At 70.2% G+C, this 55357-nt stretch carries 56 protein-coding genes (2 of these 56 only partly in view); 27 read left to right on the forward strand and 29 right to left on the reverse strand.

Annotated elements, in window-relative coordinates:
* Positions 1-341 carry the 5' end (the start) of an NAD(P)/FAD-dependent oxidoreductase gene (locus ABZ845_RS15535; RefSeq protein WP_360978790.1) on the reverse strand. It extends 1090 nt beyond the left edge of the window, so the window shows 341 of its 1431 coding nt (coding positions 1-341); the start codon lies at positions 339-341; its stop codon lies off the left edge, out of view.
* Positions 342-475: 134 nt separating this feature from the next.
* Between ABZ845_RS15535 and trxA the strand changes: the two genes are divergently transcribed.
* Complete coding sequence (gene trxA, locus ABZ845_RS15540; RefSeq protein WP_360978793.1) at positions 476-862, forward strand: thioredoxin; 387 nt, start codon at positions 476-478, stop codon at positions 860-862.
* A 188-nt stretch (positions 863-1050) separates the two neighbouring features.
* Here the strand turns inward: trxA and ABZ845_RS15545 are convergent, their stop codons facing one another.
* A complete protein-coding gene (locus tag ABZ845_RS15545) occupies positions 1051-2085 on the reverse strand; it encodes a LacI family DNA-binding transcriptional regulator (protein WP_360978796.1) in 1035 nt (344 codons plus the stop codon).
* Positions 2086-2267: 182 nt separating this feature from the next.
* Between ABZ845_RS15545 and ABZ845_RS15550 the strand changes: the two genes are divergently transcribed.
* The 3 genes from ABZ845_RS15550 (at position 2268) to ABZ845_RS15560 (ending at position 5634) form a co-directional block, all read left to right on the forward strand.
* Complete coding sequence (locus ABZ845_RS15550) at positions 2268-3731, forward strand: amidase (protein WP_360978799.1); 1464 nt, start codon at positions 2268-2270, stop codon at positions 3729-3731.
* Positions 3732-3766: 35 nt separating this feature from the next.
* On the forward strand, positions 3767-3985 hold the full coding sequence (locus ABZ845_RS15555) for a hypothetical protein (protein ID WP_360978801.1): 219 nt from the start codon (positions 3767-3769) through the stop codon (positions 3983-3985).
* Between the two features lie 134 nt (positions 3986-4119).
* A complete protein-coding gene (locus ABZ845_RS15560) occupies positions 4120-5634 on the forward strand; it encodes an SPFH domain-containing protein (RefSeq protein WP_360978804.1) in 1515 nt (504 codons plus the stop codon).
* Between the two features lie 129 nt (positions 5635-5763).
* Here the strand turns inward: ABZ845_RS15560 and ABZ845_RS15565 are convergent, their stop codons facing one another.
* Complete coding sequence (locus ABZ845_RS15565; RefSeq protein WP_360978807.1) at positions 5764-6744, reverse strand: D-cysteine desulfhydrase family protein; 981 nt, start codon at positions 6742-6744, stop codon at positions 5764-5766.
* Positions 6745-6884: 140 nt separating this feature from the next.
* Entirely contained in the window at positions 6885-7310 is a 426-nt protein-coding gene (locus ABZ845_RS15570; RefSeq protein ID WP_360978810.1) for an Ohr family peroxiredoxin, read from the reverse strand.
* Positions 7311-7597: 287 nt separating this feature from the next.
* Between ABZ845_RS15570 and ABZ845_RS15575 the strand changes: the two genes are divergently transcribed.
* A complete protein-coding gene (locus tag ABZ845_RS15575) occupies positions 7598-8665 on the forward strand; it encodes an alpha/beta hydrolase (RefSeq protein WP_360978813.1) in 1068 nt (355 codons plus the stop codon).
* A gap of 68 nt (positions 8666-8733) precedes the next feature.
* Here the strand turns inward: ABZ845_RS15575 and ABZ845_RS15580 are convergent, their stop codons facing one another.
* Positions 8734-9297, reverse strand: coding sequence for a CGNR zinc finger domain-containing protein (locus tag ABZ845_RS15580; RefSeq protein WP_360978815.1), 564 nt, complete (start codon positions 9295-9297; stop codon positions 8734-8736).
* A gap of 232 nt (positions 9298-9529) precedes the next feature.
* Here ABZ845_RS15580 and ABZ845_RS15585 point away from each other — a divergent pair, with 232 nt between their 5' ends.
* Positions 9530-9904 carry an SgcJ/EcaC family oxidoreductase gene (locus ABZ845_RS15585; protein ID WP_360978818.1) on the forward strand — a complete coding sequence of 125 codons (375 nt, stop codon included), beginning with the start codon at positions 9530-9532 and terminating at the stop codon, positions 9902-9904.
* A gap of 199 nt (positions 9905-10103) precedes the next feature.
* Entirely contained in the window at positions 10104-10790 is a 687-nt protein-coding gene (locus ABZ845_RS15590) for an SDR family oxidoreductase (protein ID WP_360978821.1), read from the forward strand.
* 6 nt (positions 10791-10796) lie between these two features.
* Here ABZ845_RS15590 and ABZ845_RS15595 read toward each other — a convergent pair whose 3' ends face one another.
* Complete coding sequence (locus ABZ845_RS15595; RefSeq protein ID WP_360978824.1) at positions 10797-11420, reverse strand: GPP34 family phosphoprotein; 624 nt, start codon at positions 11418-11420, stop codon at positions 10797-10799.
* Between the two features lie 139 nt (positions 11421-11559).
* Positions 11560-12822 (reverse strand): YbfB/YjiJ family MFS transporter, encoded by a 1263-nt coding sequence (locus tag ABZ845_RS15600; RefSeq protein ID WP_360978828.1) that lies wholly within the window; start codon positions 12820-12822, stop codon positions 11560-11562.
* Positions 12823-12968: 146 nt separating this feature from the next.
* Between ABZ845_RS15600 and ABZ845_RS15605 the strand changes: the two genes are divergently transcribed.
* The 3 genes from ABZ845_RS15605 to ABZ845_RS15615 all read left to right on the forward strand — a co-directional run bounded on the left by ABZ845_RS15605 (position 12969) and on the right by ABZ845_RS15615 (position 15408).
* A complete protein-coding gene (locus ABZ845_RS15605) occupies positions 12969-13892 on the forward strand; it encodes a LysR family transcriptional regulator (protein WP_360978831.1) in 924 nt (307 codons plus the stop codon).
* Positions 13893-14130: 238 nt separating this feature from the next.
* Positions 14131-14925: a hypothetical protein gene (locus ABZ845_RS15610; protein ID WP_360978834.1), complete on the forward strand. Its 795-nt coding sequence runs from the start codon at positions 14131-14133 to the stop codon at positions 14923-14925.
* 9 nt (positions 14926-14934) lie between these two features.
* Entirely contained in the window at positions 14935-15408 is a 474-nt protein-coding gene (locus tag ABZ845_RS15615) for an SUMF1/EgtB/PvdO family nonheme iron enzyme (protein WP_360978837.1), read from the forward strand.
* A 296-nt stretch (positions 15409-15704) separates the two neighbouring features.
* On the opposite strand, the gene ABZ845_RS15620 is transcribed toward ABZ845_RS15615, so the two are convergent.
* From ABZ845_RS15620 to ABZ845_RS15640, 5 genes are all read right to left on the reverse strand, one after another.
* Entirely contained in the window at positions 15705-15881 is a 177-nt protein-coding gene (locus ABZ845_RS15620; RefSeq protein ID WP_360978840.1) for a hypothetical protein, read from the reverse strand.
* Between the two features lie 256 nt (positions 15882-16137).
* Positions 16138-16872: a glycosyltransferase gene (locus tag ABZ845_RS15625; protein WP_360978843.1), complete on the reverse strand. Its 735-nt coding sequence runs from the start codon at positions 16870-16872 to the stop codon at positions 16138-16140.
* Between the two features lie 628 nt (positions 16873-17500).
* Entirely contained in the window at positions 17501-17893 is a 393-nt protein-coding gene (locus ABZ845_RS15630; protein ID WP_360978846.1) for a hypothetical protein, read from the reverse strand.
* Entirely contained in the window at positions 17893-20238 is a 2346-nt protein-coding gene (locus ABZ845_RS15635; protein ID WP_360978849.1) for a DUF4132 domain-containing protein, read from the reverse strand. Before ABZ845_RS15635 ends, ABZ845_RS15630 begins: the two co-directional genes overlap by 1 nt.
* Entirely contained in the window at positions 20238-22751 is a 2514-nt protein-coding gene (locus ABZ845_RS15640) for a DUF4132 domain-containing protein (protein ID WP_360978852.1), read from the reverse strand. Before ABZ845_RS15640 ends, ABZ845_RS15635 begins: the two co-directional genes overlap by 1 nt.
* 925 nt (positions 22752-23676) lie before the next feature.
* Between ABZ845_RS15640 and ABZ845_RS15645 the strand changes: the two genes are divergently transcribed.
* The 3 genes from ABZ845_RS15645 to ABZ845_RS15655 all read left to right on the forward strand — a co-directional run bounded on the left by ABZ845_RS15645 (position 23677) and on the right by ABZ845_RS15655 (position 29085).
* Positions 23677-25287 carry an MFS transporter gene (locus ABZ845_RS15645; RefSeq protein WP_360978855.1) on the forward strand — a complete coding sequence of 537 codons (1611 nt, stop codon included), beginning with the start codon at positions 23677-23679 and terminating at the stop codon, positions 25285-25287.
* 402 nt (positions 25288-25689) lie between these two features.
* The gene (locus tag ABZ845_RS15650) at positions 25690-28725 is read left to right on the forward strand and encodes a SpoIIE family protein phosphatase (protein ID WP_360978858.1); all 3036 of its coding nucleotides are present in this window, start codon (positions 25690-25692) and stop codon (positions 28723-28725) included.
* A gap of 132 nt (positions 28726-28857) precedes the next feature.
* Positions 28858-29085, forward strand: a complete 228-nt coding sequence (locus ABZ845_RS15655; RefSeq protein ID WP_360978861.1) for a tautomerase family protein — start codon at positions 28858-28860, stop codon at positions 29083-29085.
* A 21-nt stretch (positions 29086-29106) separates the two neighbouring features.
* Here ABZ845_RS15655 and ABZ845_RS15660 read toward each other — a convergent pair whose 3' ends face one another.
* Positions 29107-29235, reverse strand: a complete 129-nt coding sequence (locus ABZ845_RS15660; protein WP_360978864.1) for a hypothetical protein — start codon at positions 29233-29235, stop codon at positions 29107-29109.
* A gap of 563 nt (positions 29236-29798) precedes the next feature.
* Here ABZ845_RS15660 and ABZ845_RS15665 point away from each other — a divergent pair.
* Positions 29799-30323 carry a hypothetical protein gene (locus ABZ845_RS15665; RefSeq protein WP_360978867.1) on the forward strand — a complete coding sequence of 175 codons (525 nt, stop codon included), beginning with the start codon at positions 29799-29801 and terminating at the stop codon, positions 30321-30323.
* A gap of 206 nt (positions 30324-30529) precedes the next feature.
* On the opposite strand, the gene ABZ845_RS15670 is transcribed toward ABZ845_RS15665, so the two are convergent.
* Entirely contained in the window at positions 30530-30958 is a 429-nt protein-coding gene (locus ABZ845_RS15670) for a MarR family transcriptional regulator (protein WP_360978870.1), read from the reverse strand.
* An 84-nt stretch (positions 30959-31042) separates the two neighbouring features.
* Between ABZ845_RS15670 and ABZ845_RS15675 the strand changes: the two genes are divergently transcribed.
* A complete protein-coding gene (locus ABZ845_RS15675; RefSeq protein ID WP_360978873.1) occupies positions 31043-32134 on the forward strand; it encodes a hypothetical protein in 1092 nt (363 codons plus the stop codon).
* A 178-nt stretch (positions 32135-32312) separates the two neighbouring features.
* Here the strand turns inward: ABZ845_RS15675 and ABZ845_RS15680 are convergent, their stop codons facing one another.
* The 3 genes from ABZ845_RS15680 to ABZ845_RS15690 form a co-directional block, all read right to left on the reverse strand.
* Positions 32313-33329: an alcohol dehydrogenase gene (locus tag ABZ845_RS15680; protein WP_360978876.1), complete on the reverse strand. Its 1017-nt coding sequence runs from the start codon at positions 33327-33329 to the stop codon at positions 32313-32315.
* A gap of 102 nt (positions 33330-33431) precedes the next feature.
* Positions 33432-34004 carry a TetR family transcriptional regulator C-terminal domain-containing protein gene (locus ABZ845_RS15685; RefSeq protein WP_360978879.1) on the reverse strand — a complete coding sequence of 191 codons (573 nt, stop codon included), beginning with the start codon at positions 34002-34004 and terminating at the stop codon, positions 33432-33434.
* Positions 34005-34100: 96 nt separating this feature from the next.
* Positions 34101-34586, reverse strand: a complete 486-nt coding sequence (locus tag ABZ845_RS15690) for a helix-turn-helix domain-containing protein (RefSeq protein ID WP_360978882.1) — start codon at positions 34584-34586, stop codon at positions 34101-34103.
* A 130-nt stretch (positions 34587-34716) separates the two neighbouring features.
* Here ABZ845_RS15690 and ABZ845_RS15695 point away from each other — a divergent pair, with 130 nt between their 5' ends.
* The 3 genes from ABZ845_RS15695 to ABZ845_RS15705 all read left to right on the forward strand — a co-directional run bounded on the left by ABZ845_RS15695 (position 34717) and on the right by ABZ845_RS15705 (position 36275).
* Positions 34717-35421 carry an SDR family oxidoreductase gene (locus ABZ845_RS15695; RefSeq protein WP_360978885.1) on the forward strand — a complete coding sequence of 235 codons (705 nt, stop codon included), beginning with the start codon at positions 34717-34719 and terminating at the stop codon, positions 35419-35421.
* 105 nt (positions 35422-35526) lie between these two features.
* Positions 35527-35718 carry an antitoxin gene (locus ABZ845_RS15700; protein WP_360978888.1) on the forward strand — a complete coding sequence of 64 codons (192 nt, stop codon included), beginning with the start codon at positions 35527-35529 and terminating at the stop codon, positions 35716-35718.
* Between the two features lie 92 nt (positions 35719-35810).
* Entirely contained in the window at positions 35811-36275 is a 465-nt protein-coding gene (locus ABZ845_RS15705; protein ID WP_360978891.1) for a type II toxin-antitoxin system PemK/MazF family toxin, read from the forward strand.
* A 117-nt stretch (positions 36276-36392) separates the two neighbouring features.
* On the opposite strand, the gene ABZ845_RS15710 is transcribed toward ABZ845_RS15705, so the two are convergent.
* A complete protein-coding gene (locus tag ABZ845_RS15710) occupies positions 36393-37223 on the reverse strand; it encodes a TIGR02452 family protein (protein ID WP_360978894.1) in 831 nt (276 codons plus the stop codon).
* A 301-nt stretch (positions 37224-37524) separates the two neighbouring features.
* Here ABZ845_RS15710 and egtA point away from each other — a divergent pair, with 301 nt between their 5' ends.
* The 5 genes from egtA to ABZ845_RS15735 all read left to right on the forward strand — a co-directional run bounded on the left by egtA (position 37525) and on the right by ABZ845_RS15735 (position 42274).
* Complete coding sequence (gene egtA, locus ABZ845_RS15715; RefSeq protein ID WP_360978897.1) at positions 37525-38841, forward strand: ergothioneine biosynthesis glutamate--cysteine ligase EgtA; 1317 nt, start codon at positions 37525-37527, stop codon at positions 38839-38841.
* On the forward strand, positions 38838-40163 hold the full coding sequence (gene egtB, locus ABZ845_RS15720; protein ID WP_360978900.1) for an ergothioneine biosynthesis protein EgtB: 1326 nt from the start codon (positions 38838-38840) through the stop codon (positions 40161-40163). The genes egtA and egtB overlap by 4 nt, the downstream gene beginning before the upstream one ends.
* Entirely contained in the window at positions 40163-40993 is an 831-nt protein-coding gene (egtC, locus tag ABZ845_RS15725) for an ergothioneine biosynthesis protein EgtC (protein WP_360979094.1), read from the forward strand. The genes egtB and egtC overlap by 1 nt, the downstream gene beginning before the upstream one ends.
* On the forward strand, positions 40990-41952 hold the full coding sequence (gene egtD, locus ABZ845_RS15730) for an L-histidine N(alpha)-methyltransferase (RefSeq protein WP_360978903.1): 963 nt from the start codon (positions 40990-40992) through the stop codon (positions 41950-41952). The genes egtC and egtD overlap by 4 nt, the downstream gene beginning before the upstream one ends.
* Before the next feature lie 106 nt (positions 41953-42058).
* Positions 42059-42274: a dodecin gene (locus ABZ845_RS15735; protein WP_360978906.1), complete on the forward strand. Its 216-nt coding sequence runs from the start codon at positions 42059-42061 to the stop codon at positions 42272-42274.
* A gap of 48 nt (positions 42275-42322) precedes the next feature.
* On the opposite strand, the gene ABZ845_RS15740 is transcribed toward ABZ845_RS15735, so the two are convergent.
* Positions 42323-42811 (reverse strand): hypothetical protein, encoded by a 489-nt coding sequence (locus ABZ845_RS15740; RefSeq protein ID WP_360978909.1) that lies wholly within the window; start codon positions 42809-42811, stop codon positions 42323-42325.
* Between the two features lie 170 nt (positions 42812-42981).
* Between ABZ845_RS15740 and ABZ845_RS15745 the strand changes: the two genes are divergently transcribed.
* Entirely contained in the window at positions 42982-44178 is a 1197-nt protein-coding gene (locus ABZ845_RS15745) for a hypothetical protein (RefSeq protein ID WP_360978912.1), read from the forward strand.
* A 95-nt stretch (positions 44179-44273) separates the two neighbouring features.
* Complete coding sequence (locus ABZ845_RS15750; RefSeq protein WP_360978915.1) at positions 44274-44543, forward strand: hypothetical protein; 270 nt, start codon at positions 44274-44276, stop codon at positions 44541-44543.
* Between the two features lie 54 nt (positions 44544-44597).
* Here ABZ845_RS15750 and ABZ845_RS15755 read toward each other — a convergent pair whose 3' ends face one another.
* Positions 44598-45044 (reverse strand): TIGR03668 family PPOX class F420-dependent oxidoreductase, encoded by a 447-nt coding sequence (locus tag ABZ845_RS15755; RefSeq protein ID WP_360979097.1) that lies wholly within the window; start codon positions 45042-45044, stop codon positions 44598-44600.
* A 196-nt stretch (positions 45045-45240) separates the two neighbouring features.
* Between ABZ845_RS15755 and ABZ845_RS15760 the strand changes: the two genes are divergently transcribed.
* A complete protein-coding gene (locus ABZ845_RS15760; protein WP_360978918.1) occupies positions 45241-45558 on the forward strand; it encodes a hypothetical protein in 318 nt (105 codons plus the stop codon).
* On the opposite strand, the gene ABZ845_RS15765 is transcribed toward ABZ845_RS15760, so the two are convergent.
* A complete protein-coding gene (locus ABZ845_RS15765; RefSeq protein ID WP_360978921.1) occupies positions 45515-45940 on the reverse strand; it encodes a MarR family transcriptional regulator in 426 nt (141 codons plus the stop codon). The genes ABZ845_RS15760 and ABZ845_RS15765 overlap by 44 nt on opposite strands.
* 65 nt (positions 45941-46005) lie before the next feature.
* Between ABZ845_RS15765 and ABZ845_RS15770 the strand changes: the two genes are divergently transcribed.
* Complete coding sequence (locus ABZ845_RS15770) at positions 46006-46467, forward strand: PaaI family thioesterase (protein WP_360978923.1); 462 nt, start codon at positions 46006-46008, stop codon at positions 46465-46467.
* A 58-nt stretch (positions 46468-46525) separates the two neighbouring features.
* Here the strand turns inward: ABZ845_RS15770 and ABZ845_RS15775 are convergent, their stop codons facing one another.
* The 8 genes from ABZ845_RS15775 to ABZ845_RS15810 all read right to left on the reverse strand — a co-directional run.
* The gene (locus ABZ845_RS15775) at positions 46526-46909 is read right to left on the reverse strand and encodes a luciferase family protein (RefSeq protein WP_360978926.1); all 384 of its coding nucleotides are present in this window, start codon (positions 46907-46909) and stop codon (positions 46526-46528) included.
* A 123-nt stretch (positions 46910-47032) separates the two neighbouring features.
* Positions 47033-48850 (reverse strand): APC family permease, encoded by a 1818-nt coding sequence (locus ABZ845_RS15780; RefSeq protein WP_360978929.1) that lies wholly within the window; start codon positions 48848-48850, stop codon positions 47033-47035.
* A 148-nt stretch (positions 48851-48998) separates the two neighbouring features.
* Positions 48999-50648: a potassium-transporting ATPase subunit KdpA gene (gene kdpA / locus ABZ845_RS15785; RefSeq protein ID WP_360978932.1), complete on the reverse strand. Its 1650-nt coding sequence runs from the start codon at positions 50646-50648 to the stop codon at positions 48999-49001.
* 2 nt (positions 50649-50650) lie between these two features.
* Positions 50651-51544, reverse strand: a complete 894-nt coding sequence (locus ABZ845_RS15790; protein ID WP_360978935.1) for a potassium-transporting ATPase subunit C — start codon at positions 51542-51544, stop codon at positions 50651-50653.
* A 1-nt stretch (position 51545) separates the two neighbouring features.
* Positions 51546-53726 (reverse strand): potassium-transporting ATPase subunit KdpB, encoded by a 2181-nt coding sequence (gene kdpB, locus ABZ845_RS15795; protein WP_360978938.1) that lies wholly within the window; start codon positions 53724-53726, stop codon positions 51546-51548.
* Positions 53726-53842 carry a K(+)-transporting ATPase subunit F gene (gene kdpF / locus ABZ845_RS15800; RefSeq protein WP_360978941.1) on the reverse strand — a complete coding sequence of 39 codons (117 nt, stop codon included), beginning with the start codon at positions 53840-53842 and terminating at the stop codon, positions 53726-53728. The genes kdpB and kdpF overlap by 1 nt, the downstream gene beginning before the upstream one ends.
* Positions 53843-53912: 70 nt before the next feature.
* A complete protein-coding gene (gene lysA, locus ABZ845_RS15805; RefSeq protein WP_360978944.1) occupies positions 53913-55244 on the reverse strand; it encodes a diaminopimelate decarboxylase in 1332 nt (443 codons plus the stop codon).
* 14 nt (positions 55245-55258) lie between these two features.
* Positions 55259-55357, reverse strand: the final stretch of a protein-coding gene (locus ABZ845_RS15810; RefSeq protein WP_360978947.1) for an SAV_915 family protein. Its footprint extends 336 nt past the window's final position; only the last 99 of its 435 coding nucleotides appear in the window; its start codon lies off the right edge, out of view — the gene reads right to left on this strand; the stop codon is at positions 55259-55261.

The raw sequence follows: 55357 nt of genomic DNA on the forward strand, positions 1-55357 counted from the left end.
TACAGGTCGGCGCCGATACCCTCCACCCAGGCGACCTGGCCGTCGTCCTTCCAGTCGGAGACCTCGTAGTCGCGGTGGGCCAGGACCGCGGGCACGTCGAGCGGGCCCCGCACCATATGGTCGAGGCCGGGGACGCGGCGGGCGTCGGCGCGGGCGATCACGGGCCGCAGCAGGGCTTTGCTGGGCATGCACGCCCAGTACGAGCATTCGCCGCCGACCAGTTCGCTCTCCACGATGGCCGTGGAGAGACCGGCCGCACGGGTGCGGTCGGCGACGTTCTCCCCCACGGGCCCGGCACCGAGCACCACTACGTCGTAGGCGATGGATTCCGTTTCCGTCATGCGCCCAGTGTGGTTGTTGGTGTGCGCGGTTGCCACATGGGGTACGTGCGCGGGGATACAGACCGGAATACACCATCCCGCGCCGTCGTTGTGGACAGCGGCTCACCCCAGACCCCAGGAAGAGGGACAACGCCATGAGCAGCACCGTGGAGCTCACCAAGGAGAACTTCGACCAGACGGTCAAGGACAACGGCTTCGTCCTGATCGATTTCTGGGCGTCCTGGTGCGGGCCGTGCCGCCAGTTCGCCCCGGTCTATGAGAAGGCCGCCGAGGCGAACCCCGACCTGGTGTTCGGCAAGGTGGACACCGAGGCACAGCCCGAGCTCGCGGCGGCCTTCGGTATCCAGTCGATTCCGACGCTCATGATCGTCCGGGACCAGGTGGCCGTGTTCGCCCAGCCGGGCGCACTCCCGCAGGACGCCCTCGACGATGTCATCGGGCAGGCCCGCAAGCTGGACATGGACGAGGTCCGCAAGGCGGTCGCCCAGCAGCAGGCGGAGGCCGGGCAGAGCGAGGCGTGACCCTCGGGCCGCATCCGACGGCCGCGCGGTACGGCAGGCACGCTCGAGCTGTGTGCCTGCCGTACGTGTGTCACGCGCTCGCGCACATCGCGTGCGCCGCGCGTTTCACGCTCCGCGTGCGCCGCGAGCTTGACGGCTCTCGTGCGCCGCGCGCTCATGCTTTCGGGTGCACCGCGCGCATCGCGTGATCAGCTGGATTCCCGGTGCACGACGCGCGCCCCGAGGGAGTCGTGCACCCGCGGCGCACATGCCGGATCGCGCACCGCGCGGTCGACCAGCTCGGCAAGGTCCTGCCCGGAAGGCAGTTCGATATGGACCGTGCTCAGCCGTGGGCGCAGCAGCCGCCCGAGCATCAGGTCGTCCGCGCCCACCACGGCGGTCTCGTCCGGGACGCTCACGCGTTCGTCCTGGAGCGCGCGCATCAGCAGCTGCGCGTACTCGTCGTTGTAGGTGAAGACCGCGTCCAGCCCCAGGGAGCGCCAGCGCCCGGCCAGTCCGGCGGCGGCGTCCTCCCGGTAGGCGAGCGGCAGCTCGGTGACGGTCGCCGCGGTTCCGTCGACGGCCCGTCGCACCCCGTCCAGCCTGGGCCCGGAGAATGCGTCGAGCCCCGGTTCCCGAGGGGTCACCACTCCGATCCGGCGCCGCCCCCTGGCCAGCAGGTGCACACCGGCACTGTGCCCGACCTCGCCGTGGTCCAGGAGAAGCGTGTGGGCGCCCTCGATGCATTCGGGTCCCATGATGACGACGGCTCGTGCTCCTGAGCGCTTGAGGACGTGCACGCCCTGCGGCCCGAGCCCGCCGCCGGGCACGATGACCGCGACCGGCCGCAGCTCGGCCCAGGCGCGGGCGGCCTCGTCGCCGCGCAGACCCATGCCGCCGTACTGCACGACCGTGTAGTCGAGCCGGCCGAGGGCCCACTGCAGGTCGTTGAAGAACTGACTGTAGAGGGGCCCCGCCGGCACGCTCGGGGACGGCATGAGCACCATGCGGCTGTGCCCGGCGCGCAGGCTGCGTGCCGCGGCGTGCGGAACGTACCCGAGTTCCTCGGCCGCCTCCTGGACCCGGCGACGGGTCGCCTCGCTGATGCGTACGGCGCTGGAGTTGTTCAGGACATAGGAAACGGTGGCACGCGAGACTCCGGCCAGGCGTGCCACATCTGCGCTCGTCGGCGCGGCGGAGGGCACCGCCGAGGAGGGGGCGGGTGGTTCCGGTATCTGCGCCATCACGCGGCGCATCCTTGCAGAACTTGCACAAGGGTCCTTCTTCGACCCCTCCTGGTTCGCATGCTGTTTACGCCTCAACTTCCGTATGTACAAAGGACGTTGCACGTTCCATGCCATGCAACTCGCCCAAAGGTTACCGTAGGTTACCCTTCGGTGAACGAATGACTCACGGAGGTGTCCGCATGGCTCCCGACCGCAGCCCCGGGCTTGCCGACTGTGTACGCGACCTTGCCGAGGGCATGGTGACGTCCCGTCAGCTGGTGGAGCGCACGCTGGCCCGGATCGAGGCGGCCCAGCCCTCGGTGAACGCCTTTCGTCTGGTGCGTGCCGAGTCCGCGCTCGCCGAGGCGGACGCGGCCGACCGGGAGCTGGCGTCGGGCGTGCGCAGGCCGTTGCTCGGTGTGCCTGTCGCCGTCAAGGACGACATGGACGTGGCGGGCGAGCCCACCGCGTTCGGCTGCCCGGGAGAGTTCCCGCCGGTGGCCGAGGACGGCGAGGCGATACGCAGGCTACGCGCGGCGGGAGCCGTCATCGTCGGCAAGACCAACACCTGCGAGCTCGGCCAGTGGCCGTTCACCGAGGGGCCCGCGTTCGGCGCCACCCGCAATCCCTGGCACCTCGGCCACACCCCGGGCGGCTCGTCCGGCGGCTCCGCCGCGGCGGTCGCCGCGGGCCTGGTACCGGCCGCGCTGGGCTCCGACGGCGCCGGGTCGGTCCGTATCCCGGCCGCCTGGACCCATCTGGTCGGCATCAAGCCCCAGCGGGGCCGTATCTCCACCTGGCCGCGCGCCGAGTCCTTCCACGGCATCACCGTCAACGGCACACTCGCCCGTACGGTGGCCGACGCGGCGCTGCTCCTCGACGCGGCGAGCGGCAATCACGCGGGCGATCTGCACCGGCCGCCCGCGCTGGACGTGTCGGCGGCGGTGGGGCGCGACCCGGGCCGCCTGCGGATCGCGCTCTCGCTGAAGCCTCCCTTCACGGCGGTCCCCGCCCGGCTCGACCCCCGTATCCAGGAACGGATCCGCGCGCTCGGTGAAAGGCTGGCCGGGCTCGGGCACATGGTCGAGGAGGCGGATCCGCGCTATGGGCAGATCGCGCTCACGTTCGTACCGCGGGCGACCGCAGGTGTCGCCGAGTGGGTCCGTGACGCGCCGAATCCCGCTCTGCTCGATCGGCGCACCCGCGAAAGCGCCCGCCTCGGCCGGCTCCTGAGCGGGGCGCCGCTGCGGGTGGCACGGCGCGCGGAGGCCGCGTTGCAGCGCAGGGTCGGTGCGCTCTTCGCGACCTACGACGTCATCCTCGCTCCCACCACGGCCGCTCCCCCGCCGCGCATCGGAACCCTGGCCCATATGAACGGCTGGAACACCGACCGCGCGATGATCGCCGCCTGCCCGTACGCATGGCCGTGGAACGTGCTGGGCTGGCCCGGGGTCAACGTCCCCGCCGGTTTCGTCGGCGGTGGCATGTCGCAGGCAGAGCGGGGGCGGGACGGCTCGGGAGCGCTGCCGGTGGGCGCCCAACTGCTGGGCCCGGCGGGCAGTGAAGCGCTCCTGGTGTCACTGGCCGCTCAGCTGGAGGCGGAGCTGAGGTGGCACGAGCTGTGGCCGCCGCGGGAGACGGCCGCGGAATCACGGGCAGCGTAGGACGTGTCGGTCCCCGCCCGCCGTACCCTGTGCCCATGGACGATGCGTCGATGGTCGGCTTGATGGGGCGTGTCACGGGTACCGTCGGGCCCGGACTGGTCGGCGAGGTGATCGTCCGAGTGCGCGGCGGAGCGGAGCACTTCCTCGCCTACGCCTCGGACGGTAGCGCCCGGATAGAGCGCGGCACCGTGGTGATGGTGATGGAGTACCTCCCACCGCGGACCGTCTACGTCGAGCCGGCATACGACAGTTGAGCCCGCCTCCCCGCAGGTGAGAGCCCTCCGCGTCAAGATTGCAACAAGGATCCGTCAGCGTCTTCACCCCGGACTTGCACGGGCGCACACTCACCTTCGTTCGGTGCCGACCCGGCACCATGCAAAGGGGGCGTATGCCGATGGTCATCGGCGTCGTGGCGGGGGCAGTACTCCTCGCGCTGGCTTTCATCGTTGGTGTCTTCAAGCTCATGTGGCGAGTCGCGGAGCCCAACGAAGCACTGATCATCTCCGGTTCGAAGCATCGGACCGAGGGCATCGAGGAAGGGATGGGCTTCCGCATCGTCACGGGGCGCGGCACTCTGGTGCTGCCGGGTGTACAGGCGGTACGCAAGCTCTCGCTCGACCTCAACGAGACCCAACTGCACGTGGACTGTGTGACGCACCAGGGCATTCCGCTGAAGGTGCGGGGCGTGGTCATCTTCAAGGTGGGTGACGACTTCGTGTCGATCGCCAACGCCGCCCGCCGCTTCCTCGACCAGCAGAAGCTGATGTCGGAGCGTGTGCACATCGTGTTCGCGGGTCATCTCCGCTCCATCGTGGGCGGGTTGACGGTCGAGGACATGATCCGGGACCGGGAGAAGCTCACCGGGCAGACCCGGGCCGCCTGCGGCACGGAGATGGAGAAGCTGGGCCTGATCGTCGACTCGCTGCAGATCCACGAGATCGAGGACCCGACGGGCTACATCCAGAACCTGGCCGCGCCGCACGCGGCGGCCGTACAGCGGGACGCTCGCATCGCGCAGGCCGAGTCGAACCGCCTGGCCACCGAGGCCGAGCAGAAGTCGTTCGCGCGGATGGCGGAGGCGACCAGGGACAGCGAGATCCTCCAGGCCGGATACCAGGCCGAGCGCGACAAGGCTGCCGCCAAGGCACGCCAGGCCGGTCCGCTCGCCGACGCCGCGGCCCGCCAGGAGGTCGTGGTGCAGGAGACCCGGGTCGCGGAGCTGGAAGCGCACCGGCGCGAACAGCAGCTCCAGGCCGACGTCCGCAAGCCCGCCGACGCCAAGGCGTACGAGAAGCGCACGCTCGCCGAGGCCGAGCGTGACGCGCGGATCTCCGCGGCACAGGCCAAGGCGAAGGAGACCGAACTCGCGGCGGCGGCCGAGGCGACCCAGGTGAAGACGGCCGCGGGCGCCGAGGCCGAGGCCACCAAGACCCGGGGTGCGGCCACCGCGGCGGCGACCCGGGCCACCGGTGAGGCGGAGGCGGCGGCGGCTCAGGCCAGGGGCCTGGCGGACGCCGAGGCGACCAAGGCCAAGGGTCTGGCCGAGGCCGAGGCCATCAAGGCGCGCGCCTCGGCCCTCGCCGAGAACCAGGAGGCCGTGGTCGCCCAGCAACTCGCCGAGAGGTGGCCGGAGATCGTCCAGGCGGGTGCGTCCGCGTTCGGCAACGTCGACAACATGGTGCTGCTCAATGGCGCCGACGGAATGGCCGACATGTTCGCCAAGGCCCTGACGATGGGCGGCACCGGGCTGGGAATCGCACGGCAGTTGCTGTCCTCGATGAACCAGAAGGGGGCGCCCGGCCCGTCGGCCGACGCGCCCGCCGGTGTCATCGGCGTCGCCGCGCCGAAGGCGGAGAAGGTCGTCGTAGAGGTCGTGGACGTCGTGGAGCAGGAGGAGGGCTGAGCGTGTCGGCCTCGCAGCGCTGACGCGTTTTGGCGCTGAGGCATTGTGGCGCTGACGCGTTGACGCTTCGGGCGTACGGCAGTTGCCGCCGTACGCCCGAAGAGCTGATGCGCGGGGGGGGGGGCCGGATCAGTCGGCCTCGTAGGAGCGCAGGGCGGTGACGGTCCGGTGCACGGTCTCGGTGTGCCCGAACAGTCCGGGCAGACCGCCGGTGTGGAGGAACACGATGCGCTCGCCTCGGCGGATGTCGCCCTCCCGTACGGCCGCGAGCAGCCCGGCCATGGCGCGCCCGCTGTAGACCGGATCGAGGACGAGGCCCTCGCTGGTCGCGGCCGTCCGCATGGCCTCCAGCACCGGTTCGTGCAGCACTCCGTATCCGGCACCGACCTGATCGGTGCGGATGCGCAGGGAGTTCACCAGGACGCTGCGGCCGGTGATCGCGCCCGCGAGACCGGCGACCGTGCCGGCCGGGTCCCCCACCGCCCCGCAGTGCACGCCGAGGACCCTCCGCTCCCCCAGAGCGCCGACCAGTCCGGCCATCGTGCCGCCCGAGCCCAGGGCCACCACCACGTGGTCCGCATCCGGCAGTTGGGCTTGCAGTTCGGCGCCGCAGTCGGCGTAGCCCCGGGCACCCAGGGGACTCGAACCCCCGAACGGGATCAGGTACGGGCGGGCGCCCTCGCCCCGAAGCCTCCGGCAGACCTCCTCGGCGACGTCGGCCAGAGCACTTGGCGCCCCGTCCCCGGCCCAGAAGATCCTCGCCCCGAAGAGGCCGTCGAGCACGAGGTTCCCGGAGCCGCCCGCGGCGCTGCCGGGTGCGCCGGGGAAGACGAGCACGACCTCAAGTCCGAGACGGGCCCCGGCGGCCGCGGTGAGACGAGCGTGATTGCTCTGGGCCGCACCGGTGGTGACCAGGGTGTCCGCCCCCTCCCCGAGGGCGGCTGCGATGATCCGTTCCAGCTTGCGGACCTTGTTCCCGCCACCGCCCAGGCCGGTGAGGTCGTCCCGCTTGACCCACAGGTCGTCCCCGCCAAGGCCCAGCGCCGCCGCCAGCCGGGGCATCGGTTCCAGCGGGGTGGGCCACGTCGACAGCCCGACCTTGTCACTCATGCGCACTCCAGGGTGAGAACGGCGCCGGCCTCCGGCACCTGCCACTGTCATACCCCCTGCGATGAATGCCCCGACGCCCAGCGTCCGCCCCGCCGCGACGCCCGGTACTCCCGGCACTCCCGGCACTCCCGACCGGGACGCTAGACGGCGACCGCTTCGATGGTGACGGGGATGTTGCCGCGGGTGGCCTTGGAGTACGGGCACAACCGGTGTGCGGCGGCACCGAGTTCGTCCGCCGTCCGCTGGGCCACGCCGCTCAGTTCGAGCCGCAGCACGGCGCTGAGGCCGTAGTCGTCCGGATCCTCGTGGTGCAGCGTGACCGATGCCTGGACCGAAACGCCCTCGAGAGTGACCTTCCGCAGGGCCGCGGCCCTTCTGACCGCGCCCACGAAGCAGGCCGACCAGCCCGCCGCGAACAGCTGCTCGGGATTGGTGGCACCACCGGCCCCGCCGAGCTCCTTCGGGATGGCGAGCCCGGTCTCGAGCAGACCGTCCTCGGCCCGCACCCGGCCTCCGTCACGGCCCTCTCCGATCACTGTGACGACACCTGTGTACATGGCAGCCATGGGGGTTCCCACTTCCTTGAAGCCTCGGAATGAACCATCACCGGTTCAACTAGTGATGGATAGTGGCAGCACCGCTAGTCACCAGTCAAGACGGTGATGTACGTAGCCGATAGTGAACCCACAAGCGAAGCAGCATCCATTCCGTCACCGGTTTGACAGGTGACACCCCTCATGCAAAGGTCTTGCCACGAGCCTATGGCGGACCCCGGGATCCCGCGATTCGGACAGGAGACCGGGGTTTCGCACGCGGACGTCACAGCCGTACGACTGAGGAGAGAAGGTCGCGGATGTTCAGCAGGCGGAGCTTCGGCAAGGTCACGGGCGCCGGTGTGGCCGGGGCGTCGGCGATGACAGGCTTGAGCGTGTCGTCGGCCCGGGCGGCGCAGCCCGCGCCGGGCGGGGCGCGGTCAGCGGCGCAGGCGGCGGCAGGACAGGTGAATACCTCGTTCGGCCCACTGCGGCAGATCCGGGCGGGCGTACTGGACGTCGGCTACGCCGAGGCCGGACCCGCGCACGGGCCCGCGGTGATCCTGATGCACGGCTGGCCGTACGACATTCACAGCTACGTCGACGTGGCCCCCCGGCTCGCCGCCCAGGGCTACCGGGTGATCGTCCCGTACTTCCGCGGGCACGGCACGACGCGCTTCCTGTCCGACAAGACCTTCCGCAACGCCCAGCAGTCGGTGATCGCCCGCGACGTCATCGCCCTGATGGACGCACTCGGGATCGGGAAGGCCGTCCTCGCCGGATTCGACTGGGGGTCGCGGACCGGTGACATCATCGCGGCGCTCTGGCCGGATCGATGCAAGGCGCTGGTCTCCGTGACCGGCTACCTGATAACCAACCGGGAGGCCAACAAGCAGCCCCAGCCGCCGAAGGCCGAGTGGGCGTGGTGGTACCAGTACTACTTCTCCACGGAACGGGGACGGCTCGGGCTGGAGAACAAGCAGTACCGGCGCGACCTGGCCAAACTCGTCTGGAAGTTCAACTCGCCCACCTGGAACTTCGACGACGCCACGTTCGACCGCACCGCCGCCGCCTTCGACAACCCGGACTACGTGGCCATCGTGGTCGACAACTACCGCTGGAGGCTCGGCCTGGCACCGGGCGATCCTCGCTACGACGCCCTCGAGCGGCAGCTCGCCAAGGGCCCCGTCATCGGCGTTCCGACGGTCACGCTCGACGGCGAACTCGACCCGTTCACACCCCCGGGCGACGGCTCGGCATACCGCGCCAAGTTCTCGGGCGCCTATCTGCACCGGACCCTGAAGGGAATCGGGCACAACGTGCCGCAGGAGGCCCCGCAGGCGTTCGCCGAGGCGGTCGTCGCCGCCGACAACCTCGGACACCGCTGAGCTACTGAGGAGCACCGCCCCCGGGGAGCGTCCAAGCACCGGCCCCTGGGCGGTCGCTCAGACCGCCTTCAGTCGGCGACGGACGTCCGGGCCTGCTTCTTGCGCGCGCGATACGCCTGCGCCTTGAGTTTGTTGCCGCAGGAATCCATGCCGCACCAGTGACGACGCATACCGCGTGACCGGTCGATATAGACACGCGTGCACTCCGGGTTGCCGCACTCCTTCATCAGCGGCACATCCGGCCCGCTCAGGAGTTCGACGGCATGGCGCGCAACGGTGGACAGGGCTTCCTCGGGCGTCGCGTCCGTCCATCTCCCCGACAGGGTGAGCTGGGGCGTGGCGGCCGGTTTGCGGGCCGCGCCGTTCACGGTCGCGAGCGCGCCCCGGTCGTACTCCTCCCCGGCGAGCCGGGCGGTGACCAGTTCGTAGACGGCCTCCCGGACCTCGATCGCCCGCTCCACATCGGCCTCACGGCTCGGCGTGACGGCGTCGACGATCCCGGACTCGACGTACCAGGCGTCCAGCCGGTCCGGTGACACGAGCATCTCGAACCGGACCGTACGGCGCGCACGCAGCGTCGCGGCGAAGTCAAGGGCGGGGCTTCCGCAGGGAAAGGCGTGGTCCAGGTTCACATCACCATTCTGGCAGGTGATGTTGTATATGCCAAGTGAACGTCACCTCTCAGGGGAGTGATGTCCGCCTCCCAGTATTGCGAAGGGCTTCCGCGGTCGCGTACCTTTCAGTCATTACTAGACCGGTCGTCTATCGATCACCGATCCCCCGCCCCTGCCTTTCCTGTCTGCTCACCCCCCACTCACCTCACCCCCCACTCACCCCCCCACTCACCTCCCAGGAGATGGACTCATGACTCACCCCACCGACCCGATGTACGCCGTCCTCGACGAATGGAAGGCCGCCTTCGACGGACACCAGATCGACGCCATGGCCAACCTGTTCACGCGGGACGCCCTGTTCCAAGGCTTCGGACCCGAGGTCATGAGCGGGCGCGACGCGGTGCGCGGCTATTACGAAGCGGTCCCCGAGAACCGTTCGGCCCAGGTCACCGTGGTGAGCACGTACACGATCGGAGAGGAGACGGCCGGCGGATTCGCGGACGTGACCTTCAGCGACCCGGACGGCTGGGCGGCGCCGGTGCACATGTCGCTGGTTCTCCGGCGTGAACAGGACAGGTGGCGGATCCGCCAGTACCACGTGTCCCGGGTCATCACGGACGAGTGAAACCGCTCGGCCGTACGGCGACCGCCGGCCGAAAGCACCTCGGGGCTGTCGGCCAGCGGTCGCGAGCGGTCGTACCACGCGTGATGGTTGGTGAGTCGGGGGCCTATTCGCGCCTCGACCGGAGCGTAAACCCTGGGATACCTGGAACACCTGAAATACCTCGCACACCTCGTCACATGGAGGCGGCGAAGGAGGAGCGATGGACATCAATGGAGCGGCGGCGCTGGTCACGGGCGCGAACCGCGGCATCGGAAGGGCGTTCGCCCGGGCGTTGCTCGACCATGGAGCGTCCAAGGTGTACGCGGGCGTACGGGACCCGGCGAGCGTCACCGACGCCGATTTCATTCCGTTGCGCCTCGATGTCACCCAGCCGGAGCAGGTCGCCGAGGCCGCCGCGACCGCGAGTGACGTCTCGATCGTGATCAACAACGCCGGTGTGGGCGGCTGGGGCACCAGGCTCTTCGACGGCTCGTTCGACGGGGCCCGTGACGCGATGGAGGTCAACCTCTACGGCACCTGGTCCGTCAGCCGTGCCTTCGCCCCCGTCCTGGCCCGCAACGGGGGCGGCGCGCTGGCGAACATGCTGTCGGTCGCGTCCTGGCTCGGCCGTCCCGGCTGGCCGGGGTACGCGGCGTCCAAGGCGGCGCAGTGGTCCTTGACCAACGCACTGCGCGAGGGCCTGCGGGACCAGGGCACCTTGGTGGTGGGCGTGCACGCCGGATTCGTGGAGACGGAGATGGCGGCCTGGACCGACGCTCCCAAGATCAGTGCCGAGGACGTCGCTGAGCAGACCATGCGCGCGCTGGAGGAGAACCGGACGGAGGTCCTCGCCGACGAGAGCACGCGGCAGGTCAAGGCCGCCTTGTCCCAGCCGCCGGAAGTCTGAGGGTGCCTACGGGGCCCTCCAGATGTTGTCGAAGGCGGCGTTCTCGATGTCCCGCCGCTGCCGTACGGCCGTCAGTTCCGTGACCGCGTCGTCCACCCCGGCCAGCACCGTCGTCACGGCCGGGTCGGTCTCCTCGGGCAGTCCGGGCAGTTCGGGCAGTTGGCCCTCCGGGGCCTCATGGACGCCGGCGAACGAGGCGAGCGTGACGAGCACCGGCTCCCGCGCCGCCCACCGCTCCGCTGCCTGACGCCGGTCCGAGGAGTCGACCAGCGTCGCGACCCCGGTCCACGACGGCAGCCAGCGGCGGCGCTGCCGCGCGAACTGGCCTTCCTCCTCGAAGGCGGCCAGATACGCCGGGGCCAGCCCGCAGCCCCTGCGCCACAGCCAGTCCTCGACCGACTCGTACGGCGTCTGCCGTACGAGTGCTGACCCGGCCTCGACCAGCAGGCGGTCGTCGGTGGCGGGCCGGTCGCCCGGAACGATCAGGTCTCCGTCCAGCGTGAGGGCCCGGGCGTCGAGGAGGTCGAGCAGTTCGGCGCCGGCGAGCGAGAGCGACAGGTCGCCCTGCTCCGGGGGACGGCCCGGGGTGGCGTCCAGGGCGACGATCAGCAGGTCCCGTGCAGTGGTCATGCGTGGCTCCCCGTCGGAGGCTTCGGTTCGAAGACTTTCGAGGGCTCTGACTTTCGAAAGCTCTCAAAGACTTTGAAGGCTTGGCTGGAGGAAGGCGGTTGAGCGACCGCACCGACAGTCTGACGGTAGCGCGGGAGGGTCAGGTGTGGTCGCCCGGGGCCGCTGTGGCCCTCGCCTCTCCGGTCCGCTGGGCGGGCAGTCCGTGCCGCGGCGCCGACGTGTGGTGCGGGAAGCCGATCCGCAGGACACCGGCGGCGACTGCGGCGGCCAGGACCACGAAGGCGGCCGGCAGCAGGGCCTGGTGGTAGCCGTGGTGGAGCAACGGCGTGACGACCAGTGGTCCGAGGATCTGGCCCACCGAGTATCCGGTGGTCAGCAGGGCGACCGAACGGGGGAACCGCAGATGGGCGCCCACGGCGAGGGCGAGGGTGCTGACTCCGATGAAGGTGGCGCCGAACAGGACCGCGGAGGCGAGCGCCGCCGCCACCGAGCCGGACAGCGCGGGCAGGGCGATACCGGCGGCCTGGACGACGAGCGCCGTGAGCAGCAGCCCGGGGCGGGACCAGCGGCGGCCCAGCCGGGCCCACAGCGCCGCGGACGGCACCGCCGCGACACCGACCAGCACCCAGGCGCCGCTGCCGGCCCAGCCCGGTGAGCTCTGCCCGAGCGCTGCGACGAGGAAGGTACCGGCGACGATGTAGCCGACGCCCTCCAGGGTGTAGCTGACGAACAGGGTGCCGAACCAGCGGTGTGTGGGTGCCCTGGGCACTGCAGCCGTGGCGTCCGGGCCGGGGGCGGGGGTGTCTTCGGGGCGCAGGTTCCAGGAGACGGCCGCGAGGACCGCGCAGAGTGCGGCCGAGGCCCACCACGCGGTCCGCCAGTCGCCGACGGCACGCAGGACGAGCACGAGCAGCCCGGACAGGGCGATACCGGCGCCCACTCCGCCGAAGGCCCAGCCGGGCAGGTGGGCGGGGTGTTCCCGGAGGTGGCTGAGGAGGGAGCCCGCCGAGATCACGAAGACCAGCGCGCTGGCGATCCCCGCCACCAGCCGCAGGACGAACCATACGGCGGTGCTGTCCGTGGCGGGCATACCGGCCAGCGTGGCGGTCAGTGCGACGAGAGAGCCGCGCAGCACGGCCGGCGAGCGGACCAGGGCGGGGGCCAGGATGCCGGTGAGGGCGCCGATGAGGTAGCCGGCGTAGTTGCCGGTGGCGAGGTTCGCGCCGGCGCCCGCGGAGAGCCCGGCCCGCGCGTGCATCAGCGGAAGGATCGGCGTGTAGACGAACCGGCCGACGCCCATGCCCGCCGCGAGCGCTGCGGCGGCCCGGGCGACATGGCCCCAGGGCGAACGGAGCGGGGCAGCCGCCTGGGCAGGTGACAGGCGCTGGGGGCGCGCAGGCATGACGAAGTCCTCGGAGGTCCACGAGTGGGGGCTGGGAGCCGCGGCGGGAGCCGCGTTGCCATGCCCCCATCCTGGGCTCCTGACCAGGGCGAACGCCACGATCGGCTGCCTTGCTGCTGGGAGGCGCAGGCTCCCAGCGACGTAGCATGGCGAGCGTGGAGCTGCGTCAACTGCGGTACTTCCTCGCGGTCGCCGAGGAGCTGAACTTCGGCCGGGCCGCCGACCGGCTGCTGATCGCCGGTCCGTCCCTGTCGCAGCAGATCAAAGCACTCGAACGCGACCTCGGGGTCAAGCTGTTCGACCGCAACCGCCGCTCGGTGGCTCTCACCCAGGCCGGCGCGGCCCTGCTCCCGCACACCCGCGCCCTGGTGGAGCGGGCCGACGACCTGAAGCGGCGCGCAGGACGCCTGGCCGGTTCGGAACCTGTACGGCTCGGTTACGTCAACTGGCTGCCCCCGGACCTGTCCGCCCGTACCGCCGAGGTGGCCCAGTTGCGCATCGACGCCTGGGTCGCACCGTCCCACACCCAGGCCGCCCGGGTCGCGGACGGCAGCCTGGACGTCGCCGTGTGCTGGATACGGTCCGAGGACCTGGAACGGCTCGGCCTGGAGGCCCGGCTCATCGGCGCGGACCGGCTGTACGCGGTCGCCGCCGGGGATGACGACAGCGAGGTCAGGGTCCAGGACACGATCGTTCTCATCGACGACGACATCACGTCCTGGGCCTCCTGGAACGACTTCGCCGAGCGCCTGTCGCAGGACACGGGGGCCCAAGCCGTCCGGATCGCGGACGGCGGTGTCACCGGCCCCGCCTTCTTCGACCATGTGCGCCGCATCCGCCGCCCGGTGGTCAACTGCCCCAAGGGACAGACCACTCTTCTGCCGCCCGGCCTCGTATGCCGCCCCGTGGTCGCCCCGACGGTCCACTGGGCCTGGTCCGTCGTACACCGCCGCGCCGAGGAACGCCCGGCGGTGCGGGCGGTGGCCGACGCCCTGGCCGACGGGGTCGGCGACTTCGGCATCCATGCCTCGGACGCGTGGTTGCCGGAGGGGGATCCGTACAGGCGCTGATGGCGTACGGAGGCGTGGGTGCGGGTTCGAATGCTGCCGGGGGCACTCAGTGTGAGGTGCCCAAAGACCCCGTCACCAGCGGAAACTGAGGCCGAGGTCCTGGTGTATATGCAGCCGTATGCAGCGCTGATCGGCCCGGGGTACCCCGTTCACCTGACTCAGGGGGTGACGATGTGCCACACCTTCGACGCGCCTGACCGATCGGGGTACGGCTCGTGCACCCCTGAACCGCTTCACAATGAAGTCGAAGACAGCGGGGAGGCTCAAGGTGCTGTGGCTGGACGCCTACGAGCGCCGCGCGCGTCTTGCGCCCGGCCTCCTCGTACTGCTACCTGTCAACGTTGCCCTCGCAGTTCTTGGACTGAGCAAGGCTCCGGTGGTTGTCTCCGTCCTCACCGCACTTTCTCTGGCCGGCGGTCCGATCGTTCTTGCTGAGCTTGTACGTCACCAAGGACGGAAGGTTCAGGAGAAGCTCTGGAGGTCATGGGGCGGCTCCCCGACCATCCAGAAGCTCCGCCTCCGACAAGAGGGACAGAATACGCTGCAACGACAGAACTGGCGGAAGGCGGTGTCATCCGTGACTGGCATCGCCCTCCTCTCGGTTCGCAGTGAGCGGGCGAACCCGGCAAGGGCAAATGAAGTGATCGAGGTTGCCGTGGGGCAGGTCCGCAGCCTCACGCGGGACGAAACGAGGTTCCCACTCGTCTGCGCCGAGAACCGAAGCTACGGCTTCAATCGGAACCTCTACGGTATTCGCTGGGCGGGGCGGATTACCGCGCTCCTGGTAGTCCTTGGCGTCGTGGCGTACATGTTGTGGCGCGCGAATTTCGACCATCAGCCGCCTCTCACGCACGTGAACGTTTTTACTCTTCTCGCCACCATCGTCTGTCTCGTGATGTGGTGCGTTCTTCCGTCGCAGGAACGAATGAATAGTGCAGCAGAGAGATACGCCTACGAGTTGCTCCAAGCGGCGGTCGTCCTGGATGTCGGGAAGTCTCCAGTCACCTCGGAGGGGGGTCAGCAGCGCGCATAACCCGTTGAAATGCAAGAACGCCTGCACGGCAGTCCGGCGAGCGACAACTGCGTGCTGCTCGCTGGGGCGTACCTGGTCGGTCCTGCCGAACGACTGTTGATCCGTCCCGTCGAGCGTCCCGTACGCTTCGATCGCCATGCCGTGACCGTTGCGCGCTACCGCCGCTTCCTGGATGCTCTCGACGCGAACGGCACCTCACAATGGGACCACCCCGATCAGGCCTCCAGCATCACGCACCGCCCCTGGACCGACCGGCTGCGGCCTGCCGACTACTACGGGAACCCGCGCTACGACTCCCACCCTGCGATCTGCGTCAACTGGTGGAGCGCCTACGCCTTCGCCACGTTCGAAGGCAAGCGTCTGGCGGCGTCCCTCGAATGCACTCCCGTACCATCGGTCGCCGCCGCAGCGGCAGTCCTTACAACGCGATACGGGCGCCTGGTCCTGTCATCCCTACGAGGCGGGGACGTCAAGGCTCAGTGAACGGTGGTGTCATCCTTCGGGAGTTGGTTGCACGCTCGGGATAGTGCATGAGCGACGAACAGAGATCACCCTGGCCGACCTCGCGGAAGACATTGCGGAGATCGGCTATCGGTTGGACTGAGTGATTCAGCAACGACGAGGCCTCTGGACGCGGTTGCCAGGGGCCTCGGAGGCGGGCAGGGGTGTCACTCGTGCTCGCGAAGCAGAGCCTCGATTCGCCGACTGCCGGACAGCAAGTCCCTCACGCCGATGAGTCGCCCACCCTCGCAAGGGGGCGACTCATCACGATGCTGTGGTTACAGCGAACGCTGGATCTTCCGCTCCTCGACCTGTTCTTCCGCTTTGGTGTTCTCGTCGCGGACGGTGTACTTCGCCTGGGGCGACTCACCCTGGATACGGCGGATCTCTCCGGTGTGCCTCTGGTTGTCCTGCCCCTGGTACTCGACACGATCGCCCTTGTTGAACTGCGTCACTGTCTCCACCTTCCGAAGTCGAGTTGCACGGGTTCGCCTGTCTGAAGTGCGAATCCCGCCGCGCATCCGCTCTGAGCGCGGGGCGTAGTGCCATGACACCCCGGCTGATCCGCCACAGCGACCGCTATGGGCCGAACGAAGGAACCGGGGCACAAACTACAAGGCCTCTGGAGAGCTCCAGGGGCATCGGACATGTCGCCCTTGGGCGCGCTCCGGCCCGTACCGATCATTGAGTCGCGTGCCCGTGGTGGTGTACCTACCGCCACGTCCAACCTGAGTCCCGCAGGGCGCCGGCGCGTTGTACGAGCGCTTGAATTCGAGTGGCCGCTTCACTCGGCTCCCAATAGTGATGCGATGCGGTCGTCTGGTTGGGATGCTTGCGATAAAGGACGCTCGGCTCCGTTATGAACTCACCGGGTGCCACGGCTTCCGCGGCAAGGAGCAGCGCAACGGTCTCGGCTCCGGACAGTGCCTGCCAGCCGCCCAGTGCAAGCACCAGGCGACGGTTAGCAGCGAATGTGGTCGCCTGAACGGACAGACGGTTCTCCAACACCTCGCGATAGAAACGGTCGGCCGGCTCGAGGCGGCCGCCCGGAGGGTCGTAGGGACCCGGTGCGGTGCTCCCGTCCTCGTGGAGGTCGACGCAGGCCGATACGCACCACGGAACGCGTTCCAGGGTCTCGATGTCCCGCTCCAGCGCACCTGGCAGCAGGACATCATCTGCGTCAAGCGTCCGGATCAGGTCTCCTGTCGCGCGCGCGAGTGCGTGTGTACGTGTCACCGCGATTCGCGCCGGCAGTCCCGTCCCGAACGCGATTCTGGGGTCACTGGGCAGGACGTTCACGGGGATACCCGAGGTGCCGTCCTCCTGGACGCACCATTCCCATTGCCAGTCGGCCGGGAGTTTTTGTTCGCGCAGGGATTCATAGGTGTCACCGATGAAGTGGTGACCGCCGTTGTGAACGGCGGTGATGACGCTGATGGTTCGCATGGAGCGGGTCCTGCCGGAGAGGGATGAGCCGTCCGTGATCATGACATGAACCAACGGCCAAGGCCTTACGTTCAGCACGCACGGATGGCAGCCGCGCCGCGAATCCGCGGCACGGTCCAATTCAGGCCTCCATGGAGAAACCCTGGAGATGATCTCGGGCTCAGGGACCCTCAAGCGGCAACGGGAGCCAACACCTCCAACGCCCTGAACTGCATGTTTGACATGGGTGCCAGGCCGGCGACCTTCCAGGACCCAATTCGGAACAAAGAGGTTGTGGCCTCGAGCGCGGATCGGTTCCCTTCAGGACTGACGCTCCGTCACAGTGATCAAAGCCACTCGGGAGAGCCGGCGGTCTCCACCGGTCGGAACGTGCGGTCGATCGCCGCCGACCTAGCCAAGTCTGAAGCCAACGGCCAGCCAGGTTAGGCTGGTTGACCATCACCTCCAACCTCTTTGCGCAGGTCGGGACGGATCCGAACTTCTGCGCCGGAGGGTGTGCCCCCTGACGTACTCCGGGCACGGGACGCTGCCACCGCCGGTCTTGATGGCCCAATTCATGTACTCGTGCCGCGGGTTGGGGCAGTAACTCCGCAAGAGCTCTTGAAGGAGCTCCGCAAGAGCCAGTCCTTCAGCCGCCGGCAAGGGCGACCAGCTTGATGAAGACCAGACCTGGATCGGCCGCGAGATCCACGACTTCGTCCAAATCCTCGACCTGGCGGTCGCCGGTCAGCACGAAGAACCCGTTGGCCAGGAAGGCGCGCTCGGCGATGTCGGCCTGGCGCTCCCAGTCGATGCGGCGTGGCTCGCGGAGTCGGTAGCCGTTCAGCTCCGTCTCGGCGTCGTCGGGGCGGACGAGGCCGTTGAAGTGGTTGGTCGGGCGGGCGTTGTGCCGGGTGACCTCCTCGCGGACCCGGAGCCTGATCAGCTCCCGTACGGTCATCCGTGCCGGCTGCCCGGACACCTCGAACTCGGTGAGCGGCTTTCCCGTCGCGGTCTCGTCCCGGAACGTCACGGTGGCCATCAGGCACCTCGCTTGATCTGCGTGAGTATGGACTCGTCGGTGATGTTCGTGTCGGCGGCCAGTAGAAATGCCTTGCTGAGGATGAGTGAGAGCCGTTCGTCTTCGAACGGAAGAAATACCCTGCCGTCGCCGGATCGCCGTGCCGGGACGATGCACAGGTAGGCATCGTCCGGTTCCATCAGGATGTTGGCCGAACCCAGATGGATCTTGTACGTGCGCAGATCGCCGCGGACGATCACGAAGCGGCCGTCGAGCGTGCACCGGTCGGCGATCTTCAGCCGCGGCAGGATCCGCTCCAGCACGTCGCGGCGTGCCTCGGCGCTCTCCGTCAGCTCGGCGAACCCTGCCCGCTCCCAGTAGGCGCGCTGGTGGGCGCCGTCGTTCCAGTCGGGATCGGCGGCGATCGAGGTCACTCCGACGAAGAGGTCGACGTCGCGCATCGCCTCGCTGAACACCACTGCGGGAACGTCGGCCAGCGGTGCCTCGCGCCAGGCTCCATCCACCCGGCGGTCGAAGCGCACCTGGTCGGTCGAGGCCAGTTCGTCGTCGCCCGCCCAGTCGGCCCAGCTGTGGAAGAAGCGGACCCGCCACTTCCCCGCCGCGAGGGTGCGCTCGGCCTCGTCGCCGTCCCCTCCGTCCCAGGGACCGAGCCGGTCGCTCTTCCATCCCCGGGCCCGGAACAGGGCGAACATCTTGCGGTAGTGGACGAGGTGCGCGGCGAAGCGGTTGGAGTAGACGCGCGTGTCCTCCTCGGCCGGGGTCAGGAGGTAGATCTCGCGGAACGCCTGCTTGAACGGCTGCCGGATCCGCCGTTCGGAGAGCAGGTCCCGCCAGGCCCGTACGGCCGCGGGATCGGAGCGGAGGGGGTGCCAGAGCCGTACGGAGGCGTCGTCCGGCGCGTCAGGAAGGTGCTGGTCCGTCTCGGGCAGTACGGCCCGCCACTCGCCGGGTGCGACCTCGATCTCCCAGATCAGCCGGCGTACGAGGGTCCGGGCGAGGGGATGCCCGGCCAGTTCGGTGCGCCACCAGCCGTACGGGTGGACGGCCTCGACGGTGATGCCGCCCTCCAACGCGCGTACGAGGGTGACAAGGTGGGCATTCACCCGCTTCACCAGCTCGCGCAGCTCCTTGACAAGGGCCCCGTGGTCGCGGCGGACCGGCGCCGGGACGCTGCGCAGCGGGCGGCCGTCCTTGTCCCAGGTCAGTGTCGCGCTCTCCGTGACCGTGATGACGGCTTGGTAGTCGCCGGCCGACCGGCGCAGGACGCCGCCCTCGGCGGAGCCGCTGATGGAAGCTGTGTCGAACTCGAGCCTCGGCAGCCGTAGCGCCACGTCGGTGCGCTCGGCCAGGGCCGCGTCGATCTTCTTGAGCATCTTGTCGAGTTGCTTGGGCACCCCGGCATGCCGGACGGTCCGGCGCACGGTGCGGATCGCGGTCACCAGCTCGGGCGTCGGGAAGTCCTGTGCGGCGCGGCCCACTTCGTACAGCAGGGCCTGTGAGGGAAGTGTCTTCGCCGACGTCGGGGCGAGGGCGACGCCGGGCAGCAGCCGCTCGAACAGCTTCGGCAGCCAGGGCTCGTCGCGCAGCAGCGCCACCCGCAGGGCCTGTCCGAGCGAAGTGATCTCCCGGTCCGTGAACGCCTTGTCCGCCCGGTAGGGGATCTCGCCCGCCCGGATCGCGTCGGTGCGGTCGGCCGCCGCTTCCAGCGCGCGGCGAGCGAACGCCACGTAGGCGGGGTTGTCGGCCGACCTGCGCCACGCGTGCGCGAGCGGTGAGACGAACCTGTGGTCCCGGTCGATCTCGGACAGCAGCGCCTGTTCGGCCGGGGCGAGTCCGGCGATGACGGCCATCTCGTCAGCGACGATGGGGCCCACATCACGAGAGAGGCGCTCCATGGCCGCGCGCAGTGTGCCGTCACCGGCGAGCCCCGCGACCGCGAGCAGCGCGTACGGCTGACGCACGGTGTCCTTCTCCAGCCAGAACTCGGCCAGGGTGCGGGCTGGTTCGGACACGTCGGGCAGGGGCCCCGCGCAGCGCTCCAGAGCGCCCAGGCCCAGGGTGAGGTCCGCCCAGCCGTGCACCCGGCACTTTTGGACGAGTGCCTCGAACATCGCGCGGCACGCGGCAGGCGTGTAGCGCGGCTGCCGTTCCTGGGCGGCGCGCTCGACCATGAAGCGGGCCATTGTCATCGCGGACGTGGCCGAGGTGTCCAGCCTGTGGGCCGCCACGAGCAGGCTGCCGAGTTCCTCGTCCGACACCTGCGACAGGTCCGGGTGCCGGTCTTCGTCCTCGAGGATGAAGTCCGGGTCGGTCAGCGCGCGCATCAGCCGTGCTGCGAGGTTCATCAGGCGCCCCTCTTGATCTGGCGGAGGATGGTCTTGTCGGTGATGTTCGTGTCGGCGGCCAGTAGAAATGCCTTGCTGAGGATGAGTGAGAGCCGTTCGTCTTCGAACGGAAGAAATATCCTGCCGTCACCCTTGCCGCGTGACGGGACGATGCACAGGTAGGCATCGTCCGGTTCCATCAGGATGTTGGCCGAACCCAGATGGATCTTGTACGTGCCCAGGTCCCCGCGGACGATCAGGAAGCGGCCTTCGAGCGTGCACCGGTCGGCGATCTTCAGTCGCGGCAGGATCCGCTCCAGCGCCTCGCGGCGGACCTCGGCGCTCGCCGTCAGGGCACCGAACGTGGCCGTCCGCCAGTAGGCGGCGTAGCGGTCCTCGCCACGGTCGGTCCAGTCGGGATCGGCGGCGATCGAGGTCACTCCGACGAAGAGGTCGACGTCCCGCATCGCCTCGCTGAACACCGTCGGGGGTACCTCCGCCAGCGGAACCTCCCGCCAGCGCCGGCCGTTCCGCCGCTCGAAGCGGACCTGGTCCGTCGCGGCGTGCTCGGGCGCGTAGCCGCCGTCGTCGTCCGCGGCGGGCTCGTGGTGGAAGCAGGCCCGCCACTCGCCGTCGCCGAACTCGGCCCGCCCCTGGCCGTCGTAGCCGCCGTCGTACCGGCCGAGGAAGTTGGCCTGCCAGCCGCGTTCCTTGAACAACGCGTAGAGCTGCCGGTAGTGGACGATGTGGGCGGCGAACCGGTTGGAGTAGACACCGGTGTGCTCCTCCGCCGGAGTGAGCAGGTAGATCTCCCGGAAGGCCTGTTTGAACGGCTGCCGTAGCCGCTCGGCGTCGAGCCGCTCCCGCCATGCCCTGATGTCGTCCGTCGTCGCCAGGATCGGGTGCCACAACCGGACGCGCTCGGGCTCGCCGGGCGGCTCGGCCATCGGTGCCACCGCACGCCATTCGCCGTCCGTGTCCTGGAACTCCCATATCAGGCCGCGAACGAGAGTCCCGGTGACCGGATGGTCGCGGTAGTGGCGGCACCACTCGTCGTACGGCCACTCGCGCCCGGCCGACATCAGCGCCTCGACGCGGGCCCGCTCCCCCGACAGCGTGCGCCGCACCTCCTTGGCCAGGGCCTTCAACTCCCGGAGCTCGTCCGGAAAACCGTCCTTCACCGCCGCCGGAGCCGTACGGGAAGTCCGGCCGGCGGGACCCGTGAAGGTGAGCCGCACCGTCACCGCGTCCTCGACCGTCACACGCGCCCGGTATCCGCCCAGCTCCCGCTCGAGCGACCCGTCCGGCTCGAGGCCGTGACCGGGCACGCTGCGCTCGATGAGCTGGCCCGCCGTGATCCCCTGCCTTGCGGCGGCTGTCACCAGCGCAGTGTCGAGCTGTTTCAGCAGCGCCCGGTGCCTGATCCCCGATTGCAGCCGCCACAGAGTCTCCAGCGCGGCCGGATCGTCGATCTCGGCCAGCGCGTTGATCGCCGCGCCCGCGAGCTTGAGGTCCTCGATCACGTCGGCCCCGGGGCCGCCGGTCCGCAGGGCGAGCGCGCCGAGGTACGGAACAGTTGTCGGGCCGCCGGTCAGGGTGCCCGCCCAGACCACGCCACGCGCCAGTTCCCCGTCGTTCTGGTGAACGAGGTAGTGGTAGTGGTACGTGCCGGAGCTCCAACCGGAGTGCGGGCCGGTTTCCCGGCTGCACAGCGGATCGTCCTCGGCCAGCGCCCGAAGGATCTCGGCCACCGGACCGTGCGCCGACGCGGCGTCCATGAGCGTGAGGCACGTCCGCCGCCACCGCTGCGAGGGACGCGGCCCGGACAGACCCGCCAGGTGCCGGACGAAGTCGGCCAACTCCGGCGTCGGCAACGTGTCCGCGCGGTCGCGCAGCGGGGCGGCCCAGGGGGCGTACGGCGGGATCAGCCCCTCGGGGATGAGTGCCTCGTCCACGCTCGCGAGCAGCACACGGAGGCGTTTGACGAGCGGCACGTGCTGGTGCGCGGGAACATCGCCGCTCATGAGCTTCGCGTGAGCGTGTCGCAGCCAGGGCGCGACCGACCGGCAGCCGTCGGCGTCGAGTTGCGCGGCGGCATCCAGCGCCATCCCCAGGGGACCGGCGGACCAGAAGCCCATGTCGGACTCGGCGACGCGCAACAGCATCACCGCGACCTCGTCCGGCGCCCAGCCGTGCACCCGTGAGAGCACGGCTTTGATCCCGGAGTCGTACCGCCAGAACCCGGAGTTGTCGAAGCGGGAGGCCAGCATCAGACACAGGACCGCGGCCCTGCCCTCCTCCTGCGAGCAGGCCTCAAGCCTGCCCTCGATCTCGGCCCGGGTCGCCGCGTTCATCGCCTGGACGCGCTCGAATTCCCCCGGTCCCCGCAACGCCGCGGAGGCGTCCCACCGAGGCTCCGCCCGCTGACGTTCCAATAGGTCGACGAGCCAGCGGACGCGCTCGAGCACGGCGGACCTCACGCCGTCGAGCGCGTCGTTCCTGCGGGATTCGGCCACCAAGGCGTCGTAAAACATGGCGGGATGATGGCAGGGGGGACTGACAATGCGATCAACCCGCAGGATTCTTCCGTCTGCTGAATCGAGGGTCCGGCTCTGGGCGGCCCGCCAACTGCCCACCGGGGATCAGCTGTTTCGCCCGCCCCCCATGCTCCGAGTCCCCTGCCGAGGGGACTCGACAGTCAAGAACGTGAACTGCGGTCTGACCAAGCCGACAGCCCACAAGAGGGGGCGGGAGTCAGTCTCACCGGCTCCCGCCCCCTCTCAGTGTTCGCGACACATCTCCGACACACTCATCCGGCTGTGTCCCCCGTCCTGGTCCTGTCGTCCCCGAGAGGCGGGGCCGACAAGGCTTGGCCTCGGACGCGCTCAGCCTTGGTCGCGTACAGCACGAAGGCGGCCCGCTCAGAGGCCGGAAGGCGACTTGGCTGCGGGCAGGGGCCTCGGAGTCGCGGAGGTGGACAGTGCCGGACTCAACGGCGACTTCGGCCCACGCGATGCCGCGTCCAGGATCATTGCAAGGTTGCCGTCAAGGTGTGGGAGCGCATCCAGCAGGCTGCGCTGTCGGCTGGATGTGCCCTCTGTTTCGGCGCTTGCAGGCGACCCAGTTGCGGGCTGGCGACGGCGCCCTGTCCGCTCGGGCACGCCGATCAGTGGTGCCGTGGCTCTTGATGGTGCCCTGCTACCCGATCCGAGAGTCCCCTCAGGGCGGCGTCGCGCGGTGAATACGCGGCCTGCGCGACGCCCGCCCGGCACAGTCCGTGCCACTGCCCGCCCCCTGAGTCCTTTGCGTCGGGCAGCGGGCAGGGCAGGCACGGCCTGGGCGGTAGGAGCCGGGAAGGCTTCCGCCTGGACCGGCTTCGTCGAGTTCATGCCCGCCAAGCGGTTGATCTCCGCGGCGTGGTCGAGGATCGGTTGCCCAGGCAGCTGAGATGCTTCGCGAATGACTCGCGGGACTGACACTGCCGAGAGCTCGGCAAGGGCGCGGCTCGTCCTGTTGACGCTCGCAGCCGGTCAGTTTCTGATGGCGCTGGACAGCTCCGTCATGAACGTCTCGATCGCAGCGGTGGCCGACGACGTGGGTACGACGGTGAGCGGGATCCAAGGCGCCATCACGGCCTACACGCTCGTGATGGCGATGTTCATGATTCCCGGCGGCAAGGTCGGGGCGCTGATCGGCCGGAGGCGCGCCTTCATGATCGGCTGCTGCATCTACGGATGCGGCTCTCTCACCACAGCGCTCGCGCCGAACCTGACCGTGCTGCTGATCGGGTGGTCGTTTCTGGAGGGCATCGGCGCGGTGCTCATCCTGCCCGCGGTCGTGGCGCTCGTGGCCGGAAACTTCGCCATTGAACGGCGTCCCGCCGCTTACGGACTCGTCGCGGCCGCTGGTGCCGTGGCGATCGCGCTCGGTCCCCTCATCGGCGGCTTCGCAGCGACGTACCTTTCATGGCGATGGGTGTTCGCCGGTGAGGTCCTGGTGGTGATCGGCATCCTGTTGCTCGCTCGCCGTGTCGCTGACGTGTTGAGCAGCGAGCGCCCGCACATCGATCTCGTCGGCACTGCGCTGTCCGCGCTCGGGCTCGGGACTTTCGTCTACGGGGTGCTCCGTTCAGACGAATGGGGCTGGTTCCGTCCGAAGCCCGATGCGCCGTCCTGGCTCGGAGTCTCGCTGGTCGTGTGGCTGATGCTGGCGGGGCTGCTTCTGATCCGGCTCTTCGTCGCGTGGGAGGCCCGTCTCGTGGTGCGGCACCGGGAGCCGCTCATCGACCCGGCCGTGCTGCACAACAGGCAGCTCACGGGTGGTCTGATCATGTTCTTCTTCCAGTACGTCGTCCTGATGGGTGTGTTCTTCGTCGTACCGCTCTATCTGTCGGTCGCTCTGGGACTGTCCGCACTCGCGACCGGCGCGCGGCTCCTGCCGCTTTCACTGACGTTGGTGGCAGCCGCGACTCTCATCCCACGCCTCCTCCCGGACATCTCACCGAGGCGGGTGGTCCGGCTCGGGATCGTCGCGATGTTCGTCGGGGCGGTGGTCCTGATGGCCGCCCTCGACGCCGGTGCGGGAGCGGAAATCGTCACTATCCCCCTTCTGCTCATCGGGATCGGCATGGGCGCGCTGGCGTCCCAGCTCGGGTCCGTCACAGTCTCCGCGGTGCCGGACGAACAGAGCGCGGAAGTGGGTGGCGTGCAGAACGCCGTCACCAACCTCGGCTCCTCCATCGGCACGGCACTGGCGGGATCGATCCTGATTGCCACGCTCACGTCTTCGTTTTTGACCAGCGTCGAGCAGAATCCCGCGATCCCGGCCAGAGTGAAGAACCAGACGGCGATCGAACTTCAGAGTGGTGTGACCTTTCTGTCGGACGCCCAACTCAAGACCGCTCTCGATGAAGCCGGCACGCACAAGGCTGTGGCCCAGGCCGCGATGGAGGCGAACGCCGAGGCCAGGCTGGACGGCCTGCGCGCCGCGCTTGCGATCCTCGCGCTGGCCTCTGCCCTTGCGTTGTACTTCACCTCAAGGATCCCGACGGCCCAGCCACGCTCGACGTAGCCGTATGGAGACCAGGTCACTTCAGGTGATGTGCGGGGCGTCCTGGCGCAGGTGGTTCCGTTCGAGCACTGGGCGCCGCGCTGGGCGACGAGCGCTCGGGGCGTACCTCGGACGGCGAGCCCTGGATCACCTCGGCTTCCCAGCCTGGTGGCCGCCGCCGGCTCGAGGCAACGCCGCCGTTCCGAGCCCCGCGGACGAGGCATCAGCGGTAACGAAGGGTGAGTCGACCACCACATACGGTCAATCACCGCGAAAGGTTTTCACAGAGCAGGTGAAATCGCCTAAGTTGTTCTGAATAGGATTGATTCGGCGGATGTAGATCACTGCAGATCACTGCAGGTCACATCCGGTCGCATGTGTCCCAGCGGGTACCCGAGCGCCGAGCGGAGGCGAGGGTCGGCAGTGGTGAACATCAGAGGCGGCGACGCGGACAACACCGGCCCGGCCATACCCCACGCCCCCCAGCCGCTGCACCAACCGCAGGGCCTGGGGACCATACAGAGCGCACGGCCCTTGGAGCGGCACCGCTTGCGGATGCTGTTGCTCGACGCCGTGGACGAGGACCGGCACGATGTCGAAGTGCTGCTGACCGGGCTCCAGCATGCGGTGGCCGAGGTACACGGTCTGGGCGGCATGGTGCACCTCCCGGGCGCCGGCATGAGCGGCATCCTCTACCTGGTCGCCGAGAGCGGCCTGCCTGAGTCGATCACCCGGCCCTGGCTGATCATCCCGGTACGCGGCACGGCGCCCCCCGGCAGGGCCGCCCGCAACGACACCATCATCTGGCAGCCCGATCTGGCTCCGCCCGACCCGTTGCCGGGCCGGGGCCCCATCGCCCAGTGGCCTTCCCGGCTCACCGCCGGCATCGGTCACCTGGCCGTCCCCATTCCGAGCGGTGGCTGGCGACGCGGCGCGCTGTCCGTCCTCTTCGCCCCGGGCGCCGAGCCCGGCGCGGCGGAGCACAGGTTCCTCGAAGAGGTGGCGGCCTGGATGTCCGGGAGGCTCAGGTCGTCCGGAATCCTCAATCCGTCCCCCACCCTGCTGCGCGCCCTGGAGAACGGGCCAGGACCGCGGGAGGCCGCCGCCACGCGGGAGGCGGAACGGGTGCCCTCCTTCACGTACACCTGGGACCTGCACACGGGCGAGCTGACCTCCGACCTGCCCGTCGAGGAGGTGCTGGCCGGCATCGATCCGGGGGTGATGAGCGGCGGCATCGAGGCGTGGGCGGAGCTGATCCACCCGGACGACCTGCCGGGGGCGGTGGCCGGCTTCGACACGGGCATCCAGATGCGCGGCGGCTTCCAGGGCGAGTACCGGATCCGGCGCCAGGACGGCACCTACCTCTGGATCGAGGCCCGTGCCCGGACGATCACGGACGAAGCAGGGACACCGGTGAAGGTGATCGGCACCATCCGGGACAGCAGCGAAACACATGCCGCCGCCGAGTCGGTGGGGCGGGCGCTGCGGCACATGAGCGACGGCTTCGTCTCCCTGGACACCGACTGGCGCATCGGATTTCTCAATCACGGCGCCGAGCGGCTCCTCGGCGCCGCGGGAGATGTGGCCGGAGCCATGCTCTGGGACATTCCCGCGATACGTGCCGTGCCGGAGCTGGAGCAACGATGCCGGGCCACGGCGGCCGAGGGCGTGCCCGCCGGATTCGACGTACCGGGGCCGGACGGGACGTCCTGGTACCACCTGCGGTTGGTGCCGGTGCCGGAAGGCCTCACGCTCTACATCACCGACACCACCGAGCGGCATCTGCGCGAGGCCGACCGGGCCGCCGCGGAGCGGGCGGCCGCGGAGCGGGGCGCCTTGGTGCAGCGGATCACGCGGGAGCTGGCCGAGGCTGTCACAGCCCAGGATGTGATGACGGCGGTGGCAGACGGCGTGATGACACCGCTCGGGGCCACCGGGCTCGTCATGGTCGGCATGGCCGGCGACCGGCTGACCGTGGTCGGCTCCCGGGGGCGTTCGGAGCGCTTCTCCCGAATGCTGGACAGGCAGTGGGCAGTACTGGACACCACGAACCCGGTGGGGGACGCCCTGCGTACTCGCACCCCCCTCTTCATCTCCTCCCGGGAGGAGTTCCTGAAGCGCTACCCCGGAACCGAGACCCTGATCCGGGAGGGCGGCACGCAGGCGTGGGCCTTTCTGCCGCTGGCGGTATCGGGGCGCGGGATCGGCGCGGTGGTGATCTGCTTCGGCAGACCGCGGGTGCTGGATGACGACGAACGGACGCTGCTGACCGCGCTCAGCGGACTGATCGCGCAGGCCCTGGACCGGGCCGGGCTCTACGACGAGGCGACGACCCGGGCCCGTACACTCCAGCGCAACCTGCTGCCCCAGGCGCTGCCCGAGCTGCCCGAGGTGACGGCGGCGGCACGCTACCAGCCGGCCAAGCAGGGAGCCGACATCGGCGGCGACTGGTACGACGTGATCCCGCTCTCCGCGGCCCGGGTCGCGTTCGTGATCGGCGACGTCATGGGCCACGGCATGGCCGAGGCCGCCACCATGGGCGGACTCCGCACGGCCGTCCGCACCCTCTCGGAGCTGGAACTGCCGCCCGACGAGATCCTCGGCCACCTCAACGACATCGTCGGCGAGCAGGGCAGCGATGCGTTCGTCACCTGCCTGTACGGCATCTACGACCCGGTGAGCCGGCTTCTGTCGTACGCCAGCGCCGGTCAACCGCCCCCGGCGGTGGCCCACCCCGACGGCACCGTCGCCTTCCTGCCCATGACCCCGGACCCGCCGCTGGGCGTGGCCGCTCCTCCCTACGAAGTCCGCGAGACCCTGCTGCCCGCCGACAGCCTGCTCGCCCTCTACAGCGACGGCCTGGTCGAGAGCAAGGACAGGGACGTCACCACCGGCATGAACCGTCTCGCCGAGCTCCTTCTGGAGTCCGTGAACGCCATGCCGACATCGGCGGCGGACGCGTCCGGCCTGGACGCCCTCTGCGACACCCTCACCTCCGCTCTGCTTCCCGCCCACGGCGAGCTGATAGACGACGCCGCCCTGCTGCTCGTCCGCACCCACCCGCTGGGCTCGGAGAACGTCGCCGAGTGGCCGTTGCCGGAGGACCCGGTGGCGGCGGGCCAGGCCCGCGACCTGGTGCGTGCCCAGCTCGCCGAGTGGGACCTGACCGACGAGGACCTGGTCATGACCACCGAACTCCTCGTCAGCGAGCTGGTCGGGAACGTCATCCGGCACGCGTGCGGCCCCATCCGGCTGCGCATGCTCCGCAGCCGTGCGCTGATCTGCGAGGTGTCCGACGCCAGCCTGACCACGCCGCACATCCGCCACACCTCCGTCACCGACGAGGACGGCCGCGGCCTCCAGCTCATCTCCGCCCTCTGCCAGCGCTGGGGCACCCGCCACACCCGCACCGGCAAGTCCATCTGGACCGAACAGCCCCTTCCCACCGCCTCGGCTTGATCTTTGACCTCGCAGGTCACCGTTCGCCCAGGTGTGCGGCGAAACAGTCCGCATAGCCCTATCTGTTCCTTCTTGGAAGGATGAGGCTCAGCAACGGACTCGTCACCCCTGTGGCTACGGAGAGGAGCAGTCATGCCGTTCGTCGACATCAAGGTGATCGCCGGGGCATTCACACCCGAGGAGAAGCGACGGCTGGTCGAAAGCGTCTCGGAAGCGGTGATCGCCATCGAAGGCGAAGCGCTGCGACCTGCCACGCATGTCGTGATCACCGAGACACCCAGTGGCGAGTGGGCCATCGGCGGCCAGGCGCTGACAGCCGAAGAGGTCCGCGCCAAGCGTGCGAGCGCACCGGCGGCCTGATCCGCCGAGCCGTACCCCGCGTCAGCGGCGGCGCAGCCGCTTGCCGGTGATGGGCGGGGTGGGGTCGATGTAGAAGTCGTCGGGGTTCACGTCGGCGCCGGGCGGAACGATGTCGTCGATCTGGTCGAGGATGTCGTCGCCGAGTGCCACATCGGCGCCGGCGAGGAGATGGTCCTGCTGATCCGGTCGCCCTACAACGACCTGATACCGACATCGTCCCCGAATAGCTGATCAACTGTGGCTGTACAGCAGCGAAGTACGGTAATCGGGTCGACCGGCGCCAACCGCCCGTGTCGCTCACAGCCCACCAGACCAGCCCACGAGACCTCAGCAACGGATCGCATCAACGGCCGGCAAGTGCTGCTGGGATACTGACCAGCCGGATAGTAATCATGCTGTGATCTGTCCGTACTCGGCTCGGAGGCGATGATCACTACGGTTCCACCGTGCCAATGAACGACGATATGCCCGCGGGTCACTACAGCCGAGACGACGCCAAGTGGAATGTGGTCCCCAATCACGACTTCGCTGGGGGCGTCACTGTGACGGAAGCCCCCGCGCCCAGGCGGAGGCGGGTGTGGCCGTGGGTTGCCGCATCAGCGGTGTTGGCGGCAGCCGCGGCTTTCCTCGTGCTGAGGCCCACGAGTTCCTCGTCCGGCGAAGCTGCCGCGCCTGTGCCGACTGCTTCCTCCCCCACACCCACGGTCTCCCCGATGACCACTGCCGCAGCACGCCCGGTGATCCCGCCGACCGAGGCGTTCCCGGCTCATGTGGGAGGCGGTACCGGCACCTTCACCAAACTGGGCGCGGCCACGCTGAAGTCCTGCACCGAGCGCGACTCGGTCGGACCGAACCTGGCCGCCATGATCGCCGAAAGCAAGGGCTGCGTCGGCGAGGAGATCGCGCTCTACAAGGACGCGCACGACAACCAGTTCAACCTGGCCATCTTCACGATGAAGGATCCGCAGGACACGGTGAAGCTGGTGACCCGGCTGACCATGGCCTTCGACGACTACGAGGTGGCCGCTCAAGCCCCACCGCCCGGATCGGGCCTGCGCACCCTTCCGGCCGACAGCGGGATGGTGCAGTCCTTCACGGGGGAGGGCCGGGCCATGACTGTCGGGCTGGCCCAGTGGTCGGACGGCAGGACCCGCGACTATCAGCAGCTCGTCGACCATCTGGAGCCTCTGCTCAAGAAGGTCTCCGAGAACGTCACTCGCTACGAGAGCGCGCATTGACCCTGAGCTCCACACCGCTTGGCCGAGCAATGCTCTTACGGCCGGACGCGCTCCGAGTCCCGTCTTGATTCCCGTCACGTTCGCAAGGGTTCGGGGCCGTTCTTCGCCGTTCAACGGCAGGTCTCACCTGAGCTCCGGAGCCATGTGCCCGGAACAACCGGCCGACGCGGCACGGAGCACGGCCGCCTCCGTGCCGCCGCCCCGGCTCAGCCGGCGTCGGCTGTGTTGTAGGACCGCAGGTAGGCGGCCAGCTGTGCCACGTCGGCGTCGTCCCAGTCGGTGAACCGCCTCTCGAAGGAGGCCCGACGCTGCCGGTTGGCCCCGTTCAGCAGGTCCAGGCCCTTCTCGGACGTCTTCAGGATCTGCCTTCTGTGGTCGTCCGGGTCGGGCTCACGCACGATCATGCCCTCCGCCTCGAGCATGGCGATCTGACGGCTGACCGTCGACTTGTCCAGCATGAAATGCCCCGCGAGGTCGGCGGCGTGACAGCTGCCGTTCTTGTGCATGTGGTCGAGCATGCTGTGGGCCACCAGTGAGAGCTCCGGGTGGAGCTGGGCGGCCTTCTGCCGGGCGCGGCGGGCGAACGAGGTGAGTTCGCGCTGGATGACGTCCATCGACGCCTCACGGTCGGACATGACCTGCACCCTTCCTCTAGTAGTTGTAGCAAACAACCACATTTCCGTGTACTTTACAACTATCTAGCCGAAGGGGAGCCCGCGATGAGTACCCACCGTCTGGCCGAAAAGCGGCCGGCAGTGCCCTCCACACGCCACACCGTCCGCCATGTGGTGATCCTCCTGATCACCCCGCTGCTGATGTGCCTGGGCATGGGCATGGCCTACCTCGGGGCCTTCCACGCACCGATTGCGCACGGGCTGAAGGTCGCCGTCGTCGGCACCGCGCCGCGCTACCAGGTGCTGGCCCAGACGATCAAGGACAGGGCCGGTGACGCGCTGGATGTCACCACCGTGCCCAGCCGGGCCGCCGCGCAACGCCAGATCATGGACCGGGATCTGGTGGGCGCCTACGTGCCCAGCGCCAGACACCCCGAGCTGCTGGTCGCCAAGGCCAACTCCGACACCTCCGCCACCGCCGCTCAGGCCGTGTTCACGACCGTGGCCGGCAAGCAGGGCGCACCGCTGCACGTCACCGACCTGTCCCGGCTCTCCAGCGGTGACCCCACCGGCCAGGGACTGTTCTTCCTCCTGGTCGCGCTGAGCATCGGTTCCTACGCCAGTGTCGCCGCCATCAGTGCCGGCGGCGCGACGCTCCGCATCGGGATCCGGGCCCTCATCGGCCTTGCCACCGCACTGGTGGTCAGCGTCATTGGAACGGTGCTGGCCGGGCCGGTCTTCCACATCGCCGACCACCACCTGCTCGGGCTGTGGGGCATGGCCTTGCTCTACTCGGCGGGGATCCTCACGATCGGCATCGCTCTCCACACCTTCCTCAAGCGCTGGACGACGCTGGGACTGATGGTGCTGTTCGTGATGCTCAACTTCACCAGCTCCGGCGGCATCTTCCAGCCCGCGTTGCAGAACGGCTTCTTCGGCTCACTGCACGCCTTCTGGAACGGCGCCGGCTTCGTCGAGGGCGCACGCAGCCTGTTCTACTTCGACTCGGCGGACTCCGCCGGACACATCCTCACCCTGGTTCTCTGGCTGGTCGCGGGAGTGCTGCTCATGGCCGCCGCCGCGATGGCCGAGCGTCGGACCGCCCCTGCCCCGGCCGATGCCCCGCCTGCGCGCGAGGAGCAGGACGCCGCGGACGAGGCCGCCGAGGAGGAGACGGGCGCGGCCGTCGCGGTCTGAGATTCCCGAGCCGTGTGCGCGGATTCGGGGCTTCGGGCCCGCCGCCGTGAACTCCGCGCCGTCATATGTCCGGCCGCTGCCCGAGTTCTCGATTCGGCCCGACGGGCCGGACCGGCGGCCCGACAGGCCGGGGCCGCCCGCGCCGGCCCGCGCTCATCCGCGGCGCACAAGTCCCCTCTCAGGACGCCATGTCGAGGACCACGCGGAAGCGCGCCCGGCCCGACAGCATCCGCTCGTAGGCGTCCATCGCCCGCTCGAACGGCACCGTTTCCGTGGCGGGACGGATGCCGTGCGCGAGGGTGAAGGCGAGGTTGTCCTCGTTCTGGATGGAGGAGCCGGTGAGGCTGCCGGTGATGGAGCGGGTGCCGAAGATCAGGCTGCTGGTGGACACCGTGATCGGGTCGGCCGAGGCGCCCACGACGACCAGTTGCCCGCCCGGGGCCAGTCCGTCGACCAGCGGGCTCATGGAGGCTCCGCTGGATGCGGTGGCCACGATGAGCGCCGCACCGCCGAGCTCCCGCAGCGCCTCGGCAGGGTCCTGCGCGGTGCTGTCGATGTATTCGTGGGCACCCAGTTCCCGTGCGGCCTTCTCCTTCTCGGCGCCGCGCGCGATGGCCACGACGCGGTGGCCGAGGCTGCGGGCGTACTGCAGGGCCAGATGGCCCAGTCCGCCGATGCCCTGGACCGCCACGAGGGAGCCCGCGCGGGTGGACTGCTGCTGAAGGGCGATGAACGTGGTCAGGCCCGCGCACAGCAGCGGCGCCGCCTCGACGGCGGTCAGCCCGTCCGGGATACGGACGAGTCCGCTGGCTCGCGCGTAGGCCACCTCGGCGTAGCCGCCGTCGTCAGTGGTCCCGGTCTGCTGCTGGTTGAGGCAGTTGACGAAGTCGCCGCGGCGGCACGGCTCGCACTCCCAGCACTGACCGCCGAGGAACCCGACTCCGACCCGGTCGCCCGGCTGCCAGGCGGTGACGCCGGGACCCACCGCGTCGATCACCCCGACGATCTCGTGACCGGGGACGATCGGCTCGGAGGGGTCGGGACGCAGACCCTCCACCGCCAGTACGTCGGTGTGGCAGACGCCGCAGGCCTCCACCCGCAGCCTGACCTGACCGGGCGCGGGCTCCGCCAGCTCCCGCTCCACCAGGCGGAGCTGATGGACACCGGTTGCCTCGAAGGCTCGGTACGTGGACATGTTGATCTCCTGGATCTGCTGCCGGACCGTGGCCGGACAGCGTGTTGAAAGACGGTGGTACGGGGGGTGGGCCACGGTCTTCGCAGCGGCGGCGCCGCGCGCTCAGCGCAGGACCACCTCGAAGACCATGCGGAAGAACGTGTCGAGGGCCGCGGAGGACTTGTCGGCGCGGGCGACGATGAGCGAGCCCTCCCAGGCACTGAGGATGAACCGCGCCGTCTCGCCGGAGTCGAGGCCGGCGTCCAGGTCCCCCGCCTCCTGGGCCTCGGCCAGTACCTGGCCGATCGCCGCCGCCCAGCCGTCGAAGTTGCGGCTGACGGCGGCCCTGATCACCTCGTTGTGATCGGCGACCTCGGCCCCGAGGTTGCCCACGAGGCACCCGCGGGAGAAGCCGGTCACGGCCGTCGCCCGGCCCAGGAACTCGAAGTGCGCCCGGAGCCGGTCCAGCGGGGGCTGCCCCGGCGTGGTCAGGATGTCGAACCGCAGCCCGGCGCCATAGCGGCTGAGCGCCTCCAGGACGCTCTCCTCCTTGCTGGGGAAGTGGTTGTAGAACGACCCCTTCGGGGCACCGGCGGCCGCGGTGATGTCGTTGATACCGGTGGCGTGGAAGCCACGCGAGTGGAACTGATCGAGAGCCGCCTGCGCGATCTGCTCACGCTTGGACGCTCGGGCCATGTGATGTCACCTCGTCCTCGTTCCTGACGCTCTCATCAATATGACCGGTCTACTTAACGTCGTCAAGCCGACCCTCCGACCGCGCCGAAGCGAGGCCTACTCCCCCACCCCCGCCCGACGGTCGTCGTTCAGCACGAACTCCACGTCCCCGAGGTCGACGGCACCACCGCGGTCGTCCACGAACGCGACCCCCAGGGGCCGCCCCGTCGCCCGGCTGCGCCGCAGGGCGCTGGGTCCGCCCTCGGGCGGACGGTACAGATCCCCCCACTGCTGAAGGGCGCCGAGCACCACGGTCAGATCACGGCCGGCCGGGGTCAGGTGGTAGTCGAAACGCGCCCGCCGCCCCGGCTCCTGATAGCCGCGACGCTCCAGGACACCGGCCTCCACCAGCGCCGCGAGGCGCTGAGTGAGCAGGTCGGTGGCGATACCGAGCGCGTCCCTGAAGTCGCTGAAACGGGTCCGTCCGGCCATGGCCTCGCGAATGACGAGCAGGGTCCAGCGATCGCCGAGCAGGGTCAGGCTCCGCTCGATCGAGCAGCGGGGCCGATCCGGCGTGATCTCGGGTCTTCTCACTCTGGCCATGCACCCAACCTATATGACTTGGATAATCCAATCCACGTGCTAGCTTGGTTAAACCAATCCAGCTCGGCCGCCTGCCCGGGTGAGCCGAGCAGGCCATGCCATCGAACGAGATCGAGCAAAGAGGCGAATCATGCGGATCGACGGACAGACAGCCCTGGTCACCGGAGCCAATCGCGGCATAGGCGCGGCCTTCGCCCAAGCCCTGCTGGACCGCGGAGCCACGAAGGTCTACGCGGCGGCGCGCCGACCCGAATCGGTCACCGACCCCCGGCTCACGCCGCTCCAGCTGGATGTGACGGACCCGCTGAGCGTCGAGGCGGCGGCCGAGGCGGCGCGCGACGTCACCATCGTGATCAACAACGCGGGCCTGGCCAGTGGCGGGACGAACCTCCTGGACGGCCCGTTCGACGGGGCCCGCACCGCCCTGGAGACCAACTTCTTCGGCACCTGGTCCATGTCCCGCGCGTTCGCCCCGGTCCTCGCGTCCAACGGCGGCGGGGCACTGGTGAACGTGCTCTCCGCGGCATCCTGGCTGGCCCTGGAGGCGGCCCCCGGCTACTCGGCCTCGAAGGCGGCGCAGTGGTCACTGACCAACGCGTTCCGCGAGGGCCTGCGCGGGCAGGGGACGCTGGTGGTCGGCGTGCACTGCGGATATGTCGACACCGACCTGAGCGCGGCGGTCGACGCCCCGAAGATCACGGCGGACGATGTGGCCGCACAGACGCTGCGCGCGCTGGAGAAAGACGCGGAGGAGGTCCTCGTCGACGAGTTCACCAGGCGGATCCGCGCGGCGCTTTCCGGGGATGTCGCGGACCTGCACGGCATCGGCTTCTGACCGGCCGTCCGGCAGACCCGCGTCCCCGTTCGGTCCGCAGCGGATGCACCCGGGGCTCCGTGCGCCGATCCTGGTGGGAGGGGGAAGACCCGCGAGGAGGGCACCATGTCCGTGATGGACAAACTCAAGCGGATGCTGAAGGGGCACGAGGACCAGGCGCACAAAGCCGCCGACAAGGCGCGCGGCCAGATGGACGACACCGTCCGCGGCGGCTCCGGTCGTCAGGTCGACAAGGGCCCCGACGCCCTGCGGGATCAGATGCGGTCCCCTCAGGAAAGGGACAACCCGCCCCAGTAGCAAGCCGTGCAGCGGGGCGGCGAGCTGATTCCGGCTCACCGGCTCCCGACCCGCTCGGTGTTCGGCCACGGGGACGCTCTACCGTGGGGCGGGTGACTGCCTTTACCAATGACACCGGCGAAACCGATGAGGTCATACCCGGCCGCTACGGAGCTTCAGCGACGACCGAGGCCGACCCTCGTGACGTGGGGCGGGTACGCACCGAGTACTCCCCCGCGCACGACGGCGACCCGGACCCCGGGGAGATCGTGTGGACTTGGGTGCCGTTCGAGGAGAACGACGGGCGCGGCAAGGACCGCCCCGTGCTCGTGGTCGCCCGTGAAGCGGCCGGCACACTGCTGGCCGTGCAGCTGTCCAGCAAGCGGCACGACGGCGACCGGGAGTGGGTGCCGATCGGGAGCGGACCGTGGGACCGGTCGGGACGTGACTCGTGGGTCGACGTCGACCGGGTTCTGAGGCTGCACGAGGACGGGATGCGCCGCGAGGCGTGCGCGCTGGACCGGATGCGGTTCAATCTCGTGGTGCACCGACTGCGGGAGCGGTACGGCTGGAACTGACCGGCGTCCTGCGACCGGCGAATCCTGCGCCTGACCGGCGTCCTGCGACCGGCGAATCCTGCGCCTGACCGGCGTCCAGCGACCGGCCAAGTCCTGCGACCGACCGAGCCGCCCGCTTCAAGGGGCGCACACGTCCGCGAAACGGAGTTCGAAGGCGGCTCGCGTCGTCGCCCCGGCCGTCCGGTCGAGGACGGCGAAGACGACCTCCTCGAAGTACCCCTCGAACCGCCCCTCGACCAGGAGTTCATGGAACGCCCCGGCCACCTGCGCCGGGGCGTTGCGGAACACTCCGCAGCCCCAGGCACCCAGTACCAGGCGCCGGTAACGGCAGGCCGCCGCCGTCTCAAGGACGCGTTCGGCCCGTGCCGCCAGGGCGCCCGGCAGTTCGGGCGCGCGCTGCGGCGACTTCTGCGTCACCACGCCGGCGTTCGGCGCCGCGGCGGTCAGGAAGCCGGCCTCGTAGGGCTCGTCGAGCAGGCGTCCGCGGTCGTCGCGGAAGACGGGCACGGCGGGCGTGTGGATCACACGGTCCGTGTACAGCGGGTCGCGGTGCGCCCGGTGGTACTCGTAGAACTCCGGCGCCTCACGGACGCACGCGCACAGCGCGGAGGCCCGGCACAGCGCCTCCTCCTGTGCCTGCGCCCCGTTCAGGAAGCCGCCGCCCGGGTTGCGCGCGGAGGCGAAGTTCAGCACGGCCACCGGATCACCCGAACGGCTCACCAGACGCCGGGCGGCTTCCAGGCTGCTCTCGCCGGTGACCTCGAAGACCGTCGCCGAGGGGCGGATCCGCGGTGCCGGAACCGGGTCCGGTCCGAACATGCGCGTGCCCGCACGCGCGGCGGCCACCGCCGGGGCGATGGTCACCGTACCCCCGCCCGGTGCGCGGTAGGCGCCCGCGGCGACGATCTCCTCCGTCTCCCGCGCGATACCGCGAAGACGCGCGCTCACGGCGCCACCCCCGTGGGCGCCGTGAAGGCGTCGCGCACGGCCTGACCCGGCGCTCCGCCGGTCTCCCCCGTCGTGCTCATGAACGCATGGTGAGCGATGCTGGTCCTGAGCCGCAACAGAGTTTCCCGGCCCCGAGAACAAACCGCTCCCACTTCCGGCACAGGAAATAACCAGTCCGAAACGTGGCACTGTGCTCCCTTGTGCGAATCCGTTCGAGGGTCTTGGGTGGGACGAGCGATTGCGACCCGGCTCATCCGACACCGGGTCCGCGACATGGTGGAATCTCAGGAGGATCCCCGACATGTCCGATTCGGTGAGTGACTGTACGGAGCGTCGCTCCGCCGTCACCGATGCCGAGGTGGAGGCGCTGGTCCGCGGCATCTGCTTCAAGACCGGTCCGCCCCGCTCCCTCGGTGTCGAGGTGGAATGGCTCGTCCACGAGCTGCGCGAGCCGCGGCTCCCCGTACCACCCGAACGTCTCCGTGCGGCCTACGCCGCACTGCGGACCCTGACCTTGCATTCGGCCCTGACCGTCGAACCGGGCGGCCAGTTGGAGCTCAGCTCCGCCCCGGCCGGCTCCCTGATGGAGTGCATCGGGTCCGTCTCGGCCGACCTCGACGCGGTCCGCGCGGTGCTGCGCGACGCGGACATAGGTCTCAGCGGCTACGGCCAGGACCCTTGGAACCCCCCGCGCCGCTATCTCCATGAACCGCGCTACGACGCCATGGAGCTCTACCTCGACCGCACCGGGCCCGAAGGCCGGTCCATGATGTGCTCCTCCGCCTCCGTCCAGGTGTGCCTGGACGCCGGGTACGAGGAGCCGGGCCCCCTCGGACACGGACGGCGCTGGTGGATGGCGCACCATCTGGGCGCGGTGCTGGTGGCCGCGTTCGCGAACTCGCCGCTGGCCGGCGGCCGGCTCACCGGCTGGCGCTCGTCGCGGCAGTCCCTGTGGGCCGCCATGGAGCCCGGGCGTTCCAGCGCTCCGCCCCTCGACGGCGACCCTCGTGTCTCCTGGGCGCGGCACGTGATGGACGCGCCCGTGATGTGCGTCCGGGCCGAGAGCGGCCCCTGGGCCGTGCCGGACGGCATGAGCTTCAGGGACTGGACCCGGTCCGCCGATCCGCCCGACCGCAGCGATCTCGACTACCACCTCACGACCCTGTTCCCTCCGATCCGGCCCCGCGGTCATCTCGAACTCCGCATGATCGACGCCCAGCCCGGCGACGACGGGTGGATCGTGCCGCTCGCCGTGACGACCGCGCTCTTCGACGACCCCGAGGCCGCCGAGACCGCGTACCGGACGGTGAAGCCGCTCGCCGAGCGGGCCGCTTCGCTGCCCGCCCCGTGCAACCCGCTGTGGGCCACCGCCGCGCGCGACGGTCTGACCGACCCCGAGCTGCACGAGGCCGCCGTCGTCTGCTTCGCGGCGGCGGCGAGGGCACTGCCCCGGCTCGGCGCCACCGCGGCCGTACGGCGTGCCGTGGCGGAGTTCACCGACCGCTATGTGGCCCGGGGCCGCTGCCCCGCCGACGATCTGCTGCTCCAGTTCCACGGGGAGGACACCCGCCTCGGCGGGCAGGACACCCGGATCCACGGGAAGGACATCCGCACATGACCGACGACCGGTCACCGATACCCGCCGACGACCCCGAGCGGCTGAGGGAGCGCGCGCTGGACGCGCTGACCACGGCCCGCGACCGGACCGCGCTCCTGACCACCTGCGTCGACGAACGCGACCTGGTGGCCCAGCACTCACCGCTGATGTCGCCGCTCGTCTGGGACCTCGCGCACATAGGCAATCAGGAGGAACTCTGGCTGCTGCGCGGGGTCGGGGGACGCGAGGCGATGCGGCCGGAGATCGACGGCCTGTACGACGCCTTCGAGCACTCTCGCGCCGAGCGGCCCTCGCTGCCGCTGCTGTCGCCTGACGAGGCGCGCCGCTACGCGACGGAGGTGCGCGGCCATGCCCTGGACGTGCTGGAGAAGGCGCCGTTCGAGGGGCACGGTCTGGACGAGGCGGGCTTCGCGTTCGGCATGATCGCGCAGCATGAACAGCAGCACGACGAAACGATGCTGATCACCCATCAGCTCCGCCCGGGGCCGCAGGCACTCACGGCTCCCGACCCGGAGCCGGCGGCGCCGTACGCCGGTCCGTCCGAAGTCCTCGTCCCTGGTGGCCCGTTCACCATGGGGACGTCCACCGAGCCCTGGGCCCTGGACAACGAGCGGCCCGCGCACGAGCGGCTGGTCCCCGCCTTCCACATCGACGCCGTCCCGGTCACCAATGGGGCCTACCTGGCCTTCATCGAGGACGGCGGGTATGAGAACGAGCGGTGGTGGACCCCGGAGGGCTGGCTCCACATCCGCGCCCACGGCCTCGAGGCGCCGCTGTACTGGCGGCGCGAGGGCGGGCAGTGGCTGAGGCGCCGCTTCGGCGCCACCGAGGTGGTGCCGCCCGACGAACCGGTCCTGCATGTGTGCTGGTACGAGGCGGACGCGTACGCGCGCTGGGCGGGGCGCAGGCTGCCCACCGAGACCGAGTGGGAGAAGGCGGCGCGCCATGACCCGTCGACGGGCCGCTCACGACGCTACCCGTGGGGAGACGCCGACCCCGCGCACGAACACGCCAACCTCGGGCAGCGGCATCTGCGCCCCGCACCGGCCGGCAGCTATCCGGCGGGCGCGTCGCCGCTCGGCGTACGGCAGTTGATCGGTGACGTGTGGGAGTGGACGTCCAGCGACTTCCTGCCGTACCCGGGGTTCGCGGCCTTCCCGTACAAGGAGTACTCGGAGGTGTTCTTCGGAACGGAGTACAAGGTCCTGCGCGGCGGTTCCTTCGCCGTGGACCCGGTGGCCTGCCGGGGCACGTTCCGCAACTGGGACTATCCGATCCGCCGGCAGATCTTCTCCGGCTTCCGCACCGCCCGGGACGCATGATGTGCCGTCATATCGCCTGCCTGGGACCCGAGGAGCCGCTCGGCCGGCTGCTGGTGGAGCCCCGGCACGGCCTGTACCGGCAGTCGTGGGCGCCGCGCAGGCAGTGCCACGGAACCGTGAACGCGGACGGATTCGGAGTGGGCTGGTACGCGCAGGGCGACCCGGTGCCGGCGCGTTACCGCCGGGCCGGACCCATCTGGGCCGACGCGTCCTTCGCCGATCTGGCACGGGTGGTCCGCTCGGGCGCCGTCCTCGCCGCCGTGCGGGACGCGACTGAGGGGAACGCCGCCGGGGAGGCAGCCGCGGCGCCGTTCGGCGCCGGGCGATGGCTGTTCAGCCACAACGGGGCCGTGTCCGGATGGCCCCGGTCGGTCGCCGCCCTCGCCCGGACTCTGCCGCCCGCCGAACTGCTGTCCCTGGAGGCCCGCTGCGACTCGGCGCTGCTGTGGGCGATGGTGCTCAACCGGCTGCGCAGCGGCGACGAGCCGGGGCAGGCGCTCGCCGACACGGTGCTGGAGGTCGCCGCGGCGGCGCCCGGCTCCCGGCTCAACCTGCTGCTGACCGGCGGCGAGACCATCACGGCGACCGCGTGGGGCGACACGCTGTGGTATCTCACCGAGCCCGTCGGCCTCCCCCAGGAGACCGGCTCCGCCCGGCCCGCCGGGGCCCGCATCGTGGTGGCCTCCGAACCCTACGACGACGACCCGCGCTGGCAGGAGGTGCCCGACCGCACACTGCTGTCGGCCACCCGTACCGACGTCCTGCTGACCCCGCTCAAGGACCCCTGCGACGACCTGGAATCCGCACCATCCGAGGAGACCGGCACGTGAGCCCGTTCCATCTCACCCGCACCCTTCCCGAGGACGCCACGGACGCCGCGTTGCGCGCCGATGTGCTCCACGGACTGTCGACCGCGCCCAAGACGCTGCCGCCGAAGTGGTTCTACGACGCCCGCGGCAGCGACCTGTTCGAGAAGATCACCGAACTGCCCGAGTACTACCCGACACGCGCCGAGCGGGAGATCCTGATCGCCCGCGCCGGGGAGATCGCCGCCGCGACCGGCGCGCGCACGCTGGTCGAACTGGGCTCCGGCTCCTCCGAGAAGACCCGGCATCTGCTGGACGCGCTGGCCGGCCTGCACACCTACGTGCCGGTCGACGTGAGCGAGAGCGCGCTGACCCAGGCGGGCCAGGCGTTGATCGCCGAGCGGCCGGGCCTCGACGTCCACGCGCTCATCGCCGACTTCACCTCGGGGCTCACCCTGCCGGACACGCCAGGACCGCGGCTCGTCGCGTTCCTCGGCGGCACGATCGGCAATCTGGTGCCGGACGAACGGGCGGCGTTCCTGAAGTCCGTACGGTCGCTGCTGGCACCCGGGGACGCGCTGTTGCTCGGCACGGATCTGGTCAAGGACGAGTCGGTGCTCGTGAGGGCGTACGACGACGCCACCGGGGTGACCGCGGAGTTCAACAAGAACGTCCTGGCCGTCATCAACCGCGAGCTGGGCGGCGACTTCGACCTCGACGCGTTCACCCATGTGGCCGTGTGGGACGCCGGGAACGAGTGGATCGAGATGCGGCTGCGGGCACGCGGTGCGCGGACCGTGAAGATTCCCGCGCTCGGCCTCACCGTGGACTTCGCCGAGGGCGAGGAAATGCGCACGGAGGTGTCGGCGAAGTTCCGCGAGGACGGCGTACGCCGTGAACTGGCCGCGGCCGGCTTGGATTTGACGCACTGGTGGACGGACGCGGAAGGCAGGTACGCGCTGTCCCTGAGCATGCCGCAGTAAGGCGTGGGGCCGCCCCGAGGGGGCGGCCCCTTGTCTCGCGGTCGGCGGCGCCGTGCGGCACCGTGGAGTGACGTGTGACACGCCGCCACACGGAGAGGAGCACTCCATGACCGACCACACCTACCGGGTCACCGAGATCGTCGGCAGCTCGCCCGAGGGCGTCGACCAGGCGATCCGCAATGGCATCGCCCGCGCCTCGCAGACCCTGCGCAATCTGGACTGGTTCGAGGTCACACAGGTCAGGGGTCGTATCGAGAACGGGCGGATCGAGCACTACCAGGTGGGTCTGAAGGTCGGCTTCCGCATCGACGGGGGCGACTGAGCGCTCCGCGGGAACGCCGGTTCATCATCTGCGGTCGGCGTCCGCGGCTCAGGTCCGCCCCTCGCTCTCCTGGGCCGCCTCGAGGGCCGCCGAGGGGAACGCCCAACGGGCCCGTACGACCGTGAAGCCCGCGCGCTCCGCGTCCTGGCAGACCAGTTCGTCGTCGTCCACGAGCACCCGGATGTCGCAGCGGCGGGCCAGTTCGCGCAGGATCTCCAGCTTGGTGAAGCGGGCGGGCCTGCGGTCGCCGTTGCGGCGCAGATACAGGCGCCCCTGGGGGAGTCCGTGCGTGGTGAGCCAGTCCAGGGTGTCGCGGCGGCAGCGCGCGGGCCGGCCGCTCAGATAGGCGATGTCGCAGTCCTCGGCGCTCTTCAGCGCGAGTGAGACGCCCTCGACCAGTGGGGGGTCCTGCGGTGCGGCGGCGAAGGAGGCCGTCCAGTCGCGCGGCTTGGCCTCGAGGAAGTGCTGGCGGTGGGCCGTGTCGGCCAGGGTGTTGTCGAGGTCGAACACGGCGACCGGCCTGCTGCTGTTCGTCACGCGGACCACTCTAAAGTGGCGTCCAGGGTGGGAGTCCAGGGACTCCCACCAGGCGCTTTCACCAGTCTCATGACTTGGGCACGACATCGTCTTGTACAGGTCTGGTATATGAACCAACCATGGCAAACCCTCACGTTGCGGACCGTGCGCCCGCATCACACAGTCTTGGTGTGAGCGCACTTCCGCCCGCCCCCGTCGCCGAGCGCACGGGGCGTGCACCCCGTCGCGTCCGCTTCCCTCTCCAATCCCGGCTCCTGCCCGGCGCCGGGCGGGCCCTTGCCCTGTTCGCCGCCATCCGCCTCACCGGCGTCGTGGCCGTGCTCCTGGCGAACCGTCTGACCGGCCACCCGCTGTCCAGAGGCCTGGCCCACAAGTGGGACGCGCGCTGGTACCTGCACATCGCGCAGCACGGCTACGGCACGCACGTGTACGTCTACCAGGGTGCCGTCCAGCGCGACTGGGCCTTCTTCCCGCTCTACCCGGCGCTCATCCGCGGCGTGTACACGGTCTTGCCTGTCTCCCCCGGCTCCGCCGCCATGCTGGTCGCCTGGAGCGCCGCCGGCGTGGCCGCCTACGGTATCTACGCGATCGGCCTTCGCCTGTACGGCCGAGCGGTGGCCACCGCTCTCGTCGCGGTCTGGGCCTCGCTGCCGCATTCAGTGGTGCTCGACATCGCGTACACGGAGTCCCTGCTGACCGCGCTCGCCGCCTGGTCCCTCTACTGCGTGCTGACGGGCCGCTGGCTGTGGGCGGGTGCGCTGGCGGCCCTCGCGGGCCTGTCCCGGCCCACGGGGTTCGCCGTGGCCGCGGCGGTGGGCATCGTGGCGGTGTACGAGATCATCAGGCGGCGCGGACGCGTTCCGTGGCGGCTGTGGGCGGGCGCCGCCATAGCACCCCTCGGCTGGGTGAGTTTCGTCCTGTGGGTCGGTGCCCATCGGGGTGACCTGCTGGGTGGCTATTTCACGGTGCAGCGCGCCTGGGACTCCCGCTTCGACTTCGGCGCCGGTTCGCTGACGTTCCTCAAGGGGCTGATGGTGCACGGCGGCCGGGTCGTCTTCACGGTGGCACTGGTGATCGTGGTGGCGGCCGTGCTGCTGTTCTGCATGCTGTGCTTCGAGCGCGCCCCCCTGGCGCTGATCGTGTACGCCGCCGTGCTGGTACTGATCACGGTGGGCGGCTCCGGTCCGTTCGCCTCGAAGCCCCGCTTCCTGGTGCCCGCGTTCCCGCTGCTGATCCCGCTCGCGCTCGCCTTCGCACGAAGCCGGCGGGTCCGCCCGAAGCACGCCTACCTGCTCGGCGGCGCGCTCGCCGTGATCTCGGTGGTCTACGGGGCTTACCTCCTGACGGTGAGCATCACGCCGCTGTGAGCCGCGGCGTGGCCGGGCGCACCCGGCCACGCCGTCTGGCCGGCTCCCGTGCGGGTACTCGAGGGGCGTCACACCTTCCGGAGGAGATGACTCGGATGCTGATCCTCGGACTGCTCCTCGTCGCGGGGACCGTCGCCTTCACCGCGCTGGCGATCGCCGGCAACCTGTCCGGCGGCCCGCACTACACCGTGTCCGTCTTCGATCAACCGATCGCCACCATGAACACCCTCGCGATCTTCGCCTCCGGTCTCGCCCTGGCGCTCTTGTTCGCGCTGGGCCTGGCCGCGGCGGTGAGCGCGGTGGTGCACCACCGGCACCGGGCCCGCACACACGTCGGCCACGCCGCGACGCCGCCCGCGGTATGAGGCCACCCGGTCCCCGAAGCCGGGCGGGGACCGCACAGGCACCGATGCGGGGGCCTATGGCGCGGCACTCCAGCCGCTCCAGCGGTTGACCGCGACCACGATCACCGGCCCGTCCGGCGGGTTGTCCCGGTACTGGGTGTACTTCTGGGTGAGCAGCCCGAGGGCCTCCTGGTACGCGTCGCGGTCCGGGCCCTCGGGCGCATCGGGCGGCACGACCCGGGCGCCGCCGTCGGCCCGTGCCCACCACAGCCGCTCCCAGTCCTCGTCGTAGACGTCCACCAGCAGGCTCACCGCCGGAGTGACGGCGATATTGCCGAGTCTCTTCAGCCACCGGGTGCTCTTCGGCTTGCGGTCGACGGCCATGACGATCCTGTCGTCCCCGTCGCCGTCCTGGTGGGTGAACACGACCGGTACGAGGTGGGGGCGCCCCTCGGGATCCACCGTCGCCAGCCGCGCGACCCGTGCCCCGGCGAACCGGCGCCGCGCCTCGTCCTCCGCCATCCGCGTCACGGCGCTCCTCCTTCCGGATCGGTGGTGCCGGCCGCGCGTCCGCCGCCGTCCGGCGTGCTGTCCGGCCTGGACGGGTACCCGTTGTGCGCCGCCTTCCACCCGGATGTCACAGTCGATCGGGCGCAGCACACTGGAAGAGTGCACATCACCCGAACGGGCGCGTAGAGCGGGCGGGAGGATCCGCACCATGACGGCCGACCACAGGCCCGCCTCAGAGACCTTCACGTTCGTCTGCGGACACTGCGGGCACACCTGGGACGTCCTCTTCCGGGTCACGTCCTTCACCGGCCGCGGCGGCTCCGTGGGCCGGGCCTACATCGACGAGCGGGGCCGGGTGCTGACGACACCGCTCGCCCGTGCGCACTGCCCCGACTGCGGGGGCCGCGACGTACGTGTCCTGGCGCCCGAACTGGCCGCCCGTGTGCACGCCGCCGAACACGCCCTGCACGCGCGCGCCCGGGTCAGGGCTCCCAATGGGCCAGATCGTGCAGCGCCGCGGCCGTAGTGGTGAATCCGTCGGCACCGAGCAGGGCGCGTGCCTGCGCGTTGAAGCGGTCGATCTCGGGCCGCGCCGAGTCCAGCGCGCCCCTGCCCGCCTCGGTCAACTCCAGTACGACCGCCCGGTGTTCCTCGGGATGGGTCCGCTTGGCGACGAGTCCGGCCGCGGCCAGCCGTCCGACGAGCCCGGTGACCGCCGACTCGCGCAGCCCCAGACTCCGCGCGAGGTGCTGCTGGGTGAGGCCGGGCCGCTCGTCGACGGCGAAGAGCGCACCGAGCTGTGCGGTGGTGATGCCGGCGGCGGCCAGCAGGCGCCGGTCCGCGGTGGTGCGCAGGCGGTGCGCGGCACGCTGCAGGAGGAAGAAGAGTCGCTCGTCGGGCTCGGACATGGCTCGATGTTGACAGACGCCCGCGGCGGACACCATCCTCACTTCATCAGTGAAGTGAGGTATCGGTGAGCGACGTTCTGGACTTGGCACTTGCCCGCAAGGTGCTTCAGGCGCAGCCCTTCAGCGTGCTGCTGGGCGCACGGCTGACGGCCTTCGGCGACGGTGAGGCGACACTGGAGCTGGACATTCGCGAGGAACTGCGCCAGCAGTACGGCTTCGTCCACGGCGGCGTGCTCGGCTACGCCGCGGACAATGCGCTGACCTTCGCGGCGGGAAGCGTCATCGGCGCCGGCCTGATCACCTCCGGCTTCACCATCGACTACCTGCGGCCCGCCGCGGGAGCCCTGCTGCGCGCCCGCGCCCGGGTGATCCGGGCCGGACGCACACGCGTCGTCTGCCGGTGCGACCTGTCCACCGTGGACGCGGAGGGGGGCGCGGAGAAGCTGTGCGCGGTCGCGCAGGGCACGATCGCCGTCATGCCGTCGGAGACTTCGCCGACGGACGTGCCGGACGGCCGCGCCGGCTGAGCCGAAGCGGCGCGGCAGCTCCGCTCGTGCCGACGCGGCCGCCGTGGCCGACGCGGGCTCAACGGCCGCGTGGCAGCACCGTCACGCGATGGAAGTTGCACGCCGCGGGCGTGCTCCCGGGGTGGGCGGGTCCCGCCTGATGGGCCTGGAGCGCCACGCTGACCAGGCTCAGCAGCAGGTCCACGTCGGCGTCGCAGTCGAGGTGCACGGTCACCCATCGCGAACCGGGCACCATGCGTATCGCGGTGGACTCCGCCAGGTCGTGGCAGATCCGCTGAAGGGCCCTGCTGGTGAGATGCAGGTCCGCCTCGTGGCCGGTGTGGAAGTGGACGATCTCGCTGTTCGGAGTACGGAGAGCCCGCCCCGTACCGCAACTTGCCGGACCCGCCGTGAGGTCGGGCCAGGCGTCGAGTCGCTCCAGGGCGCGCTGGGCCAGAGTCATGCCCCCCATCGTCGCCGCATCACTGCGCCGACACCAGAGGTTGAGAGTTCCGTAACCGGGACGTGAGGTTGATCGGCCGGAAACCGCTGCCGCGAAACAACCGCTCTGTCCTGGTAAAACGGCTCACAGGTTCAGCCGGTACGGCAGCATGCACACGGCCACATCGGTACGGGCCCGAAGCACGGTGGCGAGAAGCAGTCCACGCTGGTTCTGCAGGATCTCGTAGCGGCGGTGGCGGGGTTCCACCTCGGGGATGAGCACCGCGATCTGCCGTCCGTCCCGTGCAGCGTCCTGCACGTACTCGACGATGGGCTGGACCAGGGAACGGTGCGGACTGTCGATGATGTCGAGGCGTACGCCCGGGTCCCAGCGCTCCCATGCCCCGCGCAGCGCACGGGTCTTGTCCGGATCGTGGTGGACGGCGACCGCGACCACCTCGTCGCCCAGGGCGACGGCGGCGCTGAGCGCGTGCTGGGCCAGCTTGCTGACCTCGCCCAGCGGGACGATCACCAGGCTTCCGGAGCGTTCTCGCGGCGGGCCGGGGATGCGGCCCAGGCCCAGCTCCTGGCCGACCTCGGTGTAGTAGCGCTGGATCCGGGAGAACAGCAGCATCATCAGCGGCACGACGATGACGACGATCCAGGCGCCCTCCAGGAACTTCGTGGTGAGGAGGATGACGAGGGCCACGGTCGTGAGCAGCGCCCCGATGGCGTTGATCGGTGCCCGGTGCTTCCATCCGGCGGGTCTGCTGGTCGCCCAGTAGCGGACCAGGCCCACCTGGCTGAGCGTGAAGCCGATGAACACGCCGATCGCGTACAGCGGGATCAGGCGGTGGGTGTCGGCGTCGACCACGATGAGCAGCGCGGCGGCCGTCAGCGCCAGGGTGACCACTCCGTAGCGGTACACGGGCCGTTCGGCCCGCAGACCGAACAGGTGCGGCAGCCGGTGGTCGCGGGCCAGCAGGCTCATGAGCACCGGCAGGCCGCCGAAGCTGGTGTTCGCGGCGAGCAGCAGGATCAGGGTGACGATGAGGTTGGTCCCGTAGTAGAGCCAGCCCGACCCGTAGGCGCCCGCGGCGAGCTGGGCGAGGACGGTCACCCCGCCGCGAGGGGCGACGTGGTAGCGGCGGATCAGCACGGCCAGCCCGACCAGCATGAGTCCGAGCAGCGCGCCGAGCATCAGTTCGGTGCGCTGGGCGCGCTTGACCCGGGGGGTGCGGAAGGTGGGCACGGCGTTGGCGATGGCCTCGACTCCGGTGAGCGCGGAGCAGCCGGAGGAGAACGCCTTGAGGATCAGCAGGATCCCCAGCGCCTCGCTCGCGTGGACGGGCTGCGCGGTGCCCACGAGCGCGAGCGGCTGGGAGCGCATCAGCCCGAAGGCGATGACGCCGAGGACCGAGACGATGAACAGCGCCATCGGCAGCATCAGGACCCGGGCGCTCTCGGCGACGCCCCTGAGGTTCACGGCGGTCAGCAGGGCGAGACCGATGAGGCAGATGATGAGCTTGTCCTTGCCGAGCGCGGGGAACGCGGACACGAGCGAATCGGCTCCGGCGGCGAGGCTGACGGCGACGGTGAGCACATAGTCGACGACCAGACTGGCCGCGGCCAGCAGGCTGGGGGTCGCCCCCAGATCGTGCTTGGAGACGGCGTAGGCGCCTCCGCCGTCCGGGTGCACGGCGATGACCTGGGTGTACGACACCACCAGCACGGCGAGCAGGAAGGCGATCGCCAGGGTGATGGGCAGGGTGGCGCTCAGCGCGCCGGTTCCCGCCGCGACCAGGACCAGCACGATCGCCTCGGGTCCGTACGCCACCGAGCTCAGCGCGTCCAGCGACAGCGCGGCCAGGCCCTCCAGGCTGGTGAGGTGGCCCTTCTCCCCTTCGCCCGGACGCAGCGGGACTCTTGGGCTCAGCTCACGACGTGCCAGGCCAAACACCATCGGAACCTCACCACGGGCCGGTCGGACGGTCGGCACCAGTGTCCGTCGGCTGACGTCCTCGCGCGTCATGTGATGACCCGGGCGGGTCGGCAGGTGTGAGTGAGGGAGAACCGGCCCGCCCGGGGGCTTGCGCTGTTACCTGGGCTCTTTACTGGAGTCCTTCCGCAAGTGGTCCGAGGGAGAGGGCGGGAAGGAAGTTGAGCAGCGCCAGGATGAGTGCGGCTCCGGTGGCCAGGGCGACGAAGTTGACGCCGCGTGCCTGCAGCGTTCCGGCGGTGACGACGCCGGGCCGCTGTCGGGCCAGCCGCCCGGCGAGGGCCAGCAGGAACACCATGGGGACATAGCGGCCGATCAGCATGGCCGCGGTCATCAGCAGGTTGTGGAAGTCCGTGGCGCCGTTGAACCCGGCCATGGCACTGCCGTTGCTGTTGACATTGGAGGTGTACGCGTACGTCAGTTCGGCCAGACCGTGCGGCCCCGGGTTGCCCATGGAGGACTGCCCGTCGCCGAGCGCGACCGCGAGGGCGGTGCAGCCCAGGATGGCCGTGGGGGCGACGAGCGCGTACAGGACGACGTACCGCATCTCCGGGAAGCCGATCCGCTTGCGCAGGTACTCGGGAGTGCGCCCGACCATCAGACCGCCGATGAACACGGCGACCATCACGGCCATGATCAGGCCGTACAGTCCGCTGCCTGTGCCGCCCGGGGAGATCTCGCCGAGCATCATCGCCGACAGCAGAACCCCGCCGCCCAGGCTGGAGAAGCTGTCGTAGGCGGCGTTCGCCGCGCCGTCCGCCGAACCGGTGGCCGCGATGCCGAAGAGCGTCGAGCCGGGCACGCCGACCCGGGTCTCGGTGCCCTCGTAGGGGCCGCCGACCGCCGCGGTCACCGTGCCGTTGTGGGCGCTCTGCGCGAGGCTGCCGGCCGCGAGCAGCAGGCCGAAGAGGATGCCGACGACCGCGAGCAGGGTCCAGCTCTGCCGCAGGGAGCCGATCATGCGGCCGTACGTGCGCACGAAGGCGGCCGGGATCAGCAGCATCAGCACGATCTCGATGGCGTTCGTGTATGCGGACGGGTTCTCGAAGGGGTGGGCGCTGTTGGCGTTGAAGATGCCGCCGCCGTCACCCGACATCAGCTTGACCGGCTCCCAGGAGCCGACCGGACCGCCCAGCAGGGTCTGCTGTCCTCCGGCCACGGTCGTGACCGTGTGCGCTCCGCCCAGGTTCTGCGGGATGCCGAGGGCGATGAGAAGGACGCCGAAGACGATCGAGAGGGGCAGGATGACCCGGAAGACCGTACGGATCAGGTCGACCCAGAAGTTGCCGAGCCGGTCGGTGTCACGGCGCACCAGGCCCCGGATGAGGGCGAGCGCGGCGCAGATGCCGACCGCGGCCGAGGCGAACGCCTGGACGCCGAGGCCCGCCATGACCGCGAGATGGCCGGTGGTGGACTCACCCGCGTAGTTCTGCCAGCTGGTGTTGGTGGTGAAGCTGACCGCGGTGTGCAGGGCGAGCCGCCACGGCATCCCCGCGTGCCCGGTCGACCAGGGCAGCTTTCCTTGCAGGGTGAACAGCGCGAAGAGCGCCGCGATGCTCATCAGGCTGAAGGCGAGGAGCGCGAACAGGTAGTGCCGCCAGTCCTGTTCGCTGTCCGGGTCCACACCGCAGACCTTGTGGAGGACGCGCTCGGCGCGCCGGTGCGGGCCGCCGTCGAGGGCCCGGGCCATGTAGTCGCCGAGCGGGACGTGCAGGGCGACGACGACGCCGATGACAAGGGTGGCCTGGAGCCAGCCGTACATGTTCAGGCCCCCTTCGTGGTCATGTGGTGCGTGCGGTCGAGCGCCGCGTTCAACTGGACGACGTTCACGGCCGGTTCACCGAGGAAGCCGAGTCCGCGGCCGGTGGTGTACCGGGCGATCAGCGCGCGTACGGCGGCCTCGCTCATCCCGCGTGCGCGGGCCACGCGCGGCGTCTGAAGACGCGCGTACGCGGTGCTGATCGCCGGGTCGAGTCCGCTGGCGCTCGCCGTGACGGCATCCGGCGGGACCACGGGGTGCGCGGGCGCGCTGCCCCGGACGGGTGTGACCACGGCCTTGCCGTAGTCGGCCCCCGGCTTGGCGCACTCGACCGTCACGCCCTCGTACGAGGGGACGAACGGCTTGGCCGGGCAGGCCTGGTCGAGGCTGACCACACGGGTGGCTCTGCCGGTCGTGCCGCCGTCACGGAAGACTCCGAGGACGGCACCGACACCGTCGGCCGTGCAGTAGGGGCGGGAGCCGTCGACGTGCTCCAGCTCGCCGACCGCCTTGCCGCGCACGCAGACCTGGGTGAGCAGGCTCTGCTTGCCGTCGGGGCCGAGGACGTCGACCGTCGACTCCGGGCCCAGGTTCCCGGCGGCCGAGGCGGTGGCGTCGTAGCCGGTGCCGGCGTTGGAGGGCCGGGGCTGGAAGTAGTACGGGAGGGGGTCGCCCTTCCTGTCGAGGAAGGACTGGCCGATCAGCTCGCTTCCGGCGTCCTTGCCGTCGGCGCCCGTGAGTTGGGAGCCCTCGGCGCTGTGGCGCAGCCCCGGGATCCGCGCGATGGCCGTCATACCCAGCGGGTAGGCGAGCCCCACCAGCAGGGTGAGCACGATGACCACCCGGGCGGCCGCCACATGGTGGCCGACCCAGGCGGGCATCCTGGAGAGGAGGTTCATTTCAGATCCCGGGGATGAACTGGACGACGGCGACGTCGATGAACTTGATCGCGAGGAACGGCAGGATCAGCCCGCCGAGGCCGTAGATCCACAGGTTGCGGGTGAGCAGGGCGTCGGCGCTGCTGGGCCGGTAGCGCACACCGCGCAGGGCCAGCGGAATCAGCGCGACGATGATCACCGCGTTGAAGATGACGGCCGACAGGACCGCGGACGTCGGCGAGTGCAGCCGCATGATGTTGACCGCGTCGAGGGCCGGATAGATTCCGCCGAACATGGCCGGGAGGATGGCGAAGTACTTGGCGATGTCGTTGGCGATGGAGAACGCCGTCAACGCACCGCGTGTGATGAGGAGTTGCTTGCCGATCTCCACGATGTCGATGATCTTCGTGGGGTCGGAGTCGAGGTCCACCATGTTGCCGGCCTCCTTGGCGGCCGACGTACCGGTGTTCATCGCCACGCCGACGTCCGCCTGCGCGAGGGCCGGGGCGTCATTGGTGCCGTCACCGGTCATGGCGATCAGGTGGCCGCCCGCCTGCTCCTTCTTGATGAGCGCGAGCTTGTCCTCGGGGGTGGCCTCGGCGAGGAAGTCGTCGATGCCCGCCTCCTCCGCGATGGCCTTCGCGGTAACGGGGTTGTCGCCGGTCACCATGACCGTGCGGATGCCCATCCGGCGCAGTTCCGCGAAGCGTTCCTTCAGGCCCGGCTTGACCACGTCCTTGAGGTGGACGAGGCCGAGCAGCCGGGCGGGGCCCTCGCCGACGCGCTCGGCGACCGCCAGCGGGGTGCCGCCGGAGGCCGACACCTGCTCCACGGCGGCATCCAGGGCCTCGGGCACCTCACCGCCGTTGTCCTTGACCCAGCCGGCGACCGCGGAGGCGGCGCCCTTGCGCAGCCGCCGCGCTTCCACGCAGTCCGTGGGCGGCAGGTCCACTCCGGACATGCGGGTCGTCGCGGAGAACGGCACCCACTCGGCGCCCTCGGGGGCGGACGGCTCCAGGGCGAACGCCTCGCGCACATGGTCGATGATCGAACGGCCCTCGGGCGTCTCGTCCGCGAGACTGGACAACGCCGCCACTTCGGCGATCTGCCGTCCCGTCACGGAGCCGATCGACAGCAGCGCGCTCGCCCGGCGGTTGCCGTAGGTGACCGTGCCGGTCTTGTCCAGCAGCAGCGTGTTGACGTCGCCCGCGGCCTCGACCGCGCGGCCCGACATGGCCAGCACGTTGCGCTGCACCAGCCGGTCCATGCCCGCGATGCCGATCGCGGAGAGCAGACCGCCGATGGTCGTGGGTATCAGGCAGACGAGCAGCGACACCAGGACGATGCCGGTGACACCGTTCGCGGTGAGCGCCTGGGTGTCGTGCGCGGCGGACATGAAGTCCTTGGAGAAGATCGCCATCGGCTGGAGCGTGAGGACCGCTACCAGGAAGACGAACGTCATCATGACCAGCAGCAGGTTGAGCGCCAGTTCGTTCGGCGTCTTCTTCCGGTCGGCGCCCTCGACCAGCGAGATCATCCTGTCCAGGAAGGACGCGCCCGGTTCCTGGGTGACGCGGACGACGATCCGGTCCGACAGCACCGCAGTGCCCCCGGTGACGGCCGAACGGTCGCCGCCCGACTCGCGGATCACCGGCGCCGACTCACCGGTGATCGCGGACTCGTCGATGCTGGCGACGCCCTCGATGACATCACCGTCGCCGGGCACCAGCTCCCCGGCCTCCACGACCACGATGTCATCGCGGCGCAACTCCCCCGCGCCGACGGCCTCTTCGACGTACGACCCTTCGACGGCCCCTGGTTCCCAGCCCACCAGCCGCCGGGCGGTGGTCTGGCGGCGCATACCGCGCAGGGTGTCGGCCTGCGCACGGCCGCGGCTCTCGGCGACGGCCTCGGCGAGACCGGCGAAGACGACGGTCAGCCACAGCCAGGCGGTGATCAGCCATCCGAACAGCGACGGGTGCGCCACCGCGATGCCCGTCGTGAGGGCCGCGCCGATCTCGGTGACGAACATGACCGGGTTGCGGACGAGCGTCACGGGGTTGAGCTTGCGCAGTGCGGCCGGCAGCGCGAGCCACAGCTGTCCGGGATCGAGCAGTCCGCCGCCGATCCTGCGGGGCGGGCCCGCGTCCGGAGGCCGTACTACCGCGTCGGGTTTCTCCCTGGTGGGTGCGGTCGCGCTCATCAGAAGCGCTCCGGCTTGATCAGGGCCACCACGAGGTAGGCCAGCAGGCCGATCGCGACGATCAGCCCGACGATGTTCTCGGCCGTCAAAGGGACCTCACATGTCGTGTCACTCAAAGGGGGTGGAACACCTCCGGGCGAGGGCCGGGCCGCGCCCGCCCGGAGGTGGCTTTGAAGGCCGCGCGGGTCAGAGCCCCACGTCGCGGCTCCGGATGTCCTCCAGGGACTCGCGACGCACCAGCAGCCGGGCCCTTCCCCGTGCGACGGCCACCACGGGCGGGCGTCCGACGAGGTTGTAGCCGGAGGCCATCGACAGGTGGTACGCGCCCGCGACGGGGACGGCCAGCAGATCGCCGGGGTGGACGTCACCGGGGAGTTCGACGTCCGTGGCCAGGACGTCACCGGCCTCGCAGTGGCGGCCGACGACGGTGACCGGTGCCGGTGCGGCGGTGCTGTGCCGGCCGATCAGCCGGGGCGCGTACCGCACCCCGTACAGGGCGGGGCGCGGGTTGTCGCTCATGCCGCCGTCCACGGCGACGAACGTGTGCTCGCCGGTGCGCTTGACGGCCAGGACTCGGTACAGGGCGATCCCCGCGGGCCCCGCGATGGCGCGGCCCGGCTCGATGATCAGGTTCGGGACGGGCAGGCCGGCCGCCGCGCACGCCTCGTTCAGCTCCATGCGGACCTTGCGGGCCAGCGTGGTCAGGTCGAGGGCCTGCTCGCCCGGTCGGTAGGCGATGCCGTGTCCGCCGCCGAGGTCGATCTCGGGCAGCACCAGGCCGTGCTGCTCGCGCAGCCGGGCCATCAGCCCCACCATGCGGCGCACGGCGAGCAGATACGGCTTGACGCTGGTGATCTGCGAGCCCAGGTGGCAGTGCAGGCCGGTCAGTTCGAGCTGCGGCTGGTCGAGTATCCGGGCGATGGCGTGCTGGGCGTACCCGTCGGAGATCGAGAGGCCGAACTTCTGGTCGTCGGTGCCGGTGCGGATCTTGGCGTGACCGCCGGCGCTGATGCCGGGCACGACACGGACCATGACCTTCTGGTGGCCGTCGGGGCCGACCGCGGCGGCGAGCCGAGCGATCTCCGAGGGGCTGTCGATGACGATACGGCCGACGCCGAGCCGCAGCGCGGTCTCCAGGTCGCGGGGGGACTTGGCGTTGCCGTGCAGCACGATCCGCTCGGCCGGGAACCCGGTGGTGACCGCGAGTTCCAGTTCACCGGCGGAGCAGACGTCCAGGCCGAGGCCCTCCTCCTCCATCCAGTGGACCATCGCCCGGCACAGGAACGCCTTCGCGGCGTAGAGGACTTCGGCATCCGGGAAGGCATCGCGGTAGGTGCGGCAGCGGTCGCGCACCTCGGCCTCGTCCAGGACGTAGACGGGCGTGCCGAAGCGGTCCGCGATCTCGGCGAGCGGGACGCCGCCCACCGCGAGGTCCCCGCGGCGGTTGTCGTTCGTGGAGGCGGGCCACACCGACAGGTCGGCGGGCGTGGTGACGGCGGGTTCATGGACGGTGGTCATGGTGCTCTCCCCTCTCAACCGATCCACAGTGCGAGCGAGACGAGCGCGGCGGCGCCGGTCACGCGCAGTACACCGACGGCTTGCGGATCCCAGGTCCAGCGCTGGTCGGCGGA

The sequence above is a fragment of the Streptomyces sp. NPDC047022 genome (genome assembly GCF_040644155.1).
GTDB lineage: Bacteria > Actinomycetota > Actinomycetes > Streptomycetales > Streptomycetaceae > Streptomyces.

Excerpts from the sequence above, each read along its gene's own strand:
- ABZ845_RS15765 (WP_360978921.1), bottom strand. The coding sequence starts at position 45,940 with ATGTCCGAGCCCGACGAGCGACTCTTCTTCCTCCTGCAGCGTGCCGCG.
- ABZ845_RS15555 (WP_360978801.1), top strand. The coding sequence starts at position 3,767 with ATGGACGATGCGTCGATGGTCGGCTTGATGGGGCGTGTCACGGGTACC.
- ABZ845_RS15750 (WP_360978915.1), top strand. The coding sequence starts at position 44,274 with ATGCTGATCCTCGGACTGCTCCTCGTCGCGGGGACCGTCGCCTTCACC.
- ABZ845_RS15675 (WP_360978873.1), top strand. The coding sequence starts at position 31,043 with ATGAGTACCCACCGTCTGGCCGAAAAGCGGCCGGCAGTGCCCTCCACA.
- ABZ845_RS15655 (WP_360978861.1), top strand. The coding sequence starts at position 28,858 with ATGCCGTTCGTCGACATCAAGGTGATCGCCGGGGCATTCACACCCGAG.
- ABZ845_RS15760 (WP_360978918.1), top strand. The coding sequence starts at position 45,241 with ATGACGGCCGACCACAGGCCCGCCTCAGAGACCTTCACGTTCGTCTGC.
- ABZ845_RS15690 (WP_360978882.1), bottom strand. The coding sequence starts at position 34,586 with ATGGCCAGAGTGAGAAGACCCGAGATCACGCCGGATCGGCCCCGCTGC.
- egtA (WP_360978897.1), top strand. The coding sequence starts at position 37,525 with ATGTCCGATTCGGTGAGTGACTGTACGGAGCGTCGCTCCGCCGTCACC.
- ABZ845_RS15630 (WP_360978846.1), bottom strand. The coding sequence starts at position 17,893 with ATGGCCACCGTGACGTTCCGGGACGAGACCGCGACGGGAAAGCCGCTC.
- ABZ845_RS15635 (WP_360978849.1), bottom strand. The coding sequence starts at position 20,238 with ATGAACCTCGCAGCACGGCTGATGCGCGCGCTGACCGACCCGGACTTC.
- ABZ845_RS15685 (WP_360978879.1), bottom strand. The coding sequence starts at position 34,004 with ATGGCCCGAGCGTCCAAGCGTGAGCAGATCGCGCAGGCGGCTCTCGAT.
- ABZ845_RS15625 (WP_360978843.1), bottom strand. The coding sequence starts at position 16,872 with ATGCGAACCATCAGCGTCATCACCGCCGTTCACAACGGCGGTCACCAC.
- egtC (WP_360979094.1), top strand. The coding sequence starts at position 40,163 with ATGTGCCGTCATATCGCCTGCCTGGGACCCGAGGAGCCGCTCGGCCGG.
- ABZ845_RS15640 (WP_360978852.1), bottom strand. The coding sequence starts at position 22,751 with ATGTTTTACGACGCCTTGGTGGCCGAATCCCGCAGGAACGACGCGCTC.
- lysA (WP_360978944.1), bottom strand. The coding sequence starts at position 55,244 with ATGACCACCGTCCATGAACCCGCCGTCACCACGCCCGCCGACCTGTCG.
- ABZ845_RS15560 (WP_360978804.1), top strand. The coding sequence starts at position 4,120 with ATGCCGATGGTCATCGGCGTCGTGGCGGGGGCAGTACTCCTCGCGCTG.
- ABZ845_RS15605 (WP_360978831.1), top strand. The coding sequence starts at position 12,969 with ATGGCGAGCGTGGAGCTGCGTCAACTGCGGTACTTCCTCGCGGTCGCC.
- ABZ845_RS15575 (WP_360978813.1), top strand. The coding sequence starts at position 7,598 with ATGTTCAGCAGGCGGAGCTTCGGCAAGGTCACGGGCGCCGGTGTGGCC.
- ABZ845_RS15780 (WP_360978929.1), bottom strand. The coding sequence starts at position 48,850 with ATGGTGTTTGGCCTGGCACGTCGTGAGCTGAGCCCAAGAGTCCCGCTG.
- ABZ845_RS15670 (WP_360978870.1), bottom strand. The coding sequence starts at position 30,958 with ATGTCCGACCGTGAGGCGTCGATGGACGTCATCCAGCGCGAACTCACC.
- ABZ845_RS15565 (WP_360978807.1), bottom strand. The coding sequence starts at position 6,744 with ATGAGTGACAAGGTCGGGCTGTCGACGTGGCCCACCCCGCTGGAACCG.
- ABZ845_RS15590 (WP_360978821.1), top strand. The coding sequence starts at position 10,104 with ATGGACATCAATGGAGCGGCGGCGCTGGTCACGGGCGCGAACCGCGGC.
- ABZ845_RS15775 (WP_360978926.1), bottom strand. The coding sequence starts at position 46,909 with ATGACTCTGGCCCAGCGCGCCCTGGAGCGACTCGACGCCTGGCCCGAC.
- ABZ845_RS15645 (WP_360978855.1), top strand. The coding sequence starts at position 23,677 with ATGACTCGCGGGACTGACACTGCCGAGAGCTCGGCAAGGGCGCGGCTC.
- ABZ845_RS15585 (WP_360978818.1), top strand. The coding sequence starts at position 9,530 with ATGACTCACCCCACCGACCCGATGTACGCCGTCCTCGACGAATGGAAG.
- ABZ845_RS15735 (WP_360978906.1), top strand. The coding sequence starts at position 42,059 with ATGACCGACCACACCTACCGGGTCACCGAGATCGTCGGCAGCTCGCCC.
- trxA (WP_360978793.1), top strand. The coding sequence starts at position 476 with ATGAGCAGCACCGTGGAGCTCACCAAGGAGAACTTCGACCAGACGGTC.
- ABZ845_RS15695 (WP_360978885.1), top strand. The coding sequence starts at position 34,717 with ATGCGGATCGACGGACAGACAGCCCTGGTCACCGGAGCCAATCGCGGC.
- ABZ845_RS15680 (WP_360978876.1), bottom strand. The coding sequence starts at position 33,329 with ATGTCCACGTACCGAGCCTTCGAGGCAACCGGTGTCCATCAGCTCCGC.
- ABZ845_RS15790 (WP_360978935.1), bottom strand. The coding sequence starts at position 51,544 with ATGAACCTCCTCTCCAGGATGCCCGCCTGGGTCGGCCACCATGTGGCG.
- ABZ845_RS15570 (WP_360978810.1), bottom strand. The coding sequence starts at position 7,310 with ATGGCTGCCATGTACACAGGTGTCGTCACAGTGATCGGAGAGGGCCGT.
- ABZ845_RS15600 (WP_360978828.1), bottom strand. The coding sequence starts at position 12,822 with ATGCCTGCGCGCCCCCAGCGCCTGTCACCTGCCCAGGCGGCTGCCCCG.
- egtB (WP_360978900.1), top strand. The coding sequence starts at position 38,838 with ATGACCGACGACCGGTCACCGATACCCGCCGACGACCCCGAGCGGCTG.
- ABZ845_RS15665 (WP_360978867.1), top strand. The coding sequence starts at position 29,799 with ATGACCACTGCCGCAGCACGCCCGGTGATCCCGCCGACCGAGGCGTTC.
- kdpB (WP_360978938.1), bottom strand. The coding sequence starts at position 53,726 with ATGAGCGCGACCGCACCCACCAGGGAGAAACCCGACGCGGTAGTACGG.
- ABZ845_RS15615 (WP_360978837.1), top strand. The coding sequence starts at position 14,935 with ATGCAAGAACGCCTGCACGGCAGTCCGGCGAGCGACAACTGCGTGCTG.
- kdpA (WP_360978932.1), bottom strand. The coding sequence starts at position 50,648 with ATGTACGGCTGGCTCCAGGCCACCCTTGTCATCGGCGTCGTCGTCGCC.
- ABZ845_RS15595 (WP_360978824.1), bottom strand. The coding sequence starts at position 11,420 with ATGACCACTGCACGGGACCTGCTGATCGTCGCCCTGGACGCCACCCCG.
- ABZ845_RS15755 (WP_360979097.1), bottom strand. The coding sequence starts at position 45,044 with ATGGCGGAGGACGAGGCGCGGCGCCGGTTCGCCGGGGCACGGGTCGCG.
- ABZ845_RS15700 (WP_360978888.1), top strand. The coding sequence starts at position 35,527 with ATGTCCGTGATGGACAAACTCAAGCGGATGCTGAAGGGGCACGAGGAC.
- ABZ845_RS15545 (WP_360978796.1), bottom strand. The coding sequence starts at position 2,085 with ATGGCGCAGATACCGGAACCACCCGCCCCCTCCTCGGCGGTGCCCTCC.
- ABZ845_RS15610 (WP_360978834.1), top strand. The coding sequence starts at position 14,131 with ATGAAGTCGAAGACAGCGGGGAGGCTCAAGGTGCTGTGGCTGGACGCC.
- ABZ845_RS15550 (WP_360978799.1), top strand. The coding sequence starts at position 2,268 with ATGGCTCCCGACCGCAGCCCCGGGCTTGCCGACTGTGTACGCGACCTT.